This window comes from Citrobacter sp. R56 (genome assembly GCF_016811995.1).
In the GTDB taxonomy this organism is placed as follows: domain Bacteria; phylum Pseudomonadota; class Gammaproteobacteria; order Enterobacterales; family Enterobacteriaceae; genus Citrobacter_D; species Citrobacter_D enshiensis.
The window spans coordinates 1724424-1782094 of sequence record NZ_CP069159.1; the positions used below are offsets into that span (position 1 = coordinate 1724424).

The 57671-nt window shown below is 49.8% G+C and carries 61 protein-coding genes and 1 other annotated feature (2 of these 62 cut by a window edge); of the genes, 30 read left to right on the top strand and 31 right to left on the bottom strand.

Going from position 1 to position 57671, the window contains the following annotated elements:
* From wcaK to wzzB, 17 genes are all read left to right on the top strand, one after another.
* Positions 1-890, top strand: partial view of a colanic acid biosynthesis pyruvyl transferase WcaK gene (gene wcaK, locus JM656_RS08140; RefSeq protein ID WP_203360726.1) — the 3' portion only. Its footprint begins 391 nt before the window's first position; only the last 890 of its 1281 coding nucleotides appear in the window; its start codon lies beyond the left edge, outside the window; its stop codon occupies positions 888-890.
* On the top strand, positions 887-2107 hold the full coding sequence (gene wcaL, locus JM656_RS08145; protein WP_203360727.1) for a colanic acid biosynthesis glycosyltransferase WcaL: 1221 nt from the start codon (positions 887-889) through the stop codon (positions 2105-2107). Before wcaK ends, wcaL begins: the two co-directional genes overlap by 4 nt.
* 11 nt (positions 2108-2118) lie before the next feature.
* The gene (wcaM, locus tag JM656_RS08150; protein WP_203360728.1) at positions 2119-3522 is read left to right on the top strand and encodes a colanic acid biosynthesis protein WcaM; all 1404 of its coding nucleotides are present in this window, start codon (positions 2119-2121) and stop codon (positions 3520-3522) included.
* A 165-nt stretch (positions 3523-3687) separates the two neighbouring features.
* On the top strand, positions 3688-4581 hold the full coding sequence (gene galF, locus JM656_RS08155) for a GalU regulator GalF (protein WP_203360729.1): 894 nt from the start codon (positions 3688-3690) through the stop codon (positions 4579-4581).
* Between the two features lie 380 nt (positions 4582-4961).
* Positions 4962-6047 carry a dTDP-glucose 4,6-dehydratase gene (gene rfbB / locus JM656_RS08160; RefSeq protein WP_203360730.1) on the top strand — a complete coding sequence of 362 codons (1086 nt, stop codon included), beginning with the start codon at positions 4962-4964 and terminating at the stop codon, positions 6045-6047.
* Complete coding sequence (gene rfbD, locus JM656_RS08165) at positions 6047-6946, top strand: dTDP-4-dehydrorhamnose reductase (protein WP_203360731.1); 900 nt, start codon at positions 6047-6049, stop codon at positions 6944-6946. Before rfbB ends, rfbD begins: the two co-directional genes overlap by 1 nt.
* A 51-nt stretch (positions 6947-6997) precedes the next feature.
* Positions 6998-7876: a glucose-1-phosphate thymidylyltransferase RfbA gene (gene rfbA / locus JM656_RS08170; RefSeq protein WP_203360732.1), complete on the top strand. Its 879-nt coding sequence runs from the start codon at positions 6998-7000 to the stop codon at positions 7874-7876.
* A 3-nt stretch (positions 7877-7879) separates the two neighbouring features.
* A complete protein-coding gene (rfbC, locus tag JM656_RS08175; RefSeq protein ID WP_203360733.1) occupies positions 7880-8437 on the top strand; it encodes a dTDP-4-dehydrorhamnose 3,5-epimerase in 558 nt (185 codons plus the stop codon).
* Between the two features lie 2 nt (positions 8438-8439).
* Positions 8440-8832: an adenylyltransferase/cytidyltransferase family protein gene (locus JM656_RS08180; RefSeq protein WP_203360734.1), complete on the top strand. Its 393-nt coding sequence runs from the start codon at positions 8440-8442 to the stop codon at positions 8830-8832.
* 41 nt (positions 8833-8873) lie between these two features.
* Entirely contained in the window at positions 8874-10088 is a 1215-nt protein-coding gene (locus tag JM656_RS08185) for an oligosaccharide flippase family protein (RefSeq protein WP_203360735.1), read from the top strand.
* On the top strand, positions 10078-11247 hold the full coding sequence (locus JM656_RS08190) for a CDP-glycerol glycerophosphotransferase family protein (protein WP_203360736.1): 1170 nt from the start codon (positions 10078-10080) through the stop codon (positions 11245-11247). Before JM656_RS08185 ends, JM656_RS08190 begins: the two co-directional genes overlap by 11 nt.
* Before the next feature lie 10 nt (positions 11248-11257).
* Positions 11258-12151 (top strand): rhamnosyltransferase, encoded by an 894-nt coding sequence (locus tag JM656_RS08195; protein WP_203360737.1) that lies wholly within the window; start codon positions 11258-11260, stop codon positions 12149-12151.
* A gap of 22 nt (positions 12152-12173) precedes the next feature.
* On the top strand, positions 12174-13055 hold the full coding sequence (locus tag JM656_RS08200; RefSeq protein WP_203360738.1) for a glycosyltransferase: 882 nt from the start codon (positions 12174-12176) through the stop codon (positions 13053-13055).
* Between the two features lie 582 nt (positions 13056-13637).
* On the top strand, positions 13638-13970 hold the full coding sequence (locus JM656_RS22270) for a hypothetical protein (protein ID WP_238929209.1): 333 nt from the start codon (positions 13638-13640) through the stop codon (positions 13968-13970).
* Positions 13971-14416: 446 nt separating this feature from the next.
* A complete protein-coding gene (gene gndA, locus JM656_RS08210; RefSeq protein WP_203360739.1) occupies positions 14417-15823 on the top strand; it encodes an NADP-dependent phosphogluconate dehydrogenase in 1407 nt (468 codons plus the stop codon).
* Positions 15824-16062: 239 nt separating this feature from the next.
* On the top strand, positions 16063-17229 hold the full coding sequence (gene ugd / locus JM656_RS08215; RefSeq protein WP_203360740.1) for a UDP-glucose 6-dehydrogenase: 1167 nt from the start codon (positions 16063-16065) through the stop codon (positions 17227-17229).
* A 144-nt stretch (positions 17230-17373) separates the two neighbouring features.
* Positions 17374-18357 (top strand): LPS O-antigen chain length determinant protein WzzB, encoded by a 984-nt coding sequence (wzzB, locus tag JM656_RS08220; RefSeq protein ID WP_203361244.1) that lies wholly within the window; start codon positions 17374-17376, stop codon positions 18355-18357.
* 80 nt (positions 18358-18437) lie between these two features.
* On the opposite strand, the gene hisIE is transcribed toward wzzB, so the two are convergent.
* The 9 genes from hisIE to hisL form a co-directional block, all read right to left on the bottom strand.
* A complete protein-coding gene (gene hisIE, locus JM656_RS08225) occupies positions 18438-19049 on the bottom strand; it encodes a bifunctional phosphoribosyl-AMP cyclohydrolase/phosphoribosyl-ATP diphosphatase HisIE (protein WP_203360741.1) in 612 nt (203 codons plus the stop codon).
* Positions 19043-19819: an imidazole glycerol phosphate synthase subunit HisF gene (gene hisF, locus JM656_RS08230; protein ID WP_203360742.1), complete on the bottom strand. Its 777-nt coding sequence runs from the start codon at positions 19817-19819 to the stop codon at positions 19043-19045. The genes hisIE and hisF overlap by 7 nt, the downstream gene beginning before the upstream one ends.
* Positions 19801-20538 carry a 1-(5-phosphoribosyl)-5-[(5-phosphoribosylamino)methylideneamino]imidazole-4-carboxamide isomerase gene (gene hisA, locus JM656_RS08235; protein ID WP_203360743.1) on the bottom strand — a complete coding sequence of 246 codons (738 nt, stop codon included), beginning with the start codon at positions 20536-20538 and terminating at the stop codon, positions 19801-19803. The genes hisF and hisA overlap by 19 nt, the downstream gene beginning before the upstream one ends.
* Positions 20538-21128 (bottom strand): imidazole glycerol phosphate synthase subunit HisH, encoded by a 591-nt coding sequence (gene hisH, locus JM656_RS08240; RefSeq protein WP_203360744.1) that lies wholly within the window; start codon positions 21126-21128, stop codon positions 20538-20540. Before hisH ends, hisA begins: the two co-directional genes overlap by 1 nt.
* The gene (gene hisB / locus JM656_RS08245; RefSeq protein WP_203360745.1) at positions 21128-22195 is read right to left on the bottom strand and encodes a bifunctional histidinol-phosphatase/imidazoleglycerol-phosphate dehydratase HisB; all 1068 of its coding nucleotides are present in this window, start codon (positions 22193-22195) and stop codon (positions 21128-21130) included. Before hisB ends, hisH begins: the two co-directional genes overlap by 1 nt.
* A complete protein-coding gene (gene hisC / locus JM656_RS08250; protein WP_203360746.1) occupies positions 22192-23271 on the bottom strand; it encodes a histidinol-phosphate transaminase in 1080 nt (359 codons plus the stop codon). Before hisC ends, hisB begins: the two co-directional genes overlap by 4 nt.
* Entirely contained in the window at positions 23268-24572 is a 1305-nt protein-coding gene (hisD, locus tag JM656_RS08255; protein ID WP_203360747.1) for a histidinol dehydrogenase, read from the bottom strand. The genes hisC and hisD overlap by 4 nt, the downstream gene beginning before the upstream one ends.
* 6 nt (positions 24573-24578) lie before the next feature.
* Positions 24579-25478: an ATP phosphoribosyltransferase gene (gene hisG / locus JM656_RS08260; RefSeq protein WP_162379918.1), complete on the bottom strand. Its 900-nt coding sequence runs from the start codon at positions 25476-25478 to the stop codon at positions 24579-24581.
* 44 nt (positions 25479-25522) lie between these two features.
* Positions 25523-25645 (bottom strand) — a sequence feature (His leader region).
* Entirely contained in the window at positions 25621-25668 is a 48-nt protein-coding gene (hisL, locus tag JM656_RS08265) for a his operon leader peptide (RefSeq protein ID WP_001375657.1), read from the bottom strand. Its footprint overlaps the feature before it by 25 nt.
* 174 nt (positions 25669-25842) lie before the next feature.
* On the opposite strand from hisL, the gene JM656_RS08270 reads away from it, so the two are divergent.
* From JM656_RS08270 to plaP, 4 genes are all read left to right on the top strand, one after another.
* Positions 25843-26667, top strand: a complete 825-nt coding sequence (locus JM656_RS08270) for an SDR family oxidoreductase (RefSeq protein WP_203360748.1) — start codon at positions 25843-25845, stop codon at positions 26665-26667.
* A 46-nt stretch (positions 26668-26713) separates the two neighbouring features.
* Complete coding sequence (locus tag JM656_RS08275) at positions 26714-27637, top strand: LysR substrate-binding domain-containing protein (protein ID WP_203360749.1); 924 nt, start codon at positions 26714-26716, stop codon at positions 27635-27637.
* A 215-nt stretch (positions 27638-27852) separates the two neighbouring features.
* Positions 27853-27915, top strand: a complete 63-nt coding sequence (yoeI, locus tag JM656_RS08280; RefSeq protein ID WP_181684280.1) for a membrane protein YoeI — start codon at positions 27853-27855, stop codon at positions 27913-27915.
* Positions 27905-29263, top strand: a complete 1359-nt coding sequence (plaP, locus tag JM656_RS08285) for a putrescine/proton symporter PlaP (RefSeq protein ID WP_203360750.1) — start codon at positions 27905-27907, stop codon at positions 29261-29263. The genes yoeI and plaP overlap by 11 nt, the downstream gene beginning before the upstream one ends.
* 106 nt (positions 29264-29369) lie before the next feature.
* Here plaP and sbcB read toward each other — a convergent pair whose 3' ends face one another.
* Positions 29370-30794 carry an exodeoxyribonuclease I gene (gene sbcB, locus JM656_RS08290; protein ID WP_203360751.1) on the bottom strand — a complete coding sequence of 475 codons (1425 nt, stop codon included), beginning with the start codon at positions 30792-30794 and terminating at the stop codon, positions 29370-29372.
* A gap of 398 nt (positions 30795-31192) precedes the next feature.
* Between sbcB and phsA the strand changes: the two genes are divergently transcribed.
* The 7 genes from phsA to JM656_RS08325 all read left to right on the top strand — a co-directional run bounded on the left by phsA (position 31193) and on the right by JM656_RS08325 (position 38446).
* Positions 31193-33469, top strand: a complete 2277-nt coding sequence (gene phsA / locus JM656_RS08295; RefSeq protein WP_203360752.1) for a thiosulfate reductase PhsA — start codon at positions 31193-31195, stop codon at positions 33467-33469.
* A 14-nt stretch (positions 33470-33483) separates the two neighbouring features.
* Positions 33484-34062 (top strand): thiosulfate reductase electron transport protein PhsB, encoded by a 579-nt coding sequence (gene phsB, locus JM656_RS08300; protein WP_203360753.1) that lies wholly within the window; start codon positions 33484-33486, stop codon positions 34060-34062.
* Entirely contained in the window at positions 34059-34826 is a 768-nt protein-coding gene (gene phsC, locus JM656_RS08305) for a thiosulfate reductase cytochrome B subunit (RefSeq protein ID WP_203360754.1), read from the top strand. Before phsB ends, phsC begins: the two co-directional genes overlap by 4 nt.
* 151 nt (positions 34827-34977) lie before the next feature.
* The gene (gene dacD / locus JM656_RS08310) at positions 34978-36150 is read left to right on the top strand and encodes a serine-type D-Ala-D-Ala carboxypeptidase DacD (protein WP_203360755.1); all 1173 of its coding nucleotides are present in this window, start codon (positions 34978-34980) and stop codon (positions 36148-36150) included.
* Positions 36151-36272: 122 nt separating this feature from the next.
* Positions 36273-36743, top strand: coding sequence for a DNA gyrase inhibitor SbmC (gene sbmC, locus JM656_RS08315; protein ID WP_203360756.1), 471 nt, complete (start codon positions 36273-36275; stop codon positions 36741-36743).
* A gap of 136 nt (positions 36744-36879) precedes the next feature.
* Positions 36880-37938, top strand: a complete 1059-nt coding sequence (locus JM656_RS08320; protein ID WP_203360757.1) for an FUSC family protein — start codon at positions 36880-36882, stop codon at positions 37936-37938.
* Between the two features lie 172 nt (positions 37939-38110).
* Positions 38111-38446 (top strand): DUF496 family protein, encoded by a 336-nt coding sequence (locus JM656_RS08325; RefSeq protein ID WP_162379907.1) that lies wholly within the window; start codon positions 38111-38113, stop codon positions 38444-38446.
* A gap of 33 nt (positions 38447-38479) precedes the next feature.
* On the opposite strand, the gene JM656_RS08330 is transcribed toward JM656_RS08325, so the two are convergent.
* From JM656_RS08330 to pduA, 21 genes are all read right to left on the bottom strand, one after another.
* Positions 38480-39346: an L-threonine kinase gene (locus tag JM656_RS08330; protein ID WP_203360758.1), complete on the bottom strand. Its 867-nt coding sequence runs from the start codon at positions 39344-39346 to the stop codon at positions 38480-38482.
* 92 nt (positions 39347-39438) lie between these two features.
* Positions 39439-40653, bottom strand: coding sequence for an acetate/propionate family kinase (locus tag JM656_RS08335; RefSeq protein ID WP_203360759.1), 1215 nt, complete (start codon positions 40651-40653; stop codon positions 39439-39441).
* Entirely contained in the window at positions 40638-41090 is a 453-nt protein-coding gene (gene pduV / locus JM656_RS08340; RefSeq protein WP_203360760.1) for a propanediol utilization protein PduV, read from the bottom strand. Before pduV ends, JM656_RS08335 begins: the two co-directional genes overlap by 16 nt.
* A gap of 4 nt (positions 41091-41094) precedes the next feature.
* Entirely contained in the window at positions 41095-41445 is a 351-nt protein-coding gene (gene pduU, locus JM656_RS08345) for a propanediol utilization microcompartment protein PduU (RefSeq protein WP_192612689.1), read from the bottom strand.
* Positions 41445-41999: a propanediol utilization microcompartment protein PduT gene (pduT, locus tag JM656_RS08350; protein WP_203360761.1), complete on the bottom strand. Its 555-nt coding sequence runs from the start codon at positions 41997-41999 to the stop codon at positions 41445-41447. Before pduT ends, pduU begins: the two co-directional genes overlap by 1 nt.
* Positions 42000-42001: 2 nt before the next feature.
* Positions 42002-43369 carry a 4Fe-4S dicluster domain-containing protein gene (locus JM656_RS08355; RefSeq protein WP_203360762.1) on the bottom strand — a complete coding sequence of 456 codons (1368 nt, stop codon included), beginning with the start codon at positions 43367-43369 and terminating at the stop codon, positions 42002-42004.
* Positions 43366-44478, bottom strand: coding sequence for a 1-propanol dehydrogenase PduQ (locus tag JM656_RS08360; protein WP_203360763.1), 1113 nt, complete (start codon positions 44476-44478; stop codon positions 43366-43368). The genes JM656_RS08355 and JM656_RS08360 overlap by 4 nt, the downstream gene beginning before the upstream one ends.
* Before the next feature lie 10 nt (positions 44479-44488).
* The gene (pduP, locus tag JM656_RS08365; RefSeq protein WP_203360764.1) at positions 44489-45874 is read right to left on the bottom strand and encodes a CoA-acylating propionaldehyde dehydrogenase PduP; all 1386 of its coding nucleotides are present in this window, start codon (positions 45872-45874) and stop codon (positions 44489-44491) included.
* Complete coding sequence (gene pduO / locus JM656_RS08370) at positions 45871-46878, bottom strand: two-domain cob(I)yrinic acid a,c-diamide adenosyltransferase PduO (RefSeq protein ID WP_203361245.1); 1008 nt, start codon at positions 46876-46878, stop codon at positions 45871-45873. Before pduO ends, pduP begins: the two co-directional genes overlap by 4 nt.
* Before the next feature lie 9 nt (positions 46879-46887).
* Complete coding sequence (locus tag JM656_RS08375; protein WP_203360765.1) at positions 46888-47163, bottom strand: EutN/CcmL family microcompartment protein; 276 nt, start codon at positions 47161-47163, stop codon at positions 46888-46890.
* Positions 47164-47166: 3 nt separating this feature from the next.
* Complete coding sequence (gene pduM, locus JM656_RS08380) at positions 47167-47658, bottom strand: microcompartment protein PduM (RefSeq protein WP_203360766.1); 492 nt, start codon at positions 47656-47658, stop codon at positions 47167-47169.
* Positions 47655-48287 carry a phosphate propanoyltransferase gene (locus JM656_RS08385; RefSeq protein WP_203360767.1) on the bottom strand — a complete coding sequence of 211 codons (633 nt, stop codon included), beginning with the start codon at positions 48285-48287 and terminating at the stop codon, positions 47655-47657. Before JM656_RS08385 ends, pduM begins: the two co-directional genes overlap by 4 nt.
* The gene (locus tag JM656_RS08390; protein ID WP_203360768.1) at positions 48287-48751 is read right to left on the bottom strand and encodes a BMC domain-containing protein; all 465 of its coding nucleotides are present in this window, start codon (positions 48749-48751) and stop codon (positions 48287-48289) included. The genes JM656_RS08385 and JM656_RS08390 overlap by 1 nt, the downstream gene beginning before the upstream one ends.
* Positions 48752-48775: 24 nt before the next feature.
* Positions 48776-49051 (bottom strand): propanediol utilization microcompartment protein PduJ, encoded by a 276-nt coding sequence (gene pduJ, locus JM656_RS08395; protein WP_162379893.1) that lies wholly within the window; start codon positions 49049-49051, stop codon positions 48776-48778.
* A gap of 19 nt (positions 49052-49070) precedes the next feature.
* Positions 49071-49421, bottom strand: coding sequence for a glycerol dehydratase reactivase beta/small subunit family protein (locus tag JM656_RS08400; RefSeq protein ID WP_203360769.1), 351 nt, complete (start codon positions 49419-49421; stop codon positions 49071-49073).
* Entirely contained in the window at positions 49411-51243 is a 1833-nt protein-coding gene (locus JM656_RS08405) for a diol dehydratase reactivase subunit alpha (RefSeq protein ID WP_203360770.1), read from the bottom strand. Before JM656_RS08405 ends, JM656_RS08400 begins: the two co-directional genes overlap by 11 nt.
* A 13-nt stretch (positions 51244-51256) precedes the next feature.
* A complete protein-coding gene (gene pduE / locus JM656_RS08410; protein WP_203360771.1) occupies positions 51257-51775 on the bottom strand; it encodes a propanediol dehydratase small subunit PduE in 519 nt (172 codons plus the stop codon).
* 14 nt (positions 51776-51789) lie between these two features.
* Positions 51790-52452 carry a propanediol/glycerol family dehydratase medium subunit gene (locus JM656_RS08415; RefSeq protein WP_203360772.1) on the bottom strand — a complete coding sequence of 221 codons (663 nt, stop codon included), beginning with the start codon at positions 52450-52452 and terminating at the stop codon, positions 51790-51792.
* Positions 52453-52462: 10 nt separating this feature from the next.
* Entirely contained in the window at positions 52463-54127 is a 1665-nt protein-coding gene (pduC, locus tag JM656_RS08420) for a propanediol dehydratase large subunit PduC (protein WP_203360773.1), read from the bottom strand.
* An 18-nt stretch (positions 54128-54145) separates the two neighbouring features.
* Positions 54146-54958 (bottom strand): propanediol utilization microcompartment protein PduB, encoded by an 813-nt coding sequence (gene pduB / locus JM656_RS08425; protein ID WP_192612674.1) that lies wholly within the window; start codon positions 54956-54958, stop codon positions 54146-54148.
* Positions 54955-55239 carry a propanediol utilization microcompartment protein PduA gene (gene pduA / locus JM656_RS08430; protein ID WP_001183618.1) on the bottom strand — a complete coding sequence of 95 codons (285 nt, stop codon included), beginning with the start codon at positions 55237-55239 and terminating at the stop codon, positions 54955-54957. Before pduA ends, pduB begins: the two co-directional genes overlap by 4 nt.
* Positions 55240-55755: 516 nt before the next feature.
* Here pduA and pduF point away from each other — a divergent pair.
* Both pduF and pocR read left to right on the top strand, forming a co-directional pair.
* Entirely contained in the window at positions 55756-56565 is an 810-nt protein-coding gene (gene pduF / locus JM656_RS08435; protein WP_203360774.1) for a propanediol diffusion facilitator PduF, read from the top strand.
* A gap of 201 nt (positions 56566-56766) precedes the next feature.
* Positions 56767-57671: the 5' portion of a regulatory protein PocR gene (gene pocR / locus JM656_RS08440; RefSeq protein WP_203360775.1), read on the top strand. Its footprint extends 7 nt past the window's final position; the window shows 905 of its 912 coding nt (coding positions 1-905); it begins with the start codon at positions 56767-56769; the stop codon falls past the right edge of the window.

Below are 57671 nucleotides of genomic sequence, written 5' to 3' on the forward strand. Positions count from 1 at the left end.
ACCTCTACGGTGTACCGCAATTCGAGCATGCGCTGTGTACGTTCATGGCGAAAAAACCGCTGTACATGATGGGTCACAGCGTCGGCCCGTTCCAGGACGATCAATTCAACCGACTGGCGAACTATGTTTTTGGACAGTGTGACGCGTTGATCCTGCGCGAAGCGGTAAGCCTTGAACTGATGAAACGTAGCGACATCACGACGGCAAAAGTGGAATCCGGTGTGGACACCGCGTGGCTGGTGGAGCGTCACCATGACGATTTTGAACCGACCTACACGGTGCAACACTGGCTGGATGTTGCCGCGACGCAGAAGACCGTCGCTATCACACTGCGCGAACTGGCGCCGTTTGATAAACGTCTGGGCACCACTCAGCAGGCCTATGAGCAGGCGTTCGCCGGGGTCGTGAATCGCATCCTGGAGGAAGGGTATCAGGTGATTGCACTCTCAACCTGTACCGGGATCGACAGCTATAACAAAGATGACCGTATGGTGGCGCTGAACTTACGTCAGTATGTCAGCGATCCGTCACGCTACCATGTGGTAATGGACGAACTGAACGATCTGGAAATGGGAAAAATTCTTGCCGCCTGCGAATTGACCGTGGGAACACGTCTGCACTCCGCGATTATCTCAATGAACTTTGACACCCCGGCCATTGCCATCAACTACGAACATAAGTCGGCGGGGATCATGCAGCAACTGGGGTTGCCAGAGATGGCCATCGATATTCGCCATCTCCTGGATGGAAGCCTGGCAACAAGGGTTGCCGATACGCTGGGGCAGTTGCCGGAACTGAACTCGCGCGTTTCTGCCGCCGTGGCGCGTGAGCGTGAACAGGGGTTACGCATGGTTGAATCGGTGTTAAGCCGCATCAGGGAGGGAAAATGAAGGTCAGTTTCTTTTTACTCAAATTCCCGTTGTCCTCAGAGACTTTTGTGCTTAACCAAATCACCGCGTTTATCGACATGGGGTTTGAGGTCGATATTGTCGCGTTGCAGAAGGGAGATTTGCACAATACCCACGCGTCATGGACGAAATATGGCCTGGAAGCTAAAACCCGCTGGTTGCAGGATGAGCCGACGGGGCGCTTCGCAAAACTGCGCTATCGCGCAGGCAAAACGTTTTTGGGGCTTCATCGTTCGGTGACATGGAAAGCGCTAAATGTCTTCCGCTACGGTGCCGAGTCGCGCAACCTGATCCTTTCTTCTATTTGCGCTAAGGCCATGACACCGTTTGATGCGGATGTCTTTATCGCCCATTTTGGGCCTGCCGGGGTAACGGCGGCGAAGCTGCGGGAACTTGAGGTACTCAAAGGCAAGGTAGCCACCATTTTCCACGGCATTGATATCTCGAGCCGGGAGGTGCTTAACCACTATACGCCCGAGTACCAGCAACTGTTTCGGCGAGGTGATTTAATGCTGCCCATCAGCGAACTCTGGGCCGCGCGGCTTAAAGGGATGGGCTGTCCGCCGGAGAAAATCGCGGTTTCACGCATGGGCGTGGATATGGCGCGGTTTACCCATCGCCCGCTTAAAACGCCCGCCACGCCGCTGGAGATTATCTCTGTTGCCCGCCTCACTGAGAAAAAAGGGCTGCATGTTGCCATTGAAGCCTGCCGCCTGCTTAAAGCGCGCGGCGTGGATTTCCGCTATCGCATTCTGGGTATCGGTCCGTGGGAAAGACGCCTGCGCACGCTGATCGAGCAGTACCAACTGGATGATGTAATTGACATGCCCGGCTTTAAACCCAGTCATGACGTAAAAATAATGCTCGATCAGGCTGATGTATTTCTGCTGCCTTCAGTCACGGGGGCTGACGGGGATATGGAAGGTATTCCCGTGGCATTGATGGAAGCGATGGCGGTCGGTATTCCGGTTATCTCTACGGTGCATAGCGGGATCCCGGAACTGGTGGATGCAGGAAAATCCGGCTGGCTGGTGCCCGAAAACGACGCCCCGGCGCTGGCCGAACAACTGGCCACTTTCAGTCGAATCGACGGTGATGCGCTCCGACCGGTGGTGCAACGCGCTCGTGAAAAAATTGAGTCTGATTTTAACCAGCAGGTGATCAATCTTCAGCTCTCCAGCCTGCTGCAAACGATGTAAATTGAGGTTGTATGCCAGAGAAGACACTCTCCCGACGTACCTTTCTGACGGCAGGCTCCGTCCTTGCCGCACTCCCCATCCTCCATACTCCGCTTGCCCGCGCCGTTGAACCCCGAAAGAACGTCAATATCCAGGCGTACAATCCGCAGGACTGGGTCGCTTCGTTCAGACGCGCGTTCGATGACGCGCAAACTGTCGTGGTGCCTGCCGGAGTGGTCTGCAAAAACATCAATACGGGGATTTTCATCCCTGCCGGTAAAACGCTGCACGTGCTTGGTCGGCTAAGCGGCAACGGCAGAGGCCGGTTTGTACTACAGGACGGCTGCCAGGTCACAGGGGAGGGGGGCGGTAGCCTGCATAACATCACGCTGGATGTGCGCGGTTCTGACTGCGTGATCAAAGGAATCGCCATGAGCGGGTTTGCTCCGGTGACCCAGATCTATATTGGCGGCAAAAAACCGCGGGTTATGCGCAATCTGCTCATTGATGACATCACGGTGACTCAGGCGAACTATGCCATTCTGCGCCAGGGATTCCATAACCAGGTCGACGGCGCGCGGATCACCCATTGCCGCTTCAGTGACCTACAGGGCGATGCGATTGAATGGAATGTGGCGATTAACGATCGCAATATTCTGATATCGGATCATGTCATTGAGCGTATCAACTGCACTAACGGCAAGATTAACTGGGGGATCGGCATTGGGTTAGCGGGAAGCACCTACGACAATAGCTACCCGGAAGATCAAACGGTGAAAAACTTTGTGGTGGCGAATATCACCGGCTCAGATTGTCGGCAACTGGTTCATGTTGAGAATGGCAAGCACTTTATCATTCGCAATGTGAAGGCCCGGAATATCACACCGGATTTCAGTAAGAAAGCAGGGATAGATAATGCCACGGTGGCAATATATGGTTGTGATAATTTTGTGATTGATAATATTGATATGGTGAATAGTGCTGGAATGCTTATTGGCTACGGTGTGGTTAAAGGTCGATATTTATCCATCCCACAAAATTTCAAATTGAATGATATTCATCTCGATAATACCCATCTTGCCTGGAAGCTACGCGGCATCCAAATCTCTTCCGGAAACGCGACCTCGTTTGTGGCGCTCACTAACATTGAGATGAAGCGGGCAACGCTGGAACTGCATAATAAGCCGCAGCATCTTTTTTTGCGCAATATCAATGTGATGCAGATGTCCACCATCGGGCCGGCGCTGAAAATGCACTTTGACCTGCGCAAAGACGTGAGAGGGAAGTTTATGGCCAAACAGGACACGCTGTTGTCTTTGGCCAACGTGCGTGCGGTGAATGAGAAGGGACAGAGTTCAGTAGATATCGACAGCGTCGATCACCAGGTCGTCAATGTTGAGGATATCAATTTCAGATTACCGGAGAAGGCGCGGTAGTTTTATGTACATTCCTGAAAACACATCTCTATTCTTCAGATTATGGCTACTGCATTCTCTGGATAAGCGGCGTAACATCTTCAACAGAGCCGCTATGTAATTCATGCTGGCTAAAACATGTCAAAGAGCTATAATTCAGCAACCATTTTACAGGTGGATGAAATAATGATTAATTTGAAAGCAGTTATTCCGGTAGCGGGTCTGGGTATGCACATGTTGCCTGCCACCAAGGCAATCCCCAAAGAGATGCTGCCGATTGTCGACAAACCTATGATTCAGTACATTGTCGACGAGATTGTGGCTGCTGGGATCAAAGAAATCCTCCTGGTCACTCACGCGTCCAAAAACGCGGTCGAAAACCACTTCGACACTTCCTACGAACTAGAATCTCTCCTCGAGCAGCGTGTAAAACGCCAGCTGCTGGCGGAAGTACAGTCCATCTGTCCTCCGGGCGTGACGATCATGAACGTGCGCCAGGCTCAACCTCTCGGTTTGGGTCATTCCATTTTGTGCGCACGCCCGGTTATTGGCGACAATCCGTTTGTCGTTGTATTACCTGACATTATTATCGATAACGCCAGCGCTGACCCACTGCGTTATAACCTTGCTGCTATGGTGGCCCGCTTCAATGAAACCGGCCGTAGCCAGGTACTGGCAAAGCGCATGAGAGGCGACCTTTCAGAGTATTCTGTTATTCAGACGAAAGAAGCACTGGATAATGAAGGTAAAGTGAGTCGTATCGTTGAATTCATCGAAAAACCGGATCAGCCGCAAACGCTCGACTCTGACCTGATGGCGGTGGGCCGCTATGTCCTCTCTGCGGATATCTGGGCGGAACTCGAAAAAACTGAACGAGGTGCCTGGGGTCGCATCCAGTTGACAGACGCCATTGCAGAACTGGCGAAAAAACAGTCTGTTGACGCAATGCTGATGACGGGTGACAGCTACGACTGCGGTAAAAAAATGGGTTATATGCAGGCATTTGTGAAGTATGGACTGCGCAACCTGAAGGAAGGGCCGAAGTTCCGTAAGAGCATTGAGAAGTTGCTGAGCGAATAAAACGCGTCGATCTTTTGTGCGTTGTTCGCAGTAAAAATTGATAACGGCAGAGAACATCCCAGGCAGCGGTGCTGATGCTAATTGGATGTCCTCTGCCGTTTTGCCTTAAGATAAATCAGTAATAACAATAAGTTAGATGGAAAAAAATCATCAAGGATTTTTCGAATTTTCCTTGTCTCAGAAAGCGTTTGGTAAGACAATTAGCGTTTAAGTTTTTGAGATCTATGCCTGATACGGCATAGCTTGAAAACATCATTTTGAATGTACGCAGTGCGCTGGTAGCTGTTAAGCCAGGGGCGGTAGCGTGCATAAATACCTCGCAATTTAATCCTGGGTCAGCAAATTGAATGCGGATCTACAAATGCAATTCGGAATAAAACGTGAAAATATTTGTTACTGGTGGCGCAGGCTTCATTGGATCTGCCGTTGTTCGTCATATAATTAAAAATACGCAGGATACCGTCGTTAATATTGATAAGTTAACCTATGCCGGTAATCTTGAGTCACTTATTGATGTTTCAGATAATGAACGTTATTTGTTTGAACATGCTGATATTTGCGACTCAGTTAAGATGGAGCGCATATTTGCGGAGCATCAACCCGACGCTGTAATGCATTTGGCTGCAGAAAGTCATGTTGACCGCTCTATCACCGGCCCGGCTGCATTTATTGAAACGAATATTGTGGGTACCTATACTTTACTGGAAGCTGCAAGAAAGTATTGGTCTTCATTAGCCAGTGAGAAAAAAGCGACTTTCCGCTTTCACCATATTTCTACAGATGAAGTGTATGGCGATCTTCCGCACCCGGATGAGTTAGCTAACAACGAGAAACTTCCACTGTTTACGGAAACGACGGCCTACGCGCCAAGCAGTCCTTATTCTGCATCGAAAGCCTCCAGCGATCATTTGGTTCGTGCGTGGATGAGAACCTATGGCCTGCCGACTGTTGTCACTAATTGCTCAAATAATTATGGTCCTTATCATTTTCCGGAAAAATTGATTCCGTTAGTCATATTAAACGCGCTGGAAGGTAAATCCCTGCCAATTTATGGCAAAGGTGATCAGATTCGTGACTGGCTGTATGTCGAAGATCACGCCCGCGCGCTCTATACCGTGGTGACTGAAGGTAAAGCAGGGGAGACCTACAATATCGGGGGACACAATGAGAAGAAAAACCTTGATGTTGTACATACCATCTGTGATCTGCTGGATGAAATAGTGCCGAAGGACGCGTCCTATCGTGAACAAATCACCTATGTTGCCGACAGACCAGGTCATGATCGTCGTTATGCTATTGATGCGGACAAAATTAGTCGCGAATTAGGCTGGAAACCAGAAGAGACGTTTGAGAGCGGCATCCGCAAGACAGTGGAATGGTACCTTGAGAATACACAATGGGTCGCGAATGTTAAAAGTGGCTCATATCAGACGTGGATTGAACAGAATTACGAGGGGCGTCAGTAATGAACATCCTTCTGTTTGGTAAGACAGGACAGGTGGGCTGGGAATTACAACGTGCCCTGGCTCCTCTTGGCAACCTGATTGCCCTTGATCTTCATTCAAAAGATTTTTGCGGTGATTTTAGTAATCCAGAAGGTATTGCTGAAACAGTCCGGAAAATTCGTCCCGATGTGATTGTTAATGCAGCAGCGCATACTGCAGTTGATAAAGCTGAAACAGATCGCGAGCTATCCGAGTTATTGAATGCGCGCAGCGTAGAAGCGATTGCAAAAGCGGCTGCCAGCATTGACGCATGGGTAGTACATTACTCTACCGATTATGTCTTCCCTGGCAACGGCGAAAGGCCATGGCGTGAAACTGATGCGACAGCTCCACTAAATGTTTATGGCGAAACGAAACTTTCGGGTGAACAGGCCCTGCAAAAGCATTGTGAAAAGCATCTTATTTTCCGCACCAGTTGGGTATACGCAGGTAAAGGCAATAACTTCGCCAAAACGATGTTGAAACTGGCAAAAGCGCGTGAAGAACTTTCTGTCATTAACGATCAGTTTGGTGCGCCTACTGGCGCAGAACTGCTGGCCGACTGTACGGCGCATGCGATTCGCGTGGCATTGAATAATCCCGAGGTCGCAGGGCTTTATCATCTGGTTGCAAGCGGTACGACAACGTGGCATGACTATGCGGCGCTGGTATTTGAAGAAGCACATAAAGCGGGTATTGAGCTTGCGTTGAACAAGCTGAATGCCGTGCCAACAAGTGCTTATCCTACCCCGGCGAAACGTCCGGCAAACTCGCGTCTGAATACAGAAAAATTCCAGCATAATTTTGGCCTAACGCTACCTTCCTGGGAAAAGGGCGTTAAGCGCATGCTGGAAGAGCTGTTCACAACAACTTCAATCTAACATATTACTTTTAATGCCCCTCTGAGGGCATTTTCTGTTTGAGAAAGCAAAATGAAAACTCGTAAAGGTATTATTCTGGCAGGTGGTTCGGGTACGCGTCTTTATCCAGTTACGATGGCGGTAAGTAAACAGTTGCTGCCGATCTATGATAAACCGATGATTTACTACCCGCTGTCTACGCTGATGTTGGCGGGCATTCGCGATATTCTAATTATCAGTACGCCACAGGATACGCCTCGCTTTGAGCAGTTGCTCGGTGATGGCAGCCAGTGGGGCCTTAACCTGCAGTATAAAGTTCAGCCAAGCCCGGATGGTCTCGCACAGGCCTTTATCATTGGTGAAGAGTTTATTGGTAAAGATGATTGCGCTCTGGTCCTGGGGGACAACATCTTCTACGGTCACGATCTGCCTAAACAGCTGGCTACGGCAGTTGATAAAGAGAGTGGGGCCACAGTATTTGCCTATCATGTTAACGATCCAGAACGTTACGGCGTGGTTGAATTTGATAAAAACGGTACGGCCATCAGTCTGGAAGAGAAGCCTCTGGAGCCGAAAAGTAATTATGCGGTAACGGGGTTATATTTTTATGACAATGACGTTGTAGAAATAGCGAAAAGCCTGAAACCTTCACCGCGTGGTGAGTTAGAAATTACCGATATTAACCGTATTTATCTTGAGCAAGGGCGTATGTCAGTAGCCATGATGGGTCGTGGGTATGCGTGGCTAGATACGGGCACACATCAAAGCTTGATTGAGGCAAGTAATTTCATTGCCACCATTGAAGAACGCCAGGGGCTGAAAGTTTCTTGCCCAGAAGAGATTGCCTACCGTAAAGGGTTCATTGATGCGGAGCAAGTGAAAAAGCTGGCCGAGCCGCTGAAGAAAAATGCTTACGGGCAATATCTGCTTAAAATGATTAAAGGTTACTAAGCGATGAACGTGATTAAGACTGATATTCCAGATGTTTTGATTTTTGAACCAAAAGTATTTGGTGACGATCGTGGGTTTTTCTTTGAAAGCTTCAGCCAGAAAGTCTTTGAAGAGGCTGTAGGGCGTAAAGTTGAGTTTGTACAAGACAACCACTCCAAATCTTCAAAGGGTGTACTTCGTGGTCTTCACTATCAACTCGAACCTCATGCACAGGGTAAACTTGTTCGTTGTGTAGTTGGGGAAGTATTTGATGTTGCCGTTGATATCCGTAAATCTTCCCCGACATTCGGTAAGTGGGTGGGGGTTAATCTCTCGGCTGAAAATAAACGGCAGTTATGGATTCCAGAAGGTTTTGCGCATGGTTTTCTGGTGCTGAGTGAGATAGCTGAGTTTGTCTACAAAACGACAAACTATTATCATCCGCAAAGCGATCGAGGTCTAATGTGGAATGATCCAGATATTGGTATTGAATGGGGAAATATCGCAGGCGTCCAGTTATCTGATAAAGACGCTAAGCAGGTCGCATTCCGAGAATACGTTTCTCAAGATATTAAGTGGTAAATATGAAAAGAATAATTACGTTTGGTACATTTGATGTTTTTCATGTCGGTCATATTAATATACTTGAACGCGCGAAAGCGTTAGGTGATTATCTAATTGTCGGCGTGTCTTCTGATCAATTGAATTTCAGTAAAAAACAACGCTATCCAATTTATTGCCAAGAAGATAGGTTAAAAATAATTAGCTCTTTGAAATTTGTCGATGAGGTTTTTGTCGAGGAGTCCCTAGAGCTAAAATTAGACTACATTAAAAAATTTAAGGCTGATGTTCTTGTTATGGGAGATGACTGGAAGGGAAGGTTCGATTGGGTTAAAGACGAATGTTCAGTTCTATATTTGCCAAGGACGCCTTCAATTTCAACGACAGAAATCATTGAAATTGTACGATCTAAATAAATAGAGAGCAACCAGTGATCAATAAGGTGTTATTGAAAAATATGGTTGCACTAACATTGGTGCAATTTTCAAATTATCTTGCGCCACTATTAGTACTTCCATATTTGAGTAGAGTATTAGGCACTGATGGATTTGGCATGATTATGATGTCACTTTCCTTGTGTTCCATTGGCTTCATAATAACAGATTATGGATTTAACTTATCGGCATCATATTGGATCGCAAAAAATGCGAAAAATAGAGAAAAAGTATCCAAATATATAGGTGCTGTGTATACAATAAAAAGCGTACTCATCACTTTTTTTATCATTGCACTAATACTGTATTTATTAATCAGTGATAGTCTCTTGGCTTCACGACATGATCTTATTGCACTGGTTGGTTGCGTTGTCCTTTTTCAATCTTTCCAGCCAATGTGGTTTTTCCAGGGGATAGAAAAATTGAAAAATGTCACCATTTACATGGTGATCTCGAAACTTTCATATTTAGTACTTGTGTGGCTGTTAGTAAAAAAAGAAAGTGATATTAATTTTGTCTTAGTTAGTCTTTGTGTCAGCAACCTTGTTGCTACTGCGATTTCTATATATTCTATTTATCATGAAGGATATAGGATCGGAAATCCTGCCTGGTATTTAATTAAACACGTATTTCATTCCAGTTCTGGTTTTTTCTTTGCCCGTGTGTCTGTCAGTGTTTATACGAGTGCAAGTACTTTAATCGTTGGTAGTTGCGCTGGGTTACATCAGGCAGCGATGTACTCCGCGGCTGAAAAACTGTATATGGCAGGTCAAAGTTTATCTTCACCAGTAAGCCAGTCACTTTACCCATATCTTGCTAGGACTGGAAATAGCAAGGCATTATTAAAAATAATGGCTGTGTTAATTCCATTATTTATATTAGGTTGTCTTGTTGTTAGTTTTATTTCTGCAGATTTTATCCATATTTTCTATGGAAATGGATTCGAAGATTCAGTACACATTTTTAATGTTTTTCTGTTATCACTAATTGTTACGTTTGTCAGTATAAATTTTGGATATCCAGCTTTTGCAGCATTGGGAAAATTGCGCTGGGCTAACATTACGGTATTTATTGGTGGTGCCCTTCAAATTCTACTACTTTTTATTCTTTACTACAAAGATATGATCACTGGAATGAATGTCGCAATCTGCGTGCTTGTGACCGAATCAACGGTACTTATTTGCCGTGGAATACTTCTGTATACTTTCAAAAAAAGAGTAAAGAAAAATGTTTCATAAGATTTCTCTTGTGTTAAGGTTGCCATTATCAATTATTGAATCTCTTATACCAAAAAATAAAAAAATATGGATATTTGGATCCTGGTTTGGAGCGAAATTTGCAGATAACTCGAAATATTTTTATCATTTTTTAAATGAAAATAGTGATATCAATGCCATTTGGATATATAAAGATAAAACCCTAGAGGACTATTTTAAAAAGGAAAAACTAAAAGCATGCTATTATAAAAGTTTCTCAGGTATCTTTTATCAGTTGCTCGCATCGAAAGTTTTTGTTTCTCATTCAATCAGCTCTGATCTAAATCCTCTATTTATATCACTAAACACACAACGAATACAAATGTGGCATGGAGTACCATTAAAAAAAATAATGTATGACAATCCAGCAGAATGTAAGTGGTGGAACAAAAGTCGCCTCTACAGACTATTTACCAATAACTTTTACAATTACGTGCTTTCTCCCGGACCAGAGTTTAATGCTGTTTTTGCCTCTGCATTTGGTGTTTCAAATAAAAAAATTATTGATTGTGGCTATCCCCGTAATGATGTTTTTACACGAACTACTAAAGTAATGGACGATGAAAATCGTTTAAAAGTAATCTATATGCCTACCTATCGTAGTAATGAGCAGAGTAAAGATTTACTTTTTAGTGAAAGATGTAAATTTGATTTCTTACGGCTAGATAGTTTTCTGACGGCCAACTTAATTGAACTTACCATCAGGGTACATCCAGCTAACTTACCGCCGCAAAAATTATTAGAAGAATTAAAAAAATCAAAGTCGGTAAGACTTTCCTCTTCTGATGATGTCTATGAAGAAATAAATAATTATGACTGCTTAATTACAGATTACTCAAGCATACTATTCGATTTTGCTATAACCAAAAAACCCATTATTTTCTCTGCATTTGATCTTAGCGAATATCTATCAGAGGAAAGAGAGATGTATCATGTCTATCAGGATATTAGTGGTGGAGATGAAGCAAGGAATTGGGATGAGGTATTGCAAAAACTTCTAGAGCTAAAGGCTGAACCCCAAAAATTTATTTATGGGACAGTCCTTCAAAAAATTAGCGGCACAGTCGTTCTTGGTGAAAAAAATAGCTTTAGTAAAATGCTCTATAATAAACTTTGCCCAGAAGATAAATTAAATTATTAAGGTTGATAGCATGGATTTAGAAGAGCATAAAACTGAAAGTAACGAAACTTGTGCTATTATTGTTACATATAATCCGATTGTCTCTAGGGTCCAAAAATTAATTAATTCCCTTAAAGAACAGAGTTGCGATGTTTTTATAATCGACAATAGTCCACTTGCAGTCGAGGATTTTATCTATGAACGATACAAATGGCTTGGTGGAAATAAGGGAATAGCGCAGGCACAAAATGATGGGATCTTATTAGCGCTAAAACATAAATATTCTTATATAATATTTTTTGATCAGGATAGTGATATACAGAAAAATTTTGTGCCCAAGTTGTTATCAGCGATGAAACAAAATGATTTTGAAGTATGTGCGCCTGTTTTCTTTGATGAGAAACACGGGTTTGAATATGCTATTACTGATATTGATGCTTATGGCAATCGAAGAAAAATATTTTCCAATGGTAGAATGGATATGTTTACTTCATCTGTTGTTATATCTTCTGGAACATTAGTAAGATCAAATGTATTTCACAAAGTCGGATTAATGGATAGTAGATTATTTATTGATTACGTTGATACTGAATGGTGTCTGCGTTGTTTTTCTCATGGGATTAAGGTTAATATAATTCCGACAGCTAAGATGTATCATTCGATAGGTGATAACTCTATTAAAATAGGGCGCTTCAGAATACCGGTACATTCTGCAATGAGACGTTATTACAGAACAAGAAATGCAATTCATTTGTTACGTTATAAGCACGTGCCGAAAAAAGTAGCCTGTAGAGAAATTATTTTCTCGATAATACATAATATTATATTATCATTTGCACTGTTTAAATTCTCATACTTTAAAAATTCATTTTTAGCTATCGTGGATGGGATTTTAAATCGTTGGGGTGAGAATAAACATTCTTAAATAATGAATTTGGGTAATGATAATGTATAGAGTATTGGTTTTATTGGCAGTATATAATGGTAAGGAATGGATTGACGAACAACTTAATTCTATTCGTATACAGGAAAATGTGCAGGTAGACATTTTAGCTAGTGTTGATTTAAGCACTGATGGAAGTTTCGAGTACATAGCAAAAAATCACCCTGATGTTCATTTATTACCTTATGGTGAAAAATATGGGTCAGCAGGTAAGAATTTCTATCGCTTAGTTCTTGATGCACATTTTGAAAACTATGATTATATTTCCTTCGCTGATCAAGATGATATTTGGTTGGCTGATAAATTGAGTCACGCAATACAAAAAATAAATAAAAAAGAGGTTGATGCTTATTCTGGAAATGTAATCGCATTTTGGGAGGATGGGCGCCAGACACTGATTGATAAATCACAACCTCAGGTTCAATTTGACTATTTTTTCGAAGCTGCAGGTCCTGGCTGTACCTATGTATTTAATAAAAGACTAGCTCAAGCTTTTCAACATTTTTTAAAGAACGTCCCTGAATCAAAGAAGGTAGCATTACATGATTGGTTGCTATATGCATATGCCCGTAGTAATCATTATCGATGGTATATTGATAAAGAGAGTAAGATGTTGTATCGTCAGCATGCTAATAACCAAGTTGGGGCAAATGAAAGCTTTCGAGCTGCATGCAAAAGATACCATTTAGTTAAAGAAGGGTGGTACAAAAAAGAGATTGTAAAGCTACTCAAGCTTTTTGGTTGTGAAAATTCGTTACTTAATAAATATATAGGCACAAAACGGTTGCTTCCAAAAATAGATATTATAGTTAATGTTCATCAGATGAGGCGGCGTTCTCGCGATCGTTATGCTTTTTTGGTTTTTTATATATTAAGACTTATTTGATAATGTTTGTTTTGAGTCGTTTTTGTATATCTAAATTATTTATTGTATGACATCTAAGTTATTAATTGTTGTTAAAATATAATAATATTCGGTTGTCATCATTAAATCCTTTTTGGATGTACGCTCTACCTTTTATTTGTGTGCCGCTTATTTATTCACTACAGTATCAGGCTTGTATGTTTCATTTGGTGTTGTTACTCTGCAAGTCATTTTATTAATAATTTTTTAATTATTGGTTGACTTTTTAATTGCAAGCTAAAAGGCTGGCTTACTCTAAATGAATATAACAATAGAACACAACCAGTTATTCGGTTCAATGTTTGTACTGTGGTCGTGGGTTTATTAATTGACTGCTTGCCTTCTTTTCAAACTCCCATGTTCAGTATTTTTCGTGGAGACATCTATTCATATAATGATTTTGGTTTGGAAGCATTTCATGTTATATATATTGGCTATATTTCGGCATTAGTTGTTGTCAGTTAAAGCGTCAAAAGTTAAGTTTCCTTGTGGGAGTTGTATTTCCTATATTTGTGACTTTGTTAATAGTTAATTAGAGGTGATATTCTACTTGTTATCTTTCCTATGGCTTTTATTTACATAAATCACATACGGAAGTCGAAGTCTTTAGATATTAACGCCAAGATCATTGGGTGTGTTTTAGTTATTATTGATATCGTCTTTTTTGGTTTTTTGGGTGATAAGCGGATGATATCATCCGGATATACCGATGAAAAAGAGATATTTAAAATAGATCAAGCAGACCCTGTTTTTGATTATGTATCTACTGGCTTTTTGGGTTTGTCTGTATGTTTTATCACCAATGTGAATTTAATTGAGCAGGAATTAAGTAACAATTATAATAAAGGTAAAGTATTGGATTTTATACTGGGAGCTATATTACCTTGTTTTGTATAGAAAATATACACCCCTAATGTTGTAGAACGCTACAACTTTAATAAGATAACGCCTCAACTTACTGTTTCTACAGGATTTGACTGAGCAGTAGTTATATTGGTCGATATGGGTTTTTGTTTCTTAACCTGTTGGATGATATTTATCACCGCCTTATTTAACTGGCAAAATAGAAATTTTTATATTCGTTCTGCGTGTGCAATTCTTTCGAGTAATCGGTTTTGATAATTTTTGATAGCATATTCATATTTAGTTGATGTGTGATGCAATTAATAGTATTAACTCTTTTCTCGCGATGTAGAGTGGGGTCTTACTCACTTATATAGTAATTCTTGTGAAGACTTTTAATAGATCTCAACTCTATCCTACGTTGTAAATGTGAGTTAACATTCTTATACATTCAAGCCGCGCAAACGTCGCGCGGTGACCACACCTGACAGGAGTATGTAATGTCTAAGCAGCAGATCGGCGTCGTCGGTATGGCAGTGATGGGGCGCAACCTGGCGCTCAACATCGAAAGCCGTGGTTATACCGTCTCCGTTTTCAACCGCTCCCGTGAAAAGACCGAAGAAGTGATTGCCGAGAATCCCGGCAAGAAACTGGCGCCTTACTACACGGTAAAAGAGTTTGTTGAATCCCTTGAAACGCCTCGTCGTATCCTGTTAATGGTGAAAGCCGGCGCGGGTACCGATGCCGCTATCGATTCACTGAAGCCGTATCTGGATAAGGGCGACATCATCATTGATGGTGGTAACACCTTCTTCCAGGACACCATTCGTCGTAACCGTGAACTTTCTGCCGAAGGTTTCAACTTCATCGGTACCGGTGTTTCCGGTGGTGAGGAGGGCGCGCTGAAAGGGCCTTCTATCATGCCCGGTGGTCAGAAAGAAGCCTACGAACTGGTTGCGCCGATTCTGACGAAGATTGCAGCCGTTGCTGAAGATGGTGAGCCTTGCGTAACCTACATCGGTGCTGATGGCGCGGGCCATTATGTGAAGATGGTGCACAACGGCATCGAATATGGTGACATGCAACTGATCGCTGAAGCGTATTCCCTTCTGAAAGGCGGTCTGAACCTTAGTAATGAAGAGCTGGCGAGCACCTTTACCGAGTGGAATAACGGTGAGTTGAGCAGCTACCTGATCGACATTACGAAAGACATCTTCACCAAAAAAGATGAAGAAGGTAAATTCCTGGTCGATGTGATCCTCGACGAAGCAGCTAACAAAGGTACCGGAAAATGGACCAGCCAGAGTTCTCTCGACCTTGGCGAACCGCTGTCTCTGATCACCGAGTCTGTATTTGCACGTTACATCTCCTCGCTGAAAGATCAGCGTGTGGCGGCGTCTAAGGTTCTGACAGGACCGAAAGCGCAGTTGGCAGGTGAAAAAGCAGAATTTATCGAGAAAGTTCGTCGTGCTCTGTATCTGGGTAAAATTGTTTCCTACGCTCAGGGCTTCTCTCAGCTGCGGGCTGCTTCTGACGAGTACAACTGGGATCTGAACTACGGTGAGATTGCGAAAATCTTCCGCGCGGGTTGCATCATTCGTGCCCAGTTCCTGCAAAAGATCACCGATGCCTATGCCGAGAATGCGAACATTGCAAATCTGCTGTTGGCTCCATACTTCAAGAACATCGCTGATGAATACCAGCAAGCGCTGCGTGACGTGGTGGCTTATGCGGTTCAGAACGGTATTCCTGTTCCGACCTTCTCCGCAGCTGTTGCCTACTACGACAGCTATCGTGCCGCTGTTTTGCCTGCTAACCTGATCCAGGCTCAGCGTGACTACTTTGGTGCGCATACGTATAAACGCACTGATAAAGAAGGTGTTTTCCATACCGAATGGCTGGAATAATACTGAAACTATGTATGCGTGAGCCCGGTTTATAACCGGGCTTTTTTTTGTCTGTAATCTGATTGATTTCTTTTCACTCCTTAATACTAACTTAATAAATATCTTTTATTCTGATAAAGAAAATCCGAAATGTTTTCGCCTTCATTGACATAATATTCACTCAGGCGTTAAAACTTTTAAATCTTATCAGGGTGTAAAACATCGTGATTAATATATTAAGTTAATTCTGAGAGTGTGAAATGAATATCACCATTTCTGGTACCGGATATGTTGGTCTGTCTAATGGTCTACTTATCGCCCAGCATCATCAGGTAATCGCATTAGACATTATCTCTTCACGTGTTGAAATGCTAAATGATCGGATATCTCCTATTGTTGATAAAGAAATTCAACAATTTCTGCAGTCTGTTGATATTCACTTCGAAGCTACACTGAATAAAAAATACGCCTACCAAAATGCTGATTATGTCATTATTGCCACGCCGACCGATTATGATCCAAAAACTAACTATTTTAATACATCCAGTGTAGAGTCTGTTATCCAGGATGTCTTAGACATTAACCCAGATGCAGTAATGGTCATTAAATCAACAGTTCCTGTTGGTTTTACGGCGGCAATGTCTAAAAAATTTAATACTCAAAATATCATTTTCTCTCCCGAATTCCTGCGCGAAGGTAAAGCTCTCTACGATAACCTGCATCCTTCACGGATTGTGATCGGTGAACGCTCAGAACGTGCAGAACGGTTTGCCGCGTTGTTACAGGAAGGGGCGATTAAACAGGATATCCCCACGCTTTTTACCGATTCTACCGAAGCAGAGGCAATTAAGCTGTTCGCCAATACCTATCTGGCTATGCGTGTGGCTTACTTTAATGAGCTCGACAGTTATGCAGAAAGTTTAGGCCTTAACGCGCGGCAGATTATTGAAGGGGTGTGCCTGGACCCTCGGATTGGCAACCATTACAACAATCCATCATTTGGTTATGGTGGCTATTGCTTGCCGAAAGATACCAAACAACTTCTGGCGAATTACCAGTCGGTGCCAAACAATATTATTTCTGCCATTGTGGATGCCAACCGCACACGTAAAGATTTTATCGCTGATGCGATCCTGGCAAGAAAACCGAAGGTGGTGGGTATTTATCGACTGATAATGAAGAGTGGTTCCGACAATTTCCGTGCATCCTCTATTCAGGGGATCATGAAGCGCATCAAGGCCAAAGGGGTTGACGTCATTATTTACGAACCGGTCATGCAGGAAGACGCATTTTTCAACTCCCGACTTGAGCGAAACTTAACCACTTTTAAGCAGGAAGCTGATGTGATTATTTCTAATCGCATGGCAACTGAACTTCAGGATGTCGCAGACAAAGTGTATACCCGAGATCTTTTCGGCAGCGATTAACTCAATTTAATCAGGGCTAAAACAGCCCTGGTTGCCTATCAAAAACATTCAAATAATATGTAATTTTTATCAATTATCCTATGGCTTTCACGATGTTTATGACTACACTATTTCGAGCTTAAGCCTTTTCTCGTTAGGATATTGATAAGAGTGGATAATCACAACCTCGCTGGGCGCAGTAACGATCCGGAACAAATTGATTTAATTGACTTAGTGATGCAATTGTGGCGCGGGAAGGTAACGATCATCGTTTCTGTGATTGTTGCTATTGCGCTGGCTGCGGGTTATCTGGCCGTAGCGAAGGAGAAATGGACGTCGACAGCGATTGTGACTCAACCCGAAGTGGGGCAAATTGCCAGTTATAACAATGCGATGAACGTGTTGTATGGTAATAACGCACCTAAAGTCAGTGAGATTCAGACCGGATTTATCGGTCGTTTTAACACGACTTTTTCAGCATTGGCAGAAACGTTAGACAACAAAGAAGAACCAGAAAAATTGACCATTGGACCGTCGGTGAAAGGCCAACAGTTGCCACTGGTTGTCTCTTATGTGAGTGATTCTGCTGAAGGTGCCCAACGTCAACTGGCGGAGTATATCCAGCAGGTTGATGAGAAGGTCGCGAAAGAGCTGGATGCTGACCTGAAAGATAATATTAAATTGCAGACAACGACGCTTCAGGACTCGCTGAAGACACTGGAAGTGGTGTCTCAGGAGCAAAAAGAGTTACGTATTCAGCAAATTCAGGAAGCGCTCAAGTTTGCGACTCAGGCTAATATCGCCAAACCGCAAATCCAACAGACTCAGGATGTCACACAAGACACCATGTTCCTGCTGGGTAGTGATGCGCTGAAGTCAATGATTGAGCATGAAGCGACACGCCCTCTGATCTTTTCAGCAAACTATTATCAGACGAAACAGAACCTGCTGGATATTGAAAAGCTGAAAGTAGACACTTCCGCAATTCATGCCTATCGCTATGTGATGAAACCGACGCTGCCGATTCGTCGCGACAGCCCGAAACGTGCGATTACGCTGGTGTTGGCCGTGTTGCTGGGTGGAATGATTGGTGCGGGTGTGGTTCTGGGGCGTAATGCGCTGCGTAACTACAAGCCAAAAGCACAATAATTTTTCTCTATGTCGGATGGCGATGCGCTTATCCGACCGACAAAAAACCGGGCATTGCCCGGTTTTTTTACGTTCTGAATTTACTGATGCCGCTGGCGTAAATTCTCAATGACCGTCGTCAGGTCGAGATCCTGATCCTGCAGCAGCACCAGAAGGTGATACATCAAATCTGAAGCTTCATTGGTCAGTTCAGCACGATCGTTAACCGTCGCGGCGAGCGCCGTTTCGACGCCTTCTTCACCGACTTTTTGCGCGATGCGCTTGGTACCACTGGCGTAAAGCTTCGCGGTGTAGGAACTTGCCGGATCGGCACTCTTACGCTCGGCCAGCAGTTGTTCAAGCTGGTAGAGGAACAACCACTGGTGGCTGGTTTCGCCAAAACAACTGCTGCTGCCTTTATGGCAGGTTGGCCCAATCGGATTGACCAGCACCAGCAGGGTGTCGTTATCGCAATCCGGCGCAATGCTGACTACATTGAGGAAATGGCCTGACGTCTCGCCTTTGGTCCACAGACGCTGTTTGGTGCGTGAGAAGAAAGTGACTTTGCCGCTTTCTATCGTTTTATCCAGCGCTTGCGGGTTCATATATCCCAGCATCAACACTTCACCGGATACCGCATGCTGTACAACGACAGGCATCAGTCCGTCGGTTTTTTCCCAGTCCAGTTGGCTGCGCTGTTGCTCTGTTAACATATCCTGATCTCCACACCCTGGGTTGCCAGGTACTTTTTTAATTCACCAATATTAATGATCTGTTTGTGAAAGACGGAAGCGGCAAGTGCGCCGTCAACATCAGTATCGCGGAAGGCTTCCAGGAAGTGTTCCATGGTGCCTGCACCGCCAGAGGCGATCAGCGGTACGCAGCAAACCTCACGCACTTTCTTAAGCTGCACCAGATCGTAACCATTACGCACACCGTCCTGATTCATCATATTGAGGACGATTTCACCGGCACCGCGTTTTTGTACTTCCCGAACCCAGTCGAGGGTTTCCCAGGTCGTGACGCGGGTACGGCTCTCATCGCCGGTATACTGGTTAACGTGGTATTTGCCGGTTTCAGCGTCAAACCAGGTGTCAATTCCCACCACGATACACTGCACGCCAAAGCGATCGGCCAGGCGGGTGATCAGCTCCGGGTCGGCGAGCGCCGGAGAGTTGATGGATATTTTATCCGCACCGAAGGAGAGAATTTTTGCGGCGTCTTCTGCCGACTTAATCCCACCCGCCACGCAGAACGGAATGTCGATCACTTCCGCTACGCGGGAGACCCAACTCTTGTCGACGACACGGCCATCGCTGGAGGCGGTGATATCGTAGAACACCAGCTCATCGGCACCTTCTTCGGCATAGCGCTTCGCCAGGGGCACGATGTCGCCGATGATTTCATGGTTGCGAAATTGTACGCCTTTGACGACCTGACCATCACGAACATCCAGGCAAGGGATTATGCGTTTTGCCAGCATTGGATAGCCTCCTTAACGGTAAATTTGCCTTCCAGCAATGCGCGTCCGACGATCACGCCGCGAACGCCGGTTCCGCGAAGCGCGGCAACGTCATTGATGTCGCCAATCCCGCCGGAGGACTGAAATGCCACCTGCGGGTATTTGGCGCACACTTCCTCATACAGTGCGACGTTGGAGCCTGCCAGCGTACCGTCGCGAGAAATATCGGTGCACAGCACATGCTTCAGGCCGACCGGCAGATACATTTCGACCAGCTGTTCCAAAGAAACGCCGGAGTTTTCCTGCCAACCGCTGACGGCCACCTGCTTATTGCCCTGATCGTCAATGCGCACATCCAGCGCCAGCACCAGTGCGTCGGCGCCAAAGCGTTTGAACCAACGTTTAACTACGTCAGGGGATTTTACCGCCGTGGAGCCGACCACCACGCGCGCGACGCCAGCTTCAAGCAATGCCGCCACGTCGTCTTCGCTGCGTACGCCGCCGCCAACCTGTACAGGCACGTTAACGCCAGCCACCAGGGCTTTAATCAGCGGAATTTGTCTTTTTGCCGGATCTTTTGCCCCAGTCAGATCGACCAGGTGCAGCACTTCTGCTCCCTGGGCCGCGTAATCCTGCAAACGGGGCAGGGGATCGCTTCCGTAATCGCGCTGTTGGGCGTAATCGCCCTGATGGAGGCGTACCACGGTGCCGTCGATTAAATCTAATGCTGGAATAATCATCACATCTCCAGGAAGTTTTTCAGCAACTGTGCGCCAGCGGCACCCGAACGTTCCGGGTGGAATTGCACGCCAAAGAAGTTATCTTTTTGCACGGCGGCGGTGAACGGTTCGCCGTAATGACACTGAGCGATGGTCCACGGGTTCACCGGCATCGCGTAGCTGTGCACGAAGTAAAAATAAGCGCCGTCTTCAATGCCCTGGAACAGACGATTCCCGGCCTGTGGGTAGACGCGGTTCCAGCCCATATGCGGTAACGGCAGACCAAAGTCGGTCATTTTAGGGACGTCCTGGTCGATAATCCCCAACAAATCAACACCGTGGGTTTCTTCGCTACGACGACCCAGAAGCTGCATGCCTAAGCAAATACCCAACACCGGCTGGGTACAGGCTTTGATAAGCTCAATCAGTTCTCGCTGGCGCAACTGGTCCATCGCCGCTTGCGCGGTACCCACACCCGGCAGAAACAATTTGTCTGCCCGCAGAACAATATCAGGGTCGCGACTGACCACCGGATCGTATCCGTGGCGCACCACGGCGGATTTCACCGAGTTCAGGTTGGCACAGCCCGTGTCGAGGATCACCACGTTCATCACAGCACTCCTTTCGAGGAAGGAAGCGTGTCACCCTCCACGCGAATCGCCTGACGCAGAGTACGACCAAACGCTTTAAACAGGCTTTCCACGCGGTGGTGGTCATTTTTGCCTTTGGTTTTCAGGTGCAATGTCACACCCATGGTGTAGGAGAGCGAGCGGAAGAAGTGCTCAACCATCTCGGTGCTCAGATCGCCGACACGCTGGTAGGTAAATTCGGCGCGGTATTCCAGGTGCGGACGCCCGGAGATATCCAGCGCACAGCGCGCCAGGCATTCATCCATCGGCAGAACAAAACCAAAACGGTTGATGCCGCGTTTGTCGCCCAGCGCCAGTTTTAACGCTTCGCCCAGCGCCAGACCGGTGTCTTCGACCGTATGGTGATCGTCGATGTAGAGGTCGCCCTTAACGGCAATCTCCATACGAAAGCCGCCGTGGGTGGCGATTTGATCCAGCATGTGGTCAAAGAAGCCGACGCCCGTGTTGATCTTGCTGCTGCCTTCGCGGTCGAGCCACACCTTGACGTCAATCTGCGTCTCTTTGGTGTTGCGCTCAACGCGGGCGTAACGGTCGCGTTTCGTCAGCTGTTCGCCAATCATCGCCCAGTTCAGATTTTCGCGGTGGTAGCGTAGGCCGGTGATCCCCATGTTTTCAGCCAACTGGATATCAGTGACACGATCGCCAATGACATAGCTGTTAACGCTGTCGATTGCCTGTTCGGCCAGATAGTGTTCAACCAGTTTGACCTTCGGTTTACGGCAGTCGCACGCATCCGCGGGCAGGTGTGGGCAGATCAGAACTTCATCAAACAGCACGCCCTGAGAGGTAAAAATCTGCATCATCAGGTTGTGCGGACCCTCAAAATCCGCCTGCGGGAAGCTCTGTGTTCCCAGCCCATCCTGGTTGGTTATCATCACCAGTTTAAAGCCTGCTTTTTGCAGCTTTAGCAGAACGGGGACAACGTCAGGCTCAAACGCCAGTTTGTCGAAGCAATCGACCTGAAAATCACTCGGCGGTTCAGAAATCAGGGTTCCATCACGGTCAATAAAAAGATACTTCTGGCTCATACTTGCTCCGCACGTAAGGCGTCGATGACGCGCTGGCTTTCTTCGCGGGTTCCCACAGTGATCCGCAGACAGCCGCTTAAAGAAGGTTGTTTATTCTGATCCCGTAAGATAATGCCCTGATCCCACAACGATTTAAACACGCTGCTGGAGGCGGCGAACCGCGCCAGAACGTAGTTGGTTTCGGAGTCGAAGACCTGTTCTACGCAGGCTATTTCTTTCAGAGCATTGACCAGATACTGACGCTCGACCAGGATCTGCGACACGCGCTCGCGCATCGTGGTAATGCCCTGCGGACTTAAGGCCTGGGCGGCGATGTCGGCAACCGGTGTGGAAAGCGGATAGGGGGCGATGACTTTCAGTAGCAGAGTGATGACCTCTTCGCTGGCCAGCGTAAACCCGCAGCGTAATCCGGCAAGGGCAAACGCTTTAGACAGTGTCCGTAAGATGACCAGGTTGGGGTATTCATCGAGCCAGCCAGCAAGCGTTGCCTGCGGGCAAAACTCAATATACGCCTCATCGGCAATCACAATGGCTTTTCCGCGGGTCAGCTCCAGCAATGTCCGCAGATCCTGCGGGTTGATCAGTTGCCCGGTCGGGTTGTTCGGACTACAGACGTACACCACTTTCACGCCCTCAAGCTTGTCCGAAATGCCCTGCATATCCAGCTGCCAGTTTTCAAGCGTAGGCACGGTACGGCACTCCACGCCGATCGTTTCAGCGCTGACGCTATACATACCGTAGGTGGGTGGGCAGTAAAGAATCGCATCTTTGCCCGGCTCACAAAACGCGCGGACCAGTAATTCGATACCTTCATCTGCGCCACGGCTGACCAGTACCTGCTCTGGCTTCACCCCTGCATACTGGGCATAGTTGGCAATGACCGCTTTTGGCTGACATTCCGGGTAACGATTGAGCGTCTGCTGGGTAAGCTGAAAATTGACCGCCGTGGGAAATTCATTGGCGTTCAGCCAGACATCGCCGTTACCACCCAGACGGCGTGCCGACTGGTACGGTATCAGTTTGCGGACGTTTTCACGGGCTAAGTCGGTGACGCTGAGGGTGTTTTCGGTGCTCATGCTTGCTCCTTCAGGGCGTTAACACGCAGGGTGACGGCATTTTTATGGGCGCTCAGGCGTTCGGCTGCCGCCAGCGTCTCGATGGTAGAGGCCAGGGCGGAGAAACCTTCACGTGACAGTTCCTGTACGGTCATCCGTTTCTGGAAATCTGCCAGCCCAAGGCTGGAACAGGTCGCCGTGTAGCCATAGGTCGGCAACACGTGGTTGGTGCCGGAAGCATAATCGCCCGCGGATTCGGGTGACCAGTCGCCCAGGAAGACGGAGCCTGCGCTGGTGATTTCATCGACCAGTTCGCGCGCATTGCGGGTCTGAATGATCAGGTGTTCCGGTCCATACAGGTTAGAAATGGCCACACATTGCGCCAAATCGTTCGTCACAATCAGTCGACTGGCGCTCAGCGCCTGACGTGCCGTTTCTGCGCGCGGCAGTTCAGCTAACTGGCGTTCAACGGCGTCGGCTACCCGACGGGCGAGATCGGTATCTGGCGTTAACAGAATGACCTGCGAGTCAGGGCCATGTTCCGCCTGGGAGAGCAGGTCGGAGGCAACGAAATCTGGCGTCGCGCCGCTGTCGGCAATCACCAGCACTTCTGACGGTCCTGCTGGCATATCGATGGCCGCGCCGTCGAGGCGTTGGCTGATCTGGCGTTTAGCCTCGGTGACAAAGGCATTGCCGGGACCAAAGATTTTATCCACTTTAGGGACAGATTCGCTGCCAAAGGCCAGCGCGGCAATCGCCTGCGCGCCGCCAACGTTGAAGACCTCCTGCACGCCGCACAGCTTTGCCGCGTAGAGAATTTCGTCGGCAATTGGCGGAGGTGAGCAAAGCACCACTTTTTTGCAGCCAGCAATACGTGCTGGCGTGGCAAGCATCAAAACAGTCGAGAAGAGCGGGGCGGAACCGCCGGGGATATACAGGCCAACAGAGCTCACCGGGCGGGTCACCTGCTGGCAGCGTACGCCGGGCAGGGTTTCCACATCCACCGTCGGCAGTTTTTGCGCGGTGTGGAACGTCTCAATATTTTTTACCGCAACCGCCATGGCCTGCTTGAGCTCGTTGCTCAGTCTGTCGCTGGCCGCGGCGATCTCATCGGCAGTGACTTTCATTGCGCCGACGTCCGTTTTGTCAAATTTGGCGCTGTATTCCCGAAGGGCGTCGTCACCCCGTGATTTTACGTTATCCAGAATATCCGCAACGATACGGGTAATGCTGTCAGAGGCGGAAATGGCCGGGCGCATCAGCAAATCACGCTGCTGCTCAGGGCTACAGGAATTCCAGTCAATGATAGTATTAAAGCTCATGGCTATTTACTCCATCATCTTCTCAATGGGCAGCACCAGAATCGAACTGGCACCCAGCGCTTTCAGTTTTTCCATGGTTTCCCAGAACAGGGTTTCACTACTGACCATGTGCATCGCGACGCGTTGCTGATCGCCTGCCAGCGGCAGAATGGTCGGGCGCTCGGCGCCCGGCAGCAGGGCAATGACTTCATCCAGACGCTCGCTTGGCGCGTGCATCATGATGTATTTGGATTCACGGGCCTGAATAACGCCCTGAATACGGGTCAGTAATTTATCAACCAGCAGTTGTTTGGCATCGGCCAGTTCGCCGTCTCGCTGAATCAGACACGCTTTAGAACGGTAGATAACCTCAACTTCACGCAGACCATTGGCTTCAAGCGTCGCGCCGGTTGACACCAGATCGCAGATTGCGTCAGCCAGACCGGCGCGTGGGGCGACTTCAACAGAGCCATTAAGCAGACAGGATTTAAACGAAACGCCTTTCTGATCCAGATAACGTTTCAACAGGTGCGGATAAGAGGTGGCAATGCGTTTGCCATCCAGCCCGGCAGGGCCATCCCAGGCTTCGTCGACAGGGGTCGCCAGCGAGAGACGGCAACCGCCGAAGTCGAGACGACGAAGCGTAAAATAACGCGGATCTTCACCCTGCGCACGACGGTTCAGCAGTTCCTCTTCGAGGACGTTTTCACCGATAATACCCAGATCAACGACGCCGTCCATGACCAGGCCCGGGATGTCGTCATCACGCACGCGCAGAATATCGATAGGCATATTCTCTGCCATCGCAATCAAACGCTGAGTGTGTAAATTAATTTTAATCCCACAGCGGGCCAGGAGTTCACGTGAATCGTCGCTTAAACGGCCTGATTTTTGAATAGCTATGCGTAAACGAGTGTTATCTAACATCTTTTAATCCTCTTATCCTGTCTGAACCGAGCTGAGACACGCACAAAAAAAAGCCCCCGGAAGAAATCTTCCGGGGGCTTTCTCATACGTTCATGCACCACTGGAAGATCTGAATGTCTTCCAGCACACATCGCCTGAAAGACTAGTCAGGATGATGGTGATGATGGTGTTTAAATTGAACGCGTGTCATAAAATTCTCGATGAATGCTTATTCATTTGATGTCTTTTAACCTAAACCACTTTAGAGCCAGAAAGCAAGGGCTTTTTTTGTACATTAATTCATTTCATATTAGTGGTATGAATTGTCAGTCACACCATGCTGGCGTAGCCTTATATAAATGGTGCCAGATTCAGGAGAAAAGGGATGAAAAAGGTCGCGATTGTCGGTTTAGGTTGGTTAGGCATGCCCCTGGCGATGTCTCTGGCTGCGAAGGGCTGGCAGGTTATCGGCAGCAAAACCACTCAGGATGGGGTGGACGCGGCCCGCATGAGCGGTATTGAAAGCTATCCGCTGCGCCTGGAGCCGGAGCTGATTTGTGAAACGGATGACCTTGATGCATTGATGGATGTGGATGCATTGGTGGTAACGCTACCCGCGCGTCGTAGCGGTCCCGGTGAGGATTTTTACCTGCAGGCGATGCAGGAGCTGGTGGATAGCGCGCTGGCGCATCGTATCCCGCGTATTCTTTTTACCAGTTCTACATCTGTCTATGGCGATGTGCAGGGGACGGTAAAAGAGAACATGGCGCGCAATCCGGTGACGGCAAGTGGGCGTGTACTGAAGGAACTTGAAGACTGGCTGCATAACTTGCCTGGCACTTCCGTGGATATCCTGCGCCTGGCCGGGCTGGTGGGACCAGGAAGACATCCCGGACGTTTCTTTGCCGGTAAAATGGCGCCTGACGGCGAGCAGGGGGTGAATCTGGTGCATCTGGAGGATGTGATCGCTGCCATCACCCTTCTGTTACAGGCACCTAAAGGAGGACACATCTATAATATATGTGCGCCCGCGCACCCGGCGCGTAATGTGTTCTATCCACAGATGGCCCGTTTATTGGGAATGGAACCGCCGAAATTCCGGGAAGGCCCGGAAAAGGGAAGAGGTAAAATTATTGATGGCAGCCGGATTTGTAATGAGCTTGGATTTGAGTATCAGTATCCTGATCCGCTGGTGATGCCAATGGAATGACGCGAACGGCCAGCAGGTGATCGCCATACACCCTGAGGGGGCGAGCATGAAACCACTGCTGGACGTTCTGATCATTCTTGATGCTTTAGAGAAAGAGGGCAGTTTTGCGGCGGCGTCGGCAAAATTATTTAAGACGCCTTCTGCTCTCAGCTATACCGTCCACAAACTCGAAAGCGATCTGAATATTCAGTTACTGGATCGCAGCGGTCATCGGGCCAAATTCACCCGTACCGGCCAAATGCTGTTGGAAAAAGGCCGGGAAGTCCTGCACACCGTACGCGAGCTGGAAAAACAGGCTATCAAACTTCACGAAGGCTGGGAAAACGAACTGGTCATCGGTGTGGATGACACATTCCCTTTTTCACTTCTTGCTCCACTCATTGAATCTTTCTATCAACACCACAGTGTTACCCGCCTTAAATTTATCAATGGCGTACTGGGCGGCTCCTGGGAAGCGCTCACGCAGGGACGGGCGGATATCATTGTGGGGGCAACGCATGAACCGCCTCCTTTAAGCGGTTTCGGTTTTGTGCAGTTGGGGTATCTTGAGCAAGTCTTTGCGGTCGCACCGCACCACCCCTTAGTGCATGAACAAGAGCCATTGAGCCGCCGTATCATTAAACGCTTCCGCGCCATTGTGGTCGGCGACATTACTCATCCGGCGTCCTCATCTCAGCTTCTTGAAGACCAGGAAGCGATAACCGTGTTTGATTTTAAAACCAAACTGGAATTGCAAATCAGTGGGCTGGGATGCGGCTATTTACCGCGCTATCTGGCGCAGCGATTTCTGGAAAGTGGCGCGCTGGTTGAGAAGAAGGTGGTGGCGCAAATCCTCTTTGAACCGGTATGGATTGGCTGGAACGAGCAGACCGCCGGACTGGCCAGCGCCTGGTGGCGAGATGAGATTTTAGCAAATAGTGCTATTGCTGGTGTCTACTCAAAAGATGCTGTTGGTAAATCAATCGATTAGGAAAATTAATTTGGGACAGGGGTCTCATTCTCTTGTCATTTCTCCTCAATCTAGTGCAAAATACGCCGCTTGCAAAAAATGACATTAACCGACGTTTTAATACGCGTCGGTTATTTTTTTGCATCAAACCAATCATTCATAAAAGAGGCCGGGCTTCGTACCGGATAGATACTTACTAAAAATCGACAGTTGTTGTCGCTGAGGAATCCGTAAAAATGGGGCAATTTTTTGCTTACGCGACGGTATTCGCCGTAAAGGGGAATGACCATGTCGCATAACGTTACTCCAAACACCTCTCGCGTGGAATTACGTAAGACGCTTACGTTGGTTCCGGTTGTTATGATGGGCCTTGCCTATATGCAGCCGATGACGCTGTTCGATACATTTGGTATCGTTTCAGGCCTCACAGACGGTCACGTACCGACGGCATACGCCTTCGCGCTGATCGCTATTCTGTTTACGGCGCTGAGCTATGGGAAGCTGGTACGTCGTTACCCTTCTGCAGGCTCTGCGTATACCTATGCCCAGAAATCCATTAGCCCTACCGTTGGTTTTATGGTGGGTTGGTCTTCTCTGCTCGACTACCTGTTCGCGCCGATGATCAACATTCTGCTGGCAAAAATTTACTTTGAAGCCCTTGTGCCTTCGATCCCGTCGTGGGTGTTCGTTGTCGCCCTGGTGGCGTTTATGACGGCATTTAACCTGCGCAGTCTCAAATCCGTGGCTAACTTCAATACCGTTATTGTGGTGTTGCAGGTTGTGCTGATCGCGGTCATTTTGGGCATGGTGGTGTACGGGGTGTTTGAAGGCGAAGGCGCCGGTACGCTGGCCAGCTCGCGTCCGTTCTGGTCAGGCGATGCGCACGTTATTCCGATGATCACCGGTGCGACGATTCTGTGCTTCTCCTTTACCGGATTTGACGGCATCAGCAACCTGTCGGAAGAAACCAAAGATGCAGAGCGCGTTATTCCGCGCGCTATCTTCCTGACCGCGCTTATCGGCGGTCTGATCTTCATCTTTTCAACCTACTTCCTGCAGCTGTACTTCCCGGATATCTCTCGCTTTAAAGATCCGGATGCCTCTCAGCCAGAAATTATGCTGTATGTTGCGGGTAAAACCTTCCAGGTTGGCGCGTTGATCTTCTCCACCATCACCGTACTGGCTTCTGGTATGGCGGCGCATGCGGGCGTAGCGCGTCTGATGTACGTGATGGGTCGTGACGGTGTGTTCCCGAAAAGTTTCTTCGGTTACGTTCACCCGAAATGGCGTACACCGGCGATGAACATCATCCTGGTAGGTGCGATTGCTCTGCTGGCAATCAACTTCGACCTGGTGATGGCGACAGCGCTGATCAACTTCGGTGCGCTGGTGGCCTTTACATTTGTTAACCTGTCGGTAATTTCACAGTTCTGGATCCGTGAGAAGCGCAACAAAACGCTGAAAGACCATTTCCAGTACCTGTTCCTGCCGATGTGTGGTGCGCTGACCGTTGGTGCGCTGTGGGTTAACCTGGAAGAGAGCTCCATGGTGCTGGGCTTGATCTGGGCCGCGATTGGCCTGATTTATCTGGCATGCGTGACCAAAAGCTTCCGCAACCCGGTGCCGCAGTACGAAGACGTTGCATAACCACTGACTTTTCTGCACCTGTTTGTCAGGCGCATAATAAAAAACCGGAGCGTTGTCTCCGGTTTTTTTATGCTGCAGATTCTGTCAGTAGGGACTCATTAGGTTTTCAAACAATCTCTTCGGCGTACTGCCACAGTGATTTCAGTAACGTCTGCTTCCCGCTATCATCAGCATACTGCTGGTATAACATCTGCAATTCATCCGCATAGCGTTGCAAAAACTCTGGTGTGAAGACCTGACGGCGGTGATCCAGCCAGCGCTGCTGCTCGGCTTCATCCAGGGTGCCCGGGAAATTACGGGCGCGATAATTAAACAGCAGTTTTTCTATACGCTTATCGGCGAAAGTGATATCAAGCGCGGGTAAATTGCGCGGCTCCGTTTCCAGAATGATCTTCATGGCTTCACGATCCGCATCGCTGAAAAAGCCATTATAAAGCTGAGCATCGACGTTATCCGAAGGGGTAAACGGCTCTGCTTCTGCAAAGATCGCCACGACTTTATCGCGTACCTGCGGGTTTTCGCGTAACACTTTTAGATTATCGAGACACTGCTGGCGATTAATGCCCAACCGGTCCGCGTCTTCCGGGCGCAGTGTATTGGCCTGCGCCAGAACCGGACACTTATTGATATGCACCAGTTTGACGGGAACCGCGGCGTTATCGCCCAGATCGGCTTTGGCGGTGTATAACCGCTCGCGCAGGGTATTGCTGTCAAGCTCCAGCAGCGGAGAAATATCACCCGCCAGATCCACCATGATCACCGCATTCCGATTTTCCGGGTGCCAGGCCAGCGGGGCGACCCAGCTGGTATTACCGCGCCATGCGCCAAACATACCGGAGACATGGACCAGCGGTTTCATCTGAGGGACATCAATCAGCGCGGCCAGTTTATGCTTGTTACGGTGGCTGTAAAGATACTCAAACAGACGTGGCTGGCGTGACTTCACCAGTTGCGCCATCGCAATGGTCGCATAAACATCGGCCATCGCATCGTGTGCGTTGGCGTGTTCGATCCCGTTGGCTTTAGTTAAATGTTCAAGGCGAAAACTGGGCAGCCCGTCTTCGTTTTCGGGCCAGTTGATCCCTTCCGGTCGCAGTGCGTAACAGGCGCGCATCACATCCAGCAGATCCCAACGCGAGTTATCGTGTTGCCAGCTCCAGGCGTAGGGATCGTAAAAGTTGCGGTACAGAATATTGCGCGTGACTTCATCATCAAAGCGGACGTTATTGTAGCCAAGGATGCAGGTCTTCGGCACGGTAAACAGGGCGTGAATTCGTTGAGCGAAGGCGGCTTCGTTTTCCCCTTTTTCCCGCGCTTCCTGCGGCGTGATGCCGGTGATTAGCACGGCTTGCGGTTGCGGGAGGTAATCATCGGCAGGCTTGCAGTAAAACACCTCCGGTTCGCCAATAACGTTAAAATCGCTATCGGTGCGAATCGCGGCGAACTGCGCGGGTCTGTCCAGTGCAGGGTGTGTACCAAATGTTTCGTAATCGTGGAACAAAAAGGTAGGAAGCTGCTTGCCGTCATTCATTGTGGAGTTGTACCCGGTTTCAATTTTCGCTCTGGTAAGAGTAACAAAAAACGACAGGGTAATCAGCAAGACCGGTGCTTTGCCTGAATCACGAATGCGAATTAATTGGGTTGTTATTAATTTTCAGCGAATACAGAAATAACGTAGCCGATTTGTATCTTTGTTTTAATAGAGTGAACCTGGGTAATGATATAAATTTACGCTAAATTGACGACATCCAATGGGGTTATTTTCTTGCTGACTGTCATTATTTGACTGTATTCGGAATCTTTTGATAAGTAACAATTTTTAGCTATTTATCTATTTTATTGCTCTCTGTTATGAATTGTGAGTAAGGACATAAACTTACGATATATATTCAATATAATTATTGGATATATCTAATAACAGGAGGTTATATGAGCATCAGTCGGCGTAGTTTTTTGCAAGGCGTCGGGTTGAGTTGTTCCGCGTGCGCCATAGGTGGCTTTGCACCCGGAGCACTGGCGCGCAATCCGACAGAGGGGGTGAGCGGTAAAACATCCCTGACGCCCAGTCTGTGCGAAATGTGTTCGTTTCGGTGTCCGATTCAGGCGCAGGTTATTAAAAATAAAACGGTTTTTATTCAAGGTAATCCTCATGCCCCCCAGCAGGGAACGCGGGTTTGCGCCAGGGGCGGCAGCGGTGTCAGCCTGGTCAATGATCCACATCGTATTGTGAAACCCATGAAGCGCACCGGCCCACGCGGCGGCGGTGAATGGCAGGTCATTAGCTGGCAGCAGGCCTATCAAGAAATTGCTGAAAAAATGACGGAAATTAAAAAGCAATATGGGCCGGAAGGGGTCGTATTTTCTTCCAAGTCCGGTTCGCTTTCAGGTCATCTGTTTCATCTTGCTACCGCATTCGGTTCTCCCAATACCTTTACACACGCCTCAACCTGTCCTGCCGGAAAATCCATTGCGGCAAAAGTGATGATGGGTGGAGACCTGGCGATGGACATCGCCAATACCCGCTACATGGTCTCATTTGGGCATAATTTGTATGAGGGGATTGAAGTTGCGGATACCCATGAATTGATGACGGCGCAGGAGAAGGGGGCCAAAATGGTCAGCTTCGATCCGCGTCTTTCCGTTTTCTCCAGCAAAGCAGATGAGTGGCATGCGATTCGTCCCGGCGGTGACTTACCGGTGTTGATGGCAATGTGCCACGTCATGATCAACGAAAATCTCTACGATGCCGCCTTTGTTGAGCGTTACACCAGCGGATTCGCGCAGCTGGCGGAAGCGGTGAAAGAGACCACGCCTGCGTGGGCGCAACAGCATGCTGACGTGCCTGCCGATGTCATTACACGGGTCACGCGAGAGCTTGCCGCCTGCGCACCGCATGCCATGGTTAGCCCCGGTCATCGCGCGACATTCTCTCAAGAAGAGATCGACATGCGGCGCATGATTTTTACCCTGAACGTGCTGCTCGGAAATATTGAGCGCGAGGGTGGGATGTACCAGAAAAAAGGGGCCGCAACGTATAACAAACTGGCAGGCGAAACCGTCGCTCCGGTGCTGGCCAAACCTGACGTCAAAAATATGCCCAAGACGAAGGCGCAACGCATTGATTTAGTGGCGCCGCAATTCAAATTTATCGCGGCCGGCGGTGGCGTCGTCCAAAGCGTGATTGACGCGGTGCTAAAACAGACGCCTTACCCGGTGAAGGGCTGGATTATGTCCCGCCACAACCCTCTGCAAACCGTCACCTGTCGGCCGGATCTGGTGAAAACCATGGAGCAGTTGGATCTGGTCGTCAGTTGCGATGTTTACTTAAGTGAAAGCGCGGCTTACGCAGACTATCTGTTACCGGAATGCACTTACCTTGAGCGTGATGAAGAAGTCTCCGACATGTCCGGGCTGAATCCCGCTTATGCGTTGCGCCAGCAGGTGGTGGACCCCATCGGCGAGGCGCGTCCGAGCTGGCAAATCTGGAAAGAGCTGGCTGTGCAGTTGGGCCTGGGGCATTACTTCCCCTGGCAGGATATGCAGACTCGTCAGCTGTATCAGCTCAATGGCGATCATGGCTTGTCGGCGGAATTGCGCCAGAAAGGGTATCGGGAATGGGGTGTGCCGCTGCTGTTGCGTGAGCCAGAATCCGTTCGTCAGTTTGTCACGCGTTTTCCCGGTGCGGCGGCGGCAGACAGTGAAGGAACCTATAGCGACCAGCTACGTTTCAAATCGCCGTCCGGCAAAATCGAGTTGTACTCTGAAGCGCTGGAAGCCTTGTTGCCTGGCTATGGGGTTCCTCAGGCCCGCCACATTGCACTTAAAAAAGACGACGAACTCTATTTTATTCAGGGCAAGGTTGCCGTACACACCAACGGCGCGACGCAGTATGTCCCGTTACTCAGTGAGTTGATGTGGGATAACGCCGTTTGGATCCACCCGCAGACAGCCCGCGAAAAGGGTATCCGCAATGGGGACGAGATCTGGCTGGAAAACGCAACCGGCAAAGAAAAAGGGAAAGCACTGGTCACGGCAGGCATTCGACCCGATACGCTGTTTGTTTACATGGGCTTTGGGGCGAAGGCAGGGGCGAAAACCGCCGCGACAACGCACGGCATTCACTGCGGGAACTTGCTGCCGCATGTGACCAGTCCGGTTTCTGGCACAGTGGTGCATACCGCTGGCGTCACGCTTAGCCGGGCATGAGGAGGGAGAAAAGCATGAATCAACCGACGAACTCCTATGTCATGTTGCATGACGAGAAACGCTGCATTGGATGCCAGGCGTGCACGGTGGCCTGCAAGGTACTTAATGATGTCCCGGAGGGATTTAGCCGTGTTCAGGTGCAGATCCAAACGCCTGACCCTGAATCTGCCACGCTGGAACATTTTCGTTTTATCCGCGTCTCCTGCCAGCATTGCGAGGATGCTCCCTGCGTTACGGTATGCCCAACCGGCGCTTCATTCCGTGATGAAAACGGCATCGTGCAGGTCGATAAATCGCGCTGTATCGGCTGCGATTATTGTGTTGCAGCGTGTCCGTTCCACGTTCGCTTTCTGAATCCCCAAACGGGGATTGCCGAAAAATGTAATTTCTGTGCCGACACGCGTCTGGCATCAGGACAACAACCGGCCTGCGTCTCCGTGTGTCCGACGGATGCGCTGAAATTTGGTCGACTCGATGAAGCGGAGATCCAACACTGGATCGGCCAAAAAGAGGTGTACCGGCAGCAGGAAGAACGCAGTGGCGCGGTCAGTTTATACCGACGCAAGGAGATACATCAGGAGGGTAAAGTATGAATACCATCTGGGGAGCCGAACTGAACTACGCGCCGGATTACTGGCCTTTATGGCTCGTCTGTGCGGGGGGCGTGGTGTTGATGCTGCTTGCCGCACTTGGGGCGCATGCGCTGTTGCGCGCCATGTTTGCACCGAAAACGGCGAAGGGGGAAGAGCAACGTGACTACCTCTATTCACTGGCGATCCGCCGCTGGCACTGGGGAAATGCGCTGCTGTTTGTCCTGCTTTTGCTCAGTGGTCTGTTTGGCCATTTCTCAATCGGACCCGTGGCATTAATGGTGAAACTGCATACCGTGTGCGGATTCGCACTGGCGGCATGTTGGATTGGTTTCATCCTCATTAATGCGTTCGGCGGTAACGGACATCACTACAAGGTGAACGTCAACGGACTTGTCACGCGGTGTCTGCGGCAGACGCGTTTTTACCTGTGCGGCATTATGCATGGCGAAGCGCACCCTTATGCTGCTACAACGGAAAACAAATTTAACCCGCTACAGCAACTGGCGTATCTGGCCATCATGTATGCGCTCGTGCCTCTGTTGATCATCAGCGGATTTCTGTGTCTGTATCCGCAATTCATGGGGGCGGGTCCGGTTATGCTGGCGTTGCATATGGCGTTCGCCGTCGTTGGGCTGCTGTTTATTTGCGCACATATTTACCTTTGCACGCTCGGTGATACGCCAGGGCAAATTTTCCGTAGCATGATAGACGGTTATCATCGCCATCGCAGTCATCATGCGGAATCTTCGCCGCGTAAGGGATAATTTTTCCCCGCGCTGAAACCCGGAAAACAGGCGCGGTGGGTTAAAATCATGCAAGAAAATGTGCTTTTAGTCACATTTTCTTGCAATTTTTTCATGTTTGTTCACCCGAACTTCCGTAAAAAGAACAGCAAATTATTCTCTTTCTGAGGACATGCTGTTGAAATCCCGTTTGTTTATTGTCGCGTCTCTGTTTGCGTTGAATCTTACATCTGCCTTTGCTGCTGATACCCCCGACTTTGCCCCCCAACCGCCAGCCATTGACGCAGGGGCGTGGGTGCTCATGGATTACACGACAGGACAGATTCTTACCGCCAATAACGAACACCAGCAGCGTAATCCTGCCAGCCTGACCAAACTGATGACCGGGTATGTGGTTGACCGTGCCATCGACAGCCATCGTATTAGCCGCAACGACATTGTGACTGTCGGACGTGATGCCTGGGCAAAAGATAATCCCGTGTTTGTGGGGTCCTCATTGATGTTCTTAAAAGAGGGCGACCGCGTCACGGTGCATGATTTAAGTCGCGGGCTGATCGTCGATTCAGGCAACGATGCTTGCGTGGCGCTGGCGGATTACATTGCCGGAGGACAGCCGCAGTTTGTTGCCATGATGAACCGCTATGTGCAAAAGCTAAATTTACAGGATACGCATTTTGAAACGGTACACGGGCTGGATGCGCCGGGTCAGCACAGTTCGGCGTATGACCTGGCGGTGCTTTCGCGGGCGATTATTCATGGCGAACCCGAGTTTTATCATATGTATAGCGAAAAGAGCCTCACCTGGAATGGCATCACGCAGCACAACCGCAACGGCCTGCTGTGGGATAAAACGCTAAACGTTGACGGTCTTAAAACCGGACACACATCGGGTGCCGGATATAACCTTATCGCCTCTGCCGTGGATGGGCAGCGCCGTCTTATCGCGGTGGTGATGGGGGCTGAAAGCCCGAAAGGCCGCGAAGATCAAGCCCGTAAACTGTTGCACTGGGGGCAACAGAACTTCGACACCGTACAAGTTCTTAAAAGTGGGAAGAAAGTCGGTAGCGAGCGTATCTGGTACGGTGACAAAGAGAAAATTGCACTAGGTACTGAGCAGGATTTTTGGTTGGCGCTTCCAAAAGCAGAAATTCCTAATATAAAAGCAAAATATGTGCTTGATAAACACGAGATTGTCGCCCCCATTGCCTCACATCAACGGGTTGGTGAAATTGAACTCTACGATCGGGACAAACTGGTTGCGCACTGGCCGCTGGTGACGCTGGAGTCCGTTGAGGAAGGCGGTGTTTTTTCGCGTCTGAGCGATTATTTTCACCATAAGGCATAACGGAATTATTCCAGGGCAGACTGGCGAGAGTGCGAGTCTGCTCACATAATAATCACTATTTCCTTGTGGCTGTTATGTGAAAATTATACTGTATATAATCACAGTATAATGGCGGAGGCATTATGAACTACGAGATCAGACAAGCAGAGAAACGCAGGATTGCCGGTTTTCACATGGTTGGACCATGGGAAAACACGGTAAAACAAGGTTTTGAACAGTTGATGATGTGGGTTGATGGAAACCAGATCGTGCCGCTGGAATGGATTGCCGTTTACTACGATAACCCTGATGAAGTCCCGGCGGAGAAACTGCGTTGCGATACCGTTGTTTCAGTACCCGCTGATTTCACGCTACCTGAAAACAGCGAAGGCGTGATCCTCACTGAAATAGTGGGTGGTCAATATGCTGTTGCTACCACTCGCGTTGAAAATAACGATTTCGCGACGCCGTGGTATCAGTTTTTCAATAGCGTGCTGCAGGATAGCCGCTACCAGATGTCCGGCAAACCGTGTTTTGAACTCTATCTAAACAATGGGGCAGAAGACGGGTACTGGGATATTGAAATGCATATACCGGTACAACCGAAGTCGTGAAATTGATGTTTTAGGTGTTACTGCGCGGACGATCGCGACATTCGTTCATCCTGGATAAGATCTGTCCGCAGCAGTGATGTTTTCAGTGAAAAAGCAGGTACAATGCGTTCTTTGTGATTTCCAGATGGAGCCGAAAGTGCGTACTGATAAGTCGCTGAGCCCCTTTGAAATTCGTTTGTATCGTCACTACCGCGTCGTGCATGGCATTCGCATTGCGCTGGCATTTATCCTCACGTTTCTGTTCGTTCGTCTGTTCCATATCCCGGAAGGCACGTGGCCGCTTATTACGCTGGTGGTCATTATGGGGCCGATCTCCTTTTGGGGTAACGTGGTGCCCAGGGCCTTTGAACGTATCGGCGGTACGATTCTGGGGGCGGCGTTAGGGCTGGTGGCGCTGCGCCTGGAGCTTTTCTCATTACCGCTGATGATTATCTGGTGCGCGGTGGCGATGTTCCTGTGCGGGTGGCTGGCGCTCGGCAAAAAACCGTATCAGGCGTTGTTGATAGGAATCACCCTGGCCGTGGTGGTGGGTGCGCCGGCAGGTGATATGGAGACGGCATTATGGCGAGGTGGCGATGTGATTCTGGGGTCGCTTTTGGCCATGTTGTTTACCGGTATCTGGCCGCAGCGGGCGTTTATACACTGGCGGATCCAACTGGCGCAGTGTGTCACGTCTTATAACCGACTCTATCAGGCGGCGCTTTCCCCCAACTTGCTTGAACGTCCACGGCTGGATAAACACTTACAACAGCTACTTGGGGATGTCGTGAAAATGCGCGGCTTGATTACGCCCGCCAGTAAAGAAAGCCATATTCATAAATCGATATTTGAAGCAATTCAAACGATTAACCGCAATCTGGTCTGCATGCTTGAGCTGCAAATTAATGCACATTGGGCATCGCGCACCAGCCATTTCGTGATGCTGAATGCCCATACACTGCGCGAAACACAACACCAGATCCAGCAAACGTTACTGACGATTACGCATGCGTTGTATGAAGGAAACCCGCAGCCCGTGCTGGCAAACACCGGGAAGCTGAACGACATTGTGGCGGAACTTCGGCAACTGATTAATGAACAGCATAGCGACAGTGTGGCTGAAATCCCCATTCATGGCTATGTTTGGCTAAGCATGGAAACCGCGCGCCAACTGGAGCTACTCTCGCATTTGATCTGTCGCGCATTGCGCAAATAAAGAGCAGATAAGGTGAATGATTCTACTGCTGCTTCGATTCAGCAAGGAATAAGGGTATGATACGGAAAAAGGATAAAACCATTGTCATCTGCAACGGCTAAAAGTAATGTTGACCCTTACTTGTCGCGGTTGCTTAAACGAATCCGAATCTCACATTATCAGGGGTGTAAAAATGGAAACTACCAAGCCTTCTTTCCAGGACGTGCTGGAATTTGTTCGTCTGTTTCGCCGTAAGAACAAGCTGCAACGTGAAATCCAGGACGTTGAGAAAAAGATCCGTGACAACCAGAAGCGCGTGCTGCTGCTGGACAACCTGAGCGACTACATCAAACCCGGTATGAGCGTTGAAGCGATCCAGGGCATTATTGCCAGCATGAAAACCGACTATGAAGATCGCGTTGATGATTACATCATCAAAAACGCAGAAATCTCCAAAGAACGTCGCGACATTTCTAAAAAGCTCAAAGCAATGGGTGAAATGAAAAACCCTGACGCAAAAGCAGAATAATGCGTTACCGCAGTGAGGATCGAGGTTCGATTCTCACTGCAGTTCAACCCCACCGTTGACCATTCTGAGTAAATGCTGTTCTGGCCAATGGCTCGTCAGTTTTCTTTCTGCAAGCGTCCATTGAATGTAATCGACATCATGACGCTCCCGGTCCAGCATCAAACCGACAACGCTGCCGCTGTGCGCCACATTCACGCCATATAAATCGCACTCTTCAACAAGCGATAACAACGCATTGAAGTCGGGTTTTGGCAGTAACATCTGGCTGGCGATGGCGCTCAGGGTCGCGGCTTCTCCCATTCGTCGCGGATTTTGCGTTACGCATGCTTCCTGCACTTTTTCCCAGGCTTGCTGCAAGGCTGCCGCGCCCGCGTGTAAACGATCAAGACGGGGAATACGGTGATAATCTGAGGTACGCAAAGTCACGGGGCTTTCGAGCACTAAAAGATCGAGCTGCGGTTGTGCTTCGCAGGCGATCTGCGTTGAAGCATCATTATGATCAAAAAGCGTAAGCTGGCGGAAAACGGTGCTGTCGGTCGGTTCGAGTAACACGCAAAGCTGCGCAAGGGTGGACTCATTAAGCGTGTGGCCCAGATGATGCGCAGTGGCAAGCGCCGTTGCCGCGATGTCTGCCGTGCTGCTGGCCATTCCTTTGGCGACAGGAATGGTGGAATGGACATCCACCCGTATCTCCTGGCTCCAGCGGGCAGGGTAGTCAAAGTGCGCAAGCACTCGATCTACCATCGCGCGTGAAAGCGAACGTTCATCCGCCAGAGGCGAGCCTGAACTCACCTCGACGGTGCTGTACCAGTCGACAGGGCAGGAGACCAGCTTCTCACTGCCAAGAATCCAACCCTGAATAAGTTCACCGCATGACGCCGGGCATTGTGCTACAGCCATGTATTCACCTTTCTGATCAGCAATTCTCGGCGCATAGTGTCATGCTGATCGTGCTATTACCTTGATTTGCCGCAACTTGTGGTGATGCTTTATTACGCAGGTATGCAAAAAGCTGCCGTTTCGCTTAAGGCAATTCTCATGACATCTTGTGCGATCATGAGTTCTTCATTGGTATTAATCACCGCCACCTTGACCATCGCGTTGTCTGTTTGAATGAACGTGCTGTTGCGTTGATTTTTTTCTTCGTCAATCGTCAGCCCAAGAAAATGCAGGTTATGGCAGATTGCTGACCGGGCGCGGGAGGAGTTTTCGCCAATTCCACCGGTAAACAGGAGTACATCCAGTCCGCCCATCTGCATAATATAACTGCCTATCGTGGCGCGGATACGTTCGGCAAACATGGTGAGCGCCAGTGCTGCCTGTCGATTCCCCGCATCAGCGGCCTGTTCAACATCGCGGTAATCACTGGATATTCCGGAGACCCCCAGTAAGCCTGACTCGTTATTTAATAAATGATTAAGTTGTTGTGGTGTTTTACCTTCTCGCTGGGCAATCCACGGTAAAATGGACGGATCAATATCGCCACTGCGGGTACCCATCATAACGCCTGACTGCGGCGTGAATCCCATTGAGGTGTTTACGGACTGGCCTCCCTTGATTGCACAAATACTGCTGCCGTTGCCAAGGTGACAACACACAATTCGTAGCGCGCTGAGTGGAACCCCCAGTTTTTCTGCCAGCTTGGCACTGACATATTTATGGCTGGTGCCGTGGAATCCGTAGCGACGAATGCCGAGATCTGCATAATAGCGCCAGGGTAAGGGATAGACGTAAGCGGGTTCATCCAGCGTCTGATGAAAAGCCGTATCAAAAACGGCCACTGACGGCGTGTTGGGGAGTAATTGGCGAAATACTTTAATGCCAATGACATTGACCGGATTGTGCAGCGGGGCCAGTTCCGCAAGATGTTCTATTTGCGCCAGCGTTTCATCCGTGATCAGCGCCGAATCTTTAAACGACTCGCCGCCGTGCGCGACGCGGTGGCCGACACCTGTGATGTCATTTAATGTGTTGATAATTCGATAATCAATGAGCTTCTCCAGCAGTAACGCAACGGCTTCACGATGATCCGCCATCGGCAATGTTTCTTGCCATTTTTGCGTGGGCGTTTTTATCGTGACCTGCGCATTAACCATACCAATACGCTCGATCAAACCCTGGCAGATAGCAGTGCCTTGCGGCATCGCCAGTAACTGGAATTTTAGCGATGAACTGCCTGCGTTAATGGCCATTATTTTGTGAAACATGAAGATTCCTTTGCGGTCAGAAAATCAAACATTTCATCGACGCCTGAATTCGTCGCGGCGCTGGTGGTAAAGATGTGTTCAGCCCCGGCCTGGGTCAACCAGCTCTGTACGGTTGATATACGCGACGCGTTTGCCAAATCGGATTTGGTGACGATGCCAATGACGGGTCTGTTCATCGGCGCTGTGAACCCCGGTGAAAAGGGAGACCAGGGCGCATCGGCGTTCAACACCAGGGCAATCATTTCAGCTTCACAGGCGCTCACCAGCAGTGCGCTGTAGAGACAGCGGTTCTCAAGGTATTCGCCCGGAGTGTCAATCGTGTCAGGGGACCACACGATGGCCTGCGTTTTTTGGTAATGAAGTTTCTCACCACGTAAACATTGCGTGAGTGACGTTTTACCGCACTGGCTGGGGCCAATAAGCATCATGCGCTTCATGGTGTCAGGTCCGGGTGACGGGGCATGAAGTAAAAAGCATCATTTCACTCAATACTCTCGTGACCTGTTTCAGCGCGTATTCAACGGCAGAAACATCGCCCGTCAACACAACGGCCCCTGTGAATCTGTCGAGAAAACCAATCTCTACGGCTCCTGACTTGGTGGCGATATCACAGGCGATAATGGAGGCCTCGCTGGGGGTGATGGTCAGAATACCGATGGCTGATACGGCATCCTGAAGCCCCAGTTTTTTAAATAAATCTTTGCCCGGATTGGCAATCAGATGCGCCAGCGTAACCTGCTTACCAGGGACATATTCCTGGATCATACGATCCGTCGTGGGTTGTCTTTCCATTATCCCTCCACAATCTGCCGCCACATGGCTTCATGTGGACGAGGAATCACTGAGCGGTAGACCAGCAGCCCTTTTTCGCCCGCGCTTTCACTGGCAACGGTAACGGCGTTGTTAACATCAGAAACATCACCCGCCACCACCATGTAGCATTTACCACCGATGCCAAATGCCATATGTACCCGAACCAGCGTGACATTTGAGGCTTTGACCGCACGGTCAGCGGCGCTGATGCATGCCGCCACGCTCCACGTTTCCACAATCCCGACGGCCTGACGCTTATCAACACTGTTCAGCCCGCTGATGGCGGGGAGCACGCTGGCATGAATATTGGGTAACACCAGGCTGTCGACGAGCATGTCACCGGCGAGTGATAAACCGGTAGCAATGGCTTGTTGCACCGCCCCCACATCACCGCCGATCATCAGTAAAAATTTGCCTGGGCAGATGGTCTTACTGACCAGAAGATTCACGTTGGCGCTTTTCAGCATGGCATCGCCTGATTCCATTCCTTTAGCGATACTGGTGAGTTCTAAAATACCTATTGCCTGAGACATGGTTAACCTCTTACAACCGTAATGGCCTGGTCAGTGACGTCACAAACGATGCCGTCAATACTGGCGTGAATGGGCGCGCCTAATGCACCCGCGGGAACATCTGCGACACACTGGCCACGAACGACCCGGTCACCTTTTTGCACCTGCGGGAGGGCATTGGCACCAATATGTTGGCGCAGAAGCAGAGTGACGGTATCCGTCAGGTGCTCGGTTTCTGATAACGGTGCTTCGTGATACCAGTCGCTAAGACCCAGCTTAGTAATCAGCCGTTTTACCGGTACCAGCCGATATTTCGCCATTTCATCGGCAGGATTCAGCGGCCCCTCATAACGCAGGTTTTGCGCCCGCAACTCTCGCTTGAGCATGCGGTTAATTCGCATTGGGGAGATGCCCACCGGACAGGCGACACTTTCACACACATTACATTCCGAACAGGTCAACGCGCTGAGCAACAGTTGGGGTGTTGCGGCTTGTTGATAGTTCACCGCACGTACTAGCAGGTGTGGCGATAATTCATGGCCTATCAAATGCCGAGGGCACAAATCAGTACATGACCGACACTGTTCACAGACCGTTTTCGCAATGGAAAGCACCGTGCGTTCATCCTGCATACGCCGCTGGATCAGTGGGTGCTTTTCGGGCAATACCAGCAATCCCCCCGTGGTTTTGGTTACCGGGGTATCCAGCGTGGTGAGCAAATGCCCCATCATTGGGCCGCCATTGATAAACCCGGGGGAATCAATGGTGGCTCCCCCCGCCAGAGAGAGAACCTCACGCAATGACATACCGATGGGGACAGTCAGCGTCTGGGGATGAGCCACGGCGCCATTAACCGTCAGAGTACGGCGTGTGACGGGAAACTGCTGTTCCACCGCTCTGGCGATATTCAGCACGGTCTGCACGTTATTGACGACGACGCCCACGCTGACAGGCAGAGCCGCAGGAGGGACGCGCCGACCTGTCGCCATCCAGATGGTCAGAACCTCATCACCTGCCGGATAGACATCCGGCAAAATGTGCAACCTGATGTCTGAAGGGAGAAGCGGGGTTAAGGCGGCGATGGCAGGTCGGTATTTTTCTTTGAGGGCAATAATGCCTTCACGGGCGCCGGTTGCTTTCATTGCGTATTGCACGCCACGAACCAGACGAGCCGCCTGTTGGGCCATGAGCTGTTGGTCGACCTTCAGCATCGGTTCACATTCTGCGGCGTTGACGAGGAAGATTTCCACCTGCGCCTGCAATTTGACATGGGCGGGAAAACCAGCGCCTCCGGCACCTACCACCCCCGCAGCACGAACTCTTTCACGGATTGCCTGAGCATCGCAAACGATAAGTTCAGTGAATTCGAAGGCATTAGGAGACGTATTCATATCAATTCCTCCAACAACGCTTGAATAGCGCTGGCGTCAGTGGGACGCGGATTAGTTTTTAACGTGACATCTGCCAGTGCAGCCTGAACCATGGCAGGTATTCGCTGGGAATACTCCGTTTTACCATCAGTCAGCACTTCGGAAAAAGAAGGAATGGCGCATTGTCTTATGAGTTGTTCAATACTGCGAATCAGCGCATTCAACCCTGTGATATCGTTCGCATTGTCCGGACATAACTGACAAGCTTTCGCGAATCTTACGTACCGCTTTGCCGCTCGCGGATCCTGCGCATTAAAACGAATGACTGAGGTAAGTAGCAGCGCATTGGCCAGTCCATGAGCGAGGTGAAATTGGCCTCCCAACTGGTGTGCGATGGCATGGTTAAGCCCCAGACCGGCCTGGCTAAACGCCATGCCAGCCAGGGTTGACGCGTTGTGCATTTTCCCACGTGTCGCCAGACAATCCCCTTTTTTAACGGCTACGGGCAGATACTGAAAAACGATTTGCGCGGCTTTTTCCGCCAGTGCGTCAGTAAAATCGCTGGCCCGTGATGAAACATAGGCCTCAAGGGCATGGGTTAATACGTCCATACCGGTATTGGCGGTGATATTTGCGGGGACGCTGACGACCAGTCGGGGATCGAGGATCGCCATATCCGGATAGAGCGCATTGTTGAACAGCGGGTATTTAATCCCTTTATCGGGATCGCTTATCACACACGCGCTGGTGACTTCAGACCCGGTGCCGCTGGTGGTTGGAATGGCAACACAGGTTTCGATTTCAATACCAAACTGGCGGCTGAACCAGACGATGGCTTTGGCGGCGTCAAGCGCTGAACCGCCACCAAAACCCATTACGATATCGGGGCGCAGGGACTGCATTTGCGCAATCCCTTGCACGACGGTGCTGATGGTGGGGTCTGGCGTTATCTCACTAAACACGCTGATGCGATTACTGTCAGGTAAAGTTTCTCGCAGCGTGTCGATAAGCGGTGAACGCGCGAGAAAACCATCGCAAATAATCCAGATATGCTTATTCGTAAAGCGCTTCAGCACGTCCAGACTGCCCTGGCCGCTGTACAAACGGGTTTGCAGTGAAAAGGTATTCATCACAACCTCATTAACGGATTGAAAAACCGTTTGTCAGTACGCAGCGACGGGACCGCGCGAATGTTTTGGCTGAGGTTGTCCCTTCACCCGTTGGCGTGGCAATCGTAAAGGTGGTGAACCCTTCGCCTCCAACGCCGATTCCCGCATAGGACGGACCGTTTTTCACAAAAATAGAGGTCTGCAATGTGCGGGCTGCCAGGTTCAGACGTGAAACATTCTGCGAGTGCATAATGGCGGTATGGTGCAGGCCTTCTTCGACTTTGATGGCCAGCGTCAGTGCGCTGTCGAAGTCCTTCACTTTCACGATGGGCAACATCGGCATCAGTTGTTCGCAGGTAACCCAGGCATCGTTCGCGTCTACGACGGCGATCAGCAAGCGTGTTTTTTTGGCGGGAACCGTGATACCGGAGGCTTCCAGCATGGTTTCGGGGCTTTTGCCAACCAGTTTTTTATTGGCCTGACCTTCCGGAAGGCAGGTCGCACGGAGCTTATCCGTTTCTGCCGGGGTGAGGAGCATCGCGCCAAAGCTCTGCATTTGTTGGATCAGGTTGTCGGCAACGGACTCCACGACGATCAGGCTCTTTTCTGCAATGCAGGGCAGGTTGTAATCGAACGAGGCGCCATTAATGATATCTTCCGCAGCCTTCACTAAATCAGCAGTTTCATCGACGATGCAGGGGGGATTTCCCGCGCCTGCGCCAATGACTTTTTTGCCACTTTTCATCCCCATCGCCACGATACCAGGACCGCCGGTGATCGCCAGTACCGCAATGTGAGGGTGTGCCATCATTTGCTGGGTTGCTTCAAACGTGGGTTCTGCGACAGTGACGACCAGATTGCGGATCCCACAACTGCGGAACGCTATCTCCTCAATCATGCTGATCAATTTAAGGGAGACGTTTTTGGCCCCTGGATGCGGACTGAAATAAACGCTGTTTCCCGCCGCCAGCATGCTGATGCTGTTATTGATGATGGTTTCGGTTGGGTTGGTGCAGGGGGCGACGGAACCGATAACGCCAAACGGCGAGTATTCGAATAGCACCATGCCGCCATCGCCTGTCAACGCCGTGGTGGTGAGATCTTCAATGCCCGGTGTGTTTTCCAGAGCGGCTTTATTCTTGAGGAACTTGTCCTCTTTATTGCCCATTCCGGTTTCTACCGCGCTCTCTTGCGCAAGCGTCGCAAGGTGCGAATTGAGCTCTTCACGAATTGCGCTGATAATGGCGCTTCGGGTTTTTAGCGGGCACTGCTGATAACGTAAGAATGCCTGGTGTGCGGCGTTGATTGCCTCATCAACTGACTGAAAGATACCATTCCCTTTTACGTCCGCGCTGGTGGGCGCTAACTGTTCGCTCAGAATGGTTCGGATGAGGGTTTCCAGCTCAGAAGTATTCATTGATGTGTTCTCACGTTAATAGCCGCAATGGCGGTTTGTGCAATTTCCATGTCCTGTTCAACGCTACCGCCGCTGATCCCAAGACCCCCAATCAGTACACCGTCACGCCATAGCGCATATCCGCCGCCAAACGTCACCACTTTGCCTTGCAGATGACTTTCCAGACCATAAAGCGCCGCGCCGGGCTGAACCGCAGCGGAAAGTTCATGGGTCGCTGTTTTCATCGCGACAGCCGTCCATGCTTTCTTCGGTGCCAGTTCACTGCTCACTAATAGAGCATCCGGCATACGCCAGGTCACTGTTTCCACTCCGTGGGCGTCAACAATGCTGACGACAACAGGCACCTGTAATTCTTGTGCCCGTTCAACGGCTGAACGGGTTAACTGATGAAGCTCCTGAAATGAGAGGGACATTGCGGATTCCTTCATGGAGGGGGCGTGACCAGAAGCCAGATAACGCTTTGCCACTTCCCGAATAATGTTGCTTTGATGAGCATCGTGATCTTCGGCGCGCGCGAGGGCATACAAACAATCTGAAAGTCGGTTGATGTAGCGCATCAGTACATGCCTGACCGCGACGCCTTCAGACAACTCCACCAGACGTCGCTCTGCGCGACGCGCTAACGTCCGCGCAAAGTGCAATCGGCTCGCCGCCTCGCACCGACCCGGCAGAATAAAGCTGTGCAAGGGGGGGACGCGGCCCATCGCGGTATCAATAGCGATTTCAAGTGCGGTAATTTCTTCAGAACTGATATAACGCTGCCCTGATGCCGGTTGTTCGCTTTCACTGGCAAGCTCTGCGCTAAACCAGAAGATCTGTAACTGAATAGATTCCAGCAGCGTGCGATGTTGCGCACTGGCGCAAGCACATACACACAGACTCAGCACGGCATTAAGTTCATCCAGCGCTCCGTAAGCTTCAACTCGCGGATGGGTTTTACTGACGCGTTGGCCGGTAAACAGGGCGGTGGTTCCGGCATCACCTGTTCGGGTATAAATCGCCATCATTCCCCCTTAACGAGATACCGTGTCGACGATGCCGACAATGGCCAGGTCTATGGCCTCATTGGGACCGCTGAAAACATGTCTGGCGCTGGAGCCGCTGCTGAGCAACACTAACTCGCCAATGCCAGCCCCTACGGAATCAACCGCCACTTCATCACCTGTGGTGGGGTGTGAGGGCAGTTCCCCATCGGCACAGACCCGACGTACCAGCAGGAGCTTTTTCCCCACCAGAGACGGTGATTTTTGTGTGGATACCACCGCGCCTGTAACGCGTGCCAGATGCATGGTTCACTCCTGTTTAATGAGATGAATATTGCGTGTGCCTGCGGCTTCTCGAGCCAGTGTGGTAATGACACATTGACGATGCAGCACCAGCAATACGCTGGGGAGGCGAGCCACGTCGGCATAACTTAAAAGATTGACCGGGTGCAGGATGACGGTCTGCCCCAGCTCATCACTGAATGCCAGAGGCAGGCGTGCCAGTTTTTTCACCGGTAACGCCGGTAACAAACGACGCTGCACTGACAGCTGTACGCGGAGTCCAAATGCCAGCGCCTCGTGGATCATGACCGCCGTTGTATTTGACGAATCGTTCTGCGCAAGTTGCTCCAGTAATGGCAGGTCAACCTGATGAACATGCAAAGATGAATGCTGGCAAAACAGTGTCCGGGCATCGATTTCCCGTAGTTGCGCGGCGCTGAGCGTGACCGTACTGTCAGCACGACGCAGCAGACGAGCAACGACCTCCTCGACGGTACGCTGCACCAGTTCGCCGTTCATCGTGGCGTTACCAGTTTGGCGAATGCGTGCGGGCTATCTGCGCCAGCCGCATTGGCTTCGTCTGTGTCGATGTGCATCTCAAGACGCATATCGGGTGAAACGCGAACGGCAACGTTGTCAAAAACCAGCCGCCGTTCATCACCCTCAATGGCCACAGAGACGCTGTCGCCGTGCGAAACACGCAGGATCAGTGCATCCAGCGGTGACATATGAATATGGCGGCGGGCGATAATCACGCCCGACGTGAGATCCAGTTCGGCAAACGGGCTGACAAGGCGGATCCCCGGCGTTTCTTGAAGAGCGCCTGACATACGCAAGGGGGCTGCGACGCCCAATGTTCTGGCGTCGGTACGGGAGATTTCAACCTGACTCGTACTACGCAATGGTCCAAGCAGGCGAACATTTTTTAGCTGACCTTTTGGGCCAACCAAAGTGACGGTTTGCTCGGCGGCGTATTGTCCGGGCTGTAATAGTGCTTTTTTCTCGCTGATCGGTTGGTCAGGAAAAAGACGGGCATAGTCTTCTGCGCAAAGATGGATATGACGATTAGAAACGCCCAGCGGAATAGGGCGCTCACGCATCTCATCCAGGACCTGGCTTACGGTCGTCTCCAGCAGTTGCTTATCCATTACGCGTCACCTCGCTTACCGGAATGCAGACAGAGAGAGCGGGGTTCTCCCTTCTGGCGTTTGCATTGTGGATCGAGGCAAAGATTGCAACTGATAAGCTCAGTTCCCAGTGCGCTCTCGGGTAAAAACGGCTCTGCAAGGATCTCTTCCTGAGGCTCTTCGGGAGCAGCATCTGGAATGGGCTCAGGCGACGTCTCTACGCGGTAAGAAAGAATGCCCTCGCCAGGCCGTGCGATGACTTTATGCGCGACCAGACCTGCTTGCTGGTCGGCAAAACTGGCGCCAGTGATGATGGCCGCCTGAACAGAGGCCACATCACCGGTAATTTTGAGAACCGTCCAGCCTGAACCGTTGGTCTTTTCGAGGCCAACCAGCGTGATGGAAGCGGCTTTCGCCATGACATCCGCGCAATTGATGGCTAATGCCAGACCACTAACTTCAAGTAACCCCAGTGATTGCTTCACGCTGTGCTCCTTTTTCGAAGTGACTTAGGCAGATTTAGGTAAAATGGCCTCAACGTCGCTGTGCGGGCGTGGGATGACGTGGCAGGATTTGACTTCGCCTACCGCGCTTGCTGCAGCACTTCCTGCGTCTACGGCCGCTTTTACGGCACCGACATCACCGCGAACCATCACGGTCACTAAACCCGAGCCGATCTTTTCATAGCCAACCAACTGCACGTTGGCGGATTTCACCATGGCATCAGCGGCTTCAATCGCGGCTACCAGCCCTTTTGTTTCAACCAGTCCCAGTGCGTTATTCATACTGCGGTTCTCCTGTGGATTATGAGTGACCATCCCGGAAGGGAAGGCCCTTAACCAGCCGCGCGGCGTTGTTGCCAATACGTCGACGGGCAGGGTTATCTTGGTGATAGGTCAGCGTAAATAGCGGCGCTGATGCGGGTAAATTCTTGTAATGCACAACCAGGGTTTCACTGTCGCAGGCGATGCCTACGAGCAGCGGCGACTGGCGCGCTGCTTGCCAGGCGCAGTGAACGACATCGTCTGAGACCTGCTCCTGGACAACGAAGGGAATACCTTCTTCTTCGATACCCAACAGGACGTCATTCCAGGCGGAGAGTGTGCCGTCAATGGCCGCGACAACAATCGCCGGTGCGATATGGTTACTGTCCATAGGCAAACTCCTTATGCCAGGACAAGATCAATCCTGTTGCGACAGCGTTTCTTGGCCCTTCGCTACCGCGAATGTTTCCTCGCCCGGCCACCAGCCGATAGTGCGCCAGCGCATCGGTGACCAGTTGCGGGACTTCAAAATCCAGAGAAGAACCGCCAACCAGCACCACAAACGGGATGTCGCGGATATTGCCGGTTGGGCTTACCTGACGCAGCGCACGCAAGGCGTTAGTGACAAAGACCCGCTCTTTCGCGCTGCGGCGAATGGCGCGCACTTTCTCCAGAGCCAGGTCGCCAGGAAGAGGAACCAGTTCATCGGGTTTCACCACGCAGACACGTGCGAACACCGAGGGCGGAAGCGGGGTGGGGAAGAACTGGACGCTGCCGTCCTCGTGCCGCAGGTGAAACAAACTTTCCACCTTGGCTAACGGGTACTTTTTGATCTCCTCGGCCAGATAACGATCTTCCAGACCCAGTTCGCGAGCGATGATCATCGTGACCATATCGCCAGCACCGGCGAGGTGAGTGGCGATAATTTCGCCTTTAGGGTTGATGATTGAGGCGTCAGTTGAACCCGCGCCCAGATCCAGGATCGCCAGTGGCCGTGTGGTGCCAGGCGTGGTTAAGGCACCCAGAATCGCGGCTTCGGCTTCTGCGCCGCCGACCTGAACGTCAACGTTGAGCTTTTGCTTAATTTCGCGGGCGATCATCGCCATTTGCAGGCGATCTGATTTCACCATGGAGGCGATGCCGACGGCCTGCTCCAGCGAAAACTCCCCGGCTAACCCACCTGTAACACTCACAGGTACTGACGTGTCGACGGCTAACAGGTCCTGAATGAAAACTTCGTTGCTGGGTTTGTTGGTGAGTTCTGCCATTGTCTGGCGAACATGCTCCAGCATGCCGCCAATATTGGTTCCGGCTTCACCTGTCACATTATCCAGTTTGGGGCATTCGCCGACCGCTTTCATGATAGCGTCGGCACCAGCAGCAACATCGACTCGACGCGTGCGTCCCTGCGACAGCAGTTCGATATTTCCGGCTGGTATAGCGCGAGCTTTCACATCACCCGAGGGAGTTTTCACCACCACGGCGGAACGGTTGCCAATCAGCGCGCGCGCCATAGGGACAATGTTTTTGGTCTCGTCGGCACTGAGATTAAAAACCGTAGCGATGCCGTAAGGGTTAGACAGTGTTTCGATCACCTTCCCGGGGACGGCAACCTCAATAGCGGCCAGCATCCCGAGAGGAATTCGGTCGATATACCGAACTTCATCAACAATAGGGACGGGTTTTTCAAGACGATTACTGACCAGTACACCGTCATCCTGTTGCAGAATGACGCCGGTCAATTGATACCCCGCCCGCACGGAGGCGTTAATCATGGTAGCAACATCGGCGAAATCGAACGCTGCTGATACCACCAGGATGTAAGAGACATCAGCCGGGCGAGTCAACAGCTCTTCCGGCGTAATGGTTATCCCGACGCCAAGACCGACCCCGCCCGGCGTTTTCGGGTTGTGGCCGATCATGGTTGACTCAGTGATAATGGTTTCCGTGATGGTTTCCATCGCCACATCGCCAATCACTGGCGTGGCTTCGTTGATGCGGATGAGCGAAATATCACTGACATTGATGCCGGCGTTTTTTGCCGCCAGCGTAAGCGCCTCCTGAATACCGAACACATTACGTAATGTGCCCTTGATTCCGGTCGTTTCCGCCAGCGCACTGCCGGTGATTGTCAGTACGCCAGACTCATTCAACGTCGCCAGAGCGACTTCTGTTGATGAGTTACCAATATCAATGCCAGCGATATACCGCATGGATTCTCTCCGCTTAATCGTCGCCTTTAAGTTTTTTGCGCTCGATGTACAGCATGGCCGCTTCACGAACGAAACCTGCGCAAATCTTTGCCTGATAACGATTTTCGAGATCGTCCGCAATGGCCATCAGCTCTTCTTTCGTTGAACGGTAAGGACGCAGTGCGTTGTAGATTTCAAGGATCCGTTCGTCAGGTACGGCAGTCAGTTCCGCGGCGCGTTCAAAGTTCATCGCCAGTCGGTCACGGCCAGCATCTTTGGCGATAGCAGCCTGAAGACGCAGAGTTTCCGGCGTGATACGCATGTCCTGCGCGGTCACTTTATTGCTGAGGACATTCTCAAGCGTGAAGTCATCCAACGTTTTGTTGGTTGCTGTTTTCACCCACTCAGGATGCTTGTTCGCCAGTGGGTAATCGGTCACCTTCGCGGTATGCGTGGTCGTATGCACTGCAGCAGAGGCGGGAGTTTCACCTTGCAGGCTGTTCATGCGGCTCAACACATCCCGTACCATCGATTCAATTGCTTCGGTATTCATGGCGGTATCCTTTGTTAAAGCGCCACGCGCAGTTCTTGCGCGTTTTTGCCCGTCACGACATGCTTCGTCTCTTTGATATGCAAAATGGCCGATTTCGCCTGATATTTCGGGCGCGCCATCTGATCATTCAGCGTCGGAACAGGTTGCGGAGATTCTCTCTTGGCATAGCGCGCGGCGTTTTTACCAATTTGACGGTACGTTTCCAGCGTAAGTAACGGAGCCTGAGGGAAAAGCTCCAGGTTGGAAAGCGGAGGTAACCCTTGTTGGTGAATAACCGTCGTCCCTTTAGACTGGATGCCGATAGAGATGCCAGAACCGCTCAGACGATTCCCTTCTACCGCGACGAACGCCACATCGGATGATTTGAAGCAACGAATAACACGTGCCTTGATGCCTTCTTCTTCAATACCCGCGATCACTTCGCGCAGAATGCTCTTGTGCGGCAGACCCACGATATTGACGGTTTGCGACAGACCAAATGCCGGGCCAACAGCAATAATGACTTCGTCTTGCTGGGCACCTTGTTTGGCCTCGCCAATTTCAGTCAGAAAGCTTTCACCCTGTGCAGGGGCCGCCTGAACAGCGGGTGTACGCAAGGTCACTGGTTTGTCACTGCTCTGCATTTCGGACAGCACATCTTCAATTATCTGGCGCAACAGCTTTTCATTAATTTCCATTTTTCACCCCTTAGCCAAGTTCGTTGGGATCGAGTGCGCCAGGGATATTTTTTATCTCTTCCCAGCGTTCGCCTTGCAGGCGATAACCTGTTGCCGGACCGGCATAATCGTTAATGTCATTCACTGCTGAGAGCACTTGTCCATCACCAACGATAATGGCGGAGGTATGCAGATAGTCTCCGGTCAGCTTGGCTTTCTGGATGTTGAGCATGTCCTGAGCAACGTCGGTGAAACCGCCCTGGGCGAGGGCTTTTACCACTTCCAGACCGTTACGGTTCTTACTGATGATCTCCTGCGCGAACTTGAGATCTTCAACAATGTTACGTTCCGGCATGTCTTTCGAACCGTGGGCGTAAGTGGCGGCTTCGACTTCTTCGTCAGTGATTGGTGGAAGACCCATACCGGTAAAGACGGCCTGCAGTGCGCGAGCGGCTTTATTACGAATAGCGATGACGTCTTCTTCACGTACCGGACGTAAACCCCCGTCCACTTTCAGGTCGCGCTGGAGAACGTTGTAGTCATCAAAATCCTCGGCATCTTCGTTGGAACCGGCAAACATGTTGTCGTAGTTCGGCACCGCCGAATAACCGGAGGAGATAAAGTCCGTTCCGGGCAGGAACTGCATCAGCAGGCGCGCAGTACGGCGCATGTCGGAGTGGGTGAAAGTCTGGTCGTTACTGGAGGCGCATTCCAGATCCAGCGACGAGCAGATCAGGTTTTCCGCCAACACGGCGCGAATCCCTGATGGCACCGCGGAAGGCACGCCAATGCAGCTCACCGAACCGTTTTGTAACCCCTGTACGCCAGCCGCTTTCGTGATGTAAATGCAACGCGCTTCCAGGTACAACATCGACTTACCTTCGGCGTAACCCATTTGCACTTCAGAGCCAGAACCGGAGGTAAAGCGCATTTTCAGGCCGCGAGAGGCATAAGACGAGGCCAGAAAGCCTTTTGACCAGGGGGTATCGTCACCGTCGGTAAAGACAGGTTCAGTACCGTAAACGGAGATGGTTTCGGCGTAGCAGGTATGACCTAGCATACCGAGTTTCAGTTCGGTGGCTTCTTCCAGCGAACACTGGGTTAATACGCCAGGACGACCGACCTGGGAGCCAACGAGCAGAGCGATAGCGTTGAACGGGGCATAACGCGCCACGGCAACGGTCGTCTCTTGTTCATCAAATCCGCGCCATGCGCCTTCGGCGGCATCGGCAGCGATCTGTACCGGGTTATCTTTGATGTTGGTCACGTGCGCCTGTTGAGAAGGCGTACGACGAGCGCGCATTTTCTGCATCGCCATCATCATCTCAACCACGTTCATGTGTGACACCACTTCAACGATTTTCGCCGGTGTCATCGCGGTGGTGAGCGGTACGATGTCACTGCGTTTTACATTAGGGTCGCAGAGCATATTGGCGAGCTTGACCGAATCCATCTTCATGACTTCTTCGGCGCGCGCCAGATTGATCCCGTAGCGGGCGATAAAATGGTCAATCAGGTCAAATTCGCTGGCGGCTTTGCCATCCAGTTCGGTCACTGCGCCGTTGACGATTTTAATCGAGGGTTTAGGATCGTTCGGGCTTTCCATTGCAATGAAGCCTTCTTCGATCCACTCCTTAACGAAGCCGTCCTGATTCACAGGGCGTTTCGCCAGTGCTTCAAATCTTTTCGATCTCATGAATCAGCCTCATGGGTATTAGATATAGGACGGACGATCGTTTTTCGGTTCAGAACCGAGGGTCGACAGGACGGTTTTGCCAATTTCGCGCGCAGAGATAACGGCCTGACGTACAGCGCCGGAGTCACCGGAAATCACCAGAATGGCTTCATTACTGAAGCTGGTTCCATGTGCCGGAGAGCTGTAGGCCACGACCTCAACGTTGGCAGATTTCAGTGCGGTATCAGCCATTAACACGCCAACAGACGCTGGAGCGCCAACAATGACACCGCAGGCGCGGCCGAGTGGTGCGCCGAACGCTTTTTCAAGGGCATAACTGGCGCGCGCGGTGTACTGCAGTTCCAGATGGCCCGCTTCATTGGCGTAAACATCGCCAAAGGTACGGTCAAGTTCCTTGAGTGCGACTTCGATGCCGCGTTTTACGTCTGAAACATCGTTGCCGCCCAAAATGATCAGCGAACCATGCCCGGCACCGCCTTTGGTGTCGCGAGGAAGCTCAATGCTGACCACTTCCGTATTCGTCGCTTTTACGGCTTCATCAGCGGCCATGATGTGTGGACCTGCGCCCGTACGTGCGCCCAGAATGCCAATTGAGCGATAACGCTTCTCAAGCTTCATCGCCTCCAGTAAAGCGCTGTCTACGTTCGCGATGACCAGACCAACAGTGTCGCCAATCGCGGTGCCGACAAATTCCGTTAAACTGCAGCTCTTTTCTGCCATAGCCGTCTCTCGTTTTGGATAGGGTTTATCAGGGGTGACCGGTTGAGCGGGGGTTGCCACGCGGGCAATCACCTGCGCCATGATCTGTTCCACCAGCTCATTGCTGCTCATTGGCTAATTCCCTTCGGTAAGATTTTTTCTACATCGGTATGCGGGCGTGGAATAACGTGTACGGCTTTCACTTCTCCCACGTTGCGGGCAGCTGCCGCACCTGCATCGGTAGCCGCTTTGACTGCGCCGACGTCACCGCGAACGATAACTGTCACCAGTCCAGAGCCAATTTTTTCGTAACCGACCAGCATGACATTGGCTGATTTCACCATCGCATCAGCGGCTTCGATGGCAGCGGTTAAGCCTTTGGTTTCTACCATTCCTAATGCTTCTTGTTGCATAAAGACCTCGCCTGGGTTGTCCCGATAATCAGGACTATAAAAAGAAGCGAGGAAAAAGAATGGCTGACTTATCTTTGAACGTGAAAAAATAGTGGGTAGTTGATAGTATTAAATTGCTTAAACTAATTTTATCTTGTTGTTTTTAATGAAGAATAAAATAAATGCCAATGTAATTATTTTGCTTTTGTTATTTCATTTTTACATTTTACAAGATGACAAAATAAAATTAATTTGCCAGGGGTAAATGAATGTGTGATGTTTGTTGGAATTTTAAATGTTGGATTTAGCCATTTTTTATTAATACAACGATCGTGTTTTATTTATCGAATCGCTCGTGGCGTCTGCTCTACGGGGTAAACGGATAGCAATAATTTGTTATTGCGGCACGATTTTTCAGAGCCAGCCGGCCTTCAGGTTGCCAACAATTTGCAGAGAACAGTTTTTATAGTGAAAGTCGGGCCGTCAGCGGGGGTAGCTTGCTGACACAGACACAAACTCTGCTTAGAAGGTGTCACAATGAACGACTCACTAAAAGCGCAATGCATTGCCGAATTTTTGGGCACCGGGCTGTTTTTGTTTTTCGGTATTGGTTGCCTCAGCGCGCTCAAAGTTGCTGGCGCAAGTTTTGGATTATGGGAAATCTGTATTATTTGGGGATTAGGGATCTCGCTTGCCGTTTATCTGACAGCCGGAATATCCGGTGCGCATTTAAACCCGGCAGTGACGATTGCATTATGGTTGTTTGCCTGTTTCCCTGGCCGTAAGGTTTTGCCTTACACCATAGCCCAGCTTGCTGGCGCGTTTGGCGGGGCGATGCTGGCATATCTGCTGTATGGCAGTCTGTTTATCGAATTTGAAACGGCTCATCAACTGGTGCGTGGCAGCGTCGAGAGTTTGCAACTGGCGAGTATTTTCAGTACCTATCCGGCTGCGGCCTTGAGTGTATGGCAAGCGGCGCTGGTGGAAGTGGTGATCACGTCCATTCTGATGGGGATGATCATGGCGCTGACCGACGATGGCAATGGTGTGCCTAAAGGACCGTTGGCCCCTTTGCTGATAGGGATACTGGTGGCGGTTATCGGTGCTTCTACCGGTCCTCTTACCGGATTTGCGATGAACCCTGCGCGTGATTTTGGCCCGAAACTGTTCGCATGGATAGCAGGATGGGGAGACATTGCGATGACAGGCGGACGTGATATCCCATATTTTATTGTACCTATCGTGGCACCTATTGTTGGGGCTTGCGGGGGGGCGGCAATCTATCGCTATTTTATTGGCAAAAACTTACCGTGTAATGCCTGTAAGCTGGAAGAAAATCAGGGGTAACGCCGTTTTTATGGGTTTTTTCTGAAATAGGTAAAATGATTTCGTGATCTGGTTTCACGAACTGAATAAAACGTCTCCCAGGGATGGGGGACTTTTGTTATTGTGCATTTTGCTTTGTTCATTAATATCCCAGGAAAATGATCAGGCGAATGTAAATAAAATGTGCTGTTTATAACAATAAATTAACTGAGGGGTTTTATCATGATTTCTGCGAGCGCTCTGAACTCAGAACTCATTAATAAAATCGCCCAGGATTTTGCACAAGCCACCAGTCTGGCCGTTGTGGTTGTCAATATTCATGGTGATGAGATTTCTGAGTTGTTTAATTTCACGCCATTTTGTCAGTTGATGCGCCAACATCCTCAACACAGTACGCGTTGTCGTATGAGCGATCGCTGCGGCGGTCTGGAAGCATCAAAATCAGACCAACCTTGCATTTATCGCTGCCATGCGGGTTTAACCGATTTTTCTATTCCGTTGGTAATTGCAGGTCATCTGGTTGGTTTTGTCCTTTGTGGGCAAGTACGATTACGCAACGATGTCGGCCTGGTGGATATTCTTAGTGTGGATGACCGTTGGCAAGCCGATCCCGAACTGCTGAATGAATTTCATAACGTACCTGAGATGGACTATTCAAGGGTGATGGCGTCAGCAGATCTGTTGAAGCTCATTGTTGAAAATTGCCTTAAAAAACAACTTAATTTTGTTGTTATCAAAGATAACCCACAGCAAGCTGAACCGGCCCGGGCGAACCGTAGCCCTAATCCGCATGACAGTAAAATAAAGAAAGCGCTGCGCTACATTGATGCACATTTGTCGGACGATCTGCGTCTTGAGGATGTCGCTTCACATGTTTATCTTAGCCCGTACTACTTCAGCAAATTATTTAAAAAATATCAGGGCATCGGTTTTAACGCCTGGGTAAACCAGCAAAGAATGGCCAGCGCCAGGGAACTGCTGTGCCACAGTGACTGGAGCATTGCCAGCATTGCGCGTAATTTAGGCTTTTCTCAAACCAGTTATTTCTGCAAAGTTTTTCGCCAGACGTATCAGGTGACACCGCAGACGTTTCGCCAGCAAATTAATGAAAATTCCGCTATTGAATC

Excerpts from the sequence above, each read along its gene's own strand:
- wcaL (WP_203360727.1), top strand. The coding sequence starts at position 887 with ATGAAGGTCAGTTTCTTTTTACTCAAATTCCCGTTGTCCTCAGAGACT.
- wcaM (WP_203360728.1), top strand. The coding sequence starts at position 2,119 with ATGCCAGAGAAGACACTCTCCCGACGTACCTTTCTGACGGCAGGCTCC.
- galF (WP_203360729.1), top strand. The coding sequence starts at position 3,688 with ATGATTAATTTGAAAGCAGTTATTCCGGTAGCGGGTCTGGGTATGCAC.
- rfbD (WP_203360731.1), top strand. The coding sequence starts at position 6,047 with ATGAACATCCTTCTGTTTGGTAAGACAGGACAGGTGGGCTGGGAATTA.
- rfbA (WP_203360732.1), top strand. The coding sequence starts at position 6,998 with ATGAAAACTCGTAAAGGTATTATTCTGGCAGGTGGTTCGGGTACGCGT.
- rfbC (WP_203360733.1), top strand. The coding sequence starts at position 7,880 with ATGAACGTGATTAAGACTGATATTCCAGATGTTTTGATTTTTGAACCA.
- JM656_RS08180 (WP_203360734.1), top strand. The coding sequence starts at position 8,440 with ATGAAAAGAATAATTACGTTTGGTACATTTGATGTTTTTCATGTCGGT.
- JM656_RS08185 (WP_203360735.1), top strand. The coding sequence starts at position 8,874 with ATGGTTGCACTAACATTGGTGCAATTTTCAAATTATCTTGCGCCACTA.
- JM656_RS08190 (WP_203360736.1), top strand. The coding sequence starts at position 10,078 with ATGTTTCATAAGATTTCTCTTGTGTTAAGGTTGCCATTATCAATTATT.
- JM656_RS08195 (WP_203360737.1), top strand. The coding sequence starts at position 11,258 with ATGGATTTAGAAGAGCATAAAACTGAAAGTAACGAAACTTGTGCTATT.
- JM656_RS08200 (WP_203360738.1), top strand. The coding sequence starts at position 12,174 with ATGTATAGAGTATTGGTTTTATTGGCAGTATATAATGGTAAGGAATGG.
- JM656_RS22270 (WP_238929209.1), top strand. The coding sequence starts at position 13,638 with ATGGCTTTTATTTACATAAATCACATACGGAAGTCGAAGTCTTTAGAT.
- gndA (WP_203360739.1), top strand. The coding sequence starts at position 14,417 with ATGTCTAAGCAGCAGATCGGCGTCGTCGGTATGGCAGTGATGGGGCGC.
- ugd (WP_203360740.1), top strand. The coding sequence starts at position 16,063 with ATGAATATCACCATTTCTGGTACCGGATATGTTGGTCTGTCTAATGGT.
- hisIE (WP_203360741.1), bottom strand. The coding sequence starts at position 19,049 with ATGTTAACAGAGCAACAGCGCAGCCAACTGGACTGGGAAAAAACCGAC.
- hisF (WP_203360742.1), bottom strand. The coding sequence starts at position 19,819 with ATGCTGGCAAAACGCATAATCCCTTGCCTGGATGTTCGTGATGGTCAG.
- hisA (WP_203360743.1), bottom strand. The coding sequence starts at position 20,538 with ATGATTATTCCAGCATTAGATTTAATCGACGGCACCGTGGTACGCCTC.
- hisH (WP_203360744.1), bottom strand. The coding sequence starts at position 21,128 with ATGAACGTGGTGATCCTCGACACGGGCTGTGCCAACCTGAACTCGGTG.
- hisB (WP_203360745.1), bottom strand. The coding sequence starts at position 22,195 with ATGAGCCAGAAGTATCTTTTTATTGACCGTGATGGAACCCTGATTTCT.
- hisC (WP_203360746.1), bottom strand. The coding sequence starts at position 23,271 with ATGAGCACCGAAAACACCCTCAGCGTCACCGACTTAGCCCGTGAAAAC.
- hisD (WP_203360747.1), bottom strand. The coding sequence starts at position 24,572 with ATGAGCTTTAATACTATCATTGACTGGAATTCCTGTAGCCCTGAGCAG.
- hisG (WP_162379918.1), bottom strand. The coding sequence starts at position 25,478 with ATGTTAGATAACACTCGTTTACGCATAGCTATTCAAAAATCAGGCCGT.
- JM656_RS08270 (WP_203360748.1), top strand. The coding sequence starts at position 25,843 with ATGAAAAAGGTCGCGATTGTCGGTTTAGGTTGGTTAGGCATGCCCCTG.
- JM656_RS08275 (WP_203360749.1), top strand. The coding sequence starts at position 26,714 with ATGAAACCACTGCTGGACGTTCTGATCATTCTTGATGCTTTAGAGAAA.
- plaP (WP_203360750.1), top strand. The coding sequence starts at position 27,905 with ATGTCGCATAACGTTACTCCAAACACCTCTCGCGTGGAATTACGTAAG.
- sbcB (WP_203360751.1), bottom strand. The coding sequence starts at position 30,794 with ATGAATGACGGCAAGCAGCTTCCTACCTTTTTGTTCCACGATTACGAA.
- phsA (WP_203360752.1), top strand. The coding sequence starts at position 31,193 with ATGAGCATCAGTCGGCGTAGTTTTTTGCAAGGCGTCGGGTTGAGTTGT.
- phsB (WP_203360753.1), top strand. The coding sequence starts at position 33,484 with ATGAATCAACCGACGAACTCCTATGTCATGTTGCATGACGAGAAACGC.
- phsC (WP_203360754.1), top strand. The coding sequence starts at position 34,059 with ATGAATACCATCTGGGGAGCCGAACTGAACTACGCGCCGGATTACTGG.
- dacD (WP_203360755.1), top strand. The coding sequence starts at position 34,978 with ATGCTGTTGAAATCCCGTTTGTTTATTGTCGCGTCTCTGTTTGCGTTG.
- sbmC (WP_203360756.1), top strand. The coding sequence starts at position 36,273 with ATGAACTACGAGATCAGACAAGCAGAGAAACGCAGGATTGCCGGTTTT.
- JM656_RS08325 (WP_162379907.1), top strand. The coding sequence starts at position 38,111 with ATGGAAACTACCAAGCCTTCTTTCCAGGACGTGCTGGAATTTGTTCGT.
- JM656_RS08330 (WP_203360758.1), bottom strand. The coding sequence starts at position 39,346 with ATGGCTGTAGCACAATGCCCGGCGTCATGCGGTGAACTTATTCAGGGT.
- JM656_RS08335 (WP_203360759.1), bottom strand. The coding sequence starts at position 40,653 with ATGTTTCACAAAATAATGGCCATTAACGCAGGCAGTTCATCGCTAAAA.
- pduV (WP_203360760.1), bottom strand. The coding sequence starts at position 41,090 with ATGAAGCGCATGATGCTTATTGGCCCCAGCCAGTGCGGTAAAACGTCA.
- pduU (WP_192612689.1), bottom strand. The coding sequence starts at position 41,445 with ATGGAAAGACAACCCACGACGGATCGTATGATCCAGGAATATGTCCCT.
- pduT (WP_203360761.1), bottom strand. The coding sequence starts at position 41,999 with ATGTCTCAGGCAATAGGTATTTTAGAACTCACCAGTATCGCTAAAGGA.
- JM656_RS08355 (WP_203360762.1), bottom strand. The coding sequence starts at position 43,369 with ATGAATACGTCTCCTAATGCCTTCGAATTCACTGAACTTATCGTTTGC.
- JM656_RS08360 (WP_203360763.1), bottom strand. The coding sequence starts at position 44,478 with ATGAATACCTTTTCACTGCAAACCCGTTTGTACAGCGGCCAGGGCAGT.
- pduP (WP_203360764.1), bottom strand. The coding sequence starts at position 45,874 with ATGAATACTTCTGAGCTGGAAACCCTCATCCGAACCATTCTGAGCGAA.
- pduO (WP_203361245.1), bottom strand. The coding sequence starts at position 46,878 with ATGGCGATTTATACCCGAACAGGTGATGCCGGAACCACCGCCCTGTTT.
- JM656_RS08375 (WP_203360765.1), bottom strand. The coding sequence starts at position 47,163 with ATGCATCTGGCACGCGTTACAGGCGCGGTGGTATCCACACAAAAATCA.
- pduM (WP_203360766.1), bottom strand. The coding sequence starts at position 47,658 with ATGAACGGCGAACTGGTGCAGCGTACCGTCGAGGAGGTCGTTGCTCGT.
- JM656_RS08385 (WP_203360767.1), bottom strand. The coding sequence starts at position 48,287 with ATGGATAAGCAACTGCTGGAGACGACCGTAAGCCAGGTCCTGGATGAG.
- pduJ (WP_162379893.1), bottom strand. The coding sequence starts at position 49,051 with ATGAATAACGCACTGGGACTGGTTGAAACAAAAGGGCTGGTAGCCGCG.
- JM656_RS08400 (WP_203360769.1), bottom strand. The coding sequence starts at position 49,421 with ATGGACAGTAACCATATCGCACCGGCGATTGTTGTCGCGGCCATTGAC.
- JM656_RS08405 (WP_203360770.1), bottom strand. The coding sequence starts at position 51,243 with ATGCGGTATATCGCTGGCATTGATATTGGTAACTCATCAACAGAAGTC.
- pduE (WP_203360771.1), bottom strand. The coding sequence starts at position 51,775 with ATGAATACCGAAGCAATTGAATCGATGGTACGGGATGTGTTGAGCCGC.
- JM656_RS08415 (WP_203360772.1), bottom strand. The coding sequence starts at position 52,452 with ATGGAAATTAATGAAAAGCTGTTGCGCCAGATAATTGAAGATGTGCTG.
- pduC (WP_203360773.1), bottom strand. The coding sequence starts at position 54,127 with ATGAGATCGAAAAGATTTGAAGCACTGGCGAAACGCCCTGTGAATCAG.
- pduB (WP_192612674.1), bottom strand. The coding sequence starts at position 54,958 with ATGAGCAGCAATGAGCTGGTGGAACAGATCATGGCGCAGGTGATTGCC.
- pduA (WP_001183618.1), bottom strand. The coding sequence starts at position 55,239 with ATGCAACAAGAAGCATTAGGAATGGTAGAAACCAAAGGCTTAACCGCT.
- pduF (WP_203360774.1), top strand. The coding sequence starts at position 55,756 with ATGAACGACTCACTAAAAGCGCAATGCATTGCCGAATTTTTGGGCACC.